Source organism: Aquipuribacter hungaricus, from assembly GCF_037860755.1.
Lineage (GTDB): Bacteria > Actinomycetota > Actinomycetes > Actinomycetales > JBBAYJ01 > Aquipuribacter > Aquipuribacter hungaricus.
Genome location: NZ_JBBEOI010000001.1, coordinates 110,726 through 159,560 on the forward strand (window position 1 = coordinate 110,726; position 48,835 = coordinate 159,560).

Annotated in this window: 49 protein-coding genes, 1 tRNA gene and 1 pseudogene (1 of these 51 only partly in view); 25 read left to right on the plus strand and 26 right to left on the minus strand. The window is 71.7% G+C overall.

What is annotated here, in order from left to right:
- A protein-coding gene (locus WCS02_RS00565; RefSeq protein WP_340288171.1) for a polynucleotide kinase-phosphatase crosses the window boundary here: on the minus strand, positions 1–1,476 show its 5' portion. Its footprint begins 1,122 nt before the window's first position; 1,476 of the gene's 2,598 nt are visible here — the first part of the coding sequence; its start codon is at positions 1,474–1,476; the stop codon falls past the left edge of the window.
- Positions 1,473–2,885: a 3' terminal RNA ribose 2'-O-methyltransferase Hen1 gene (locus WCS02_RS00570; protein ID WP_340288174.1), complete on the minus strand. Its 1,413-nt coding sequence runs from the start codon at positions 2,883–2,885 to the stop codon at positions 1,473–1,475. The genes WCS02_RS00565 and WCS02_RS00570 overlap by 4 nt, the downstream gene beginning before the upstream one ends.
- Positions 2,886–3,801: 916 nt before the next feature.
- Between WCS02_RS00570 and WCS02_RS00575 the strand changes: the two genes are divergently transcribed.
- Both WCS02_RS00575 and WCS02_RS00580 read left to right on the plus strand, forming a co-directional pair.
- Positions 3,802–6,204 carry a hypothetical protein gene (locus WCS02_RS00575; RefSeq protein WP_340288177.1) on the plus strand — a complete coding sequence of 801 codons (2,403 nt, stop codon included), beginning with the start codon at positions 3,802–3,804 and terminating at the stop codon, positions 6,202–6,204.
- A gap of 270 nt (positions 6,205–6,474) precedes the next feature.
- The gene (locus WCS02_RS00580) at positions 6,475–7,005 is read left to right on the plus strand and encodes a hypothetical protein (protein ID WP_340288180.1); all 531 of its coding nucleotides are present in this window, start codon (positions 6,475–6,477) and stop codon (positions 7,003–7,005) included.
- Positions 7,006–7,192: 187 nt separating this feature from the next.
- On the opposite strand, the gene WCS02_RS00585 is transcribed toward WCS02_RS00580, so the two are convergent.
- From WCS02_RS00585 to WCS02_RS00600, 4 genes are all read right to left on the minus strand, one after another.
- Entirely contained in the window at positions 7,193–7,714 is a 522-nt protein-coding gene (locus tag WCS02_RS00585; protein WP_340288183.1) for a helix-turn-helix domain-containing protein, read from the minus strand.
- Positions 7,715–7,816: 102 nt separating this feature from the next.
- Positions 7,817–8,821 carry a M23 family metallopeptidase gene (locus WCS02_RS00590; RefSeq protein ID WP_340288186.1) on the minus strand — a complete coding sequence of 335 codons (1,005 nt, stop codon included), beginning with the start codon at positions 8,819–8,821 and terminating at the stop codon, positions 7,817–7,819.
- On the minus strand, positions 8,818–9,372 hold the full coding sequence (locus WCS02_RS00595; RefSeq protein ID WP_340288189.1) for a hypothetical protein: 555 nt from the start codon (positions 9,370–9,372) through the stop codon (positions 8,818–8,820). The genes WCS02_RS00590 and WCS02_RS00595 overlap by 4 nt, the downstream gene beginning before the upstream one ends.
- Positions 9,369–9,584, minus strand: coding sequence for a helix-turn-helix domain-containing protein (locus WCS02_RS00600; RefSeq protein WP_340288192.1), 216 nt, complete (start codon positions 9,582–9,584; stop codon positions 9,369–9,371). Before WCS02_RS00600 ends, WCS02_RS00595 begins: the two co-directional genes overlap by 4 nt.
- Positions 9,585–9,716: 132 nt before the next feature.
- On the opposite strand from WCS02_RS00600, the gene WCS02_RS00605 reads away from it, so the two are divergent.
- The 7 genes from WCS02_RS00605 to WCS02_RS00635 all read left to right on the plus strand — a co-directional run bounded on the left by WCS02_RS00605 (position 9,717) and on the right by WCS02_RS00635 (position 17,661).
- Complete coding sequence (locus tag WCS02_RS00605; RefSeq protein ID WP_340288195.1) at positions 9,717–9,986, plus strand: hypothetical protein; 270 nt, start codon at positions 9,717–9,719, stop codon at positions 9,984–9,986.
- An 18-nt stretch (positions 9,987–10,004) separates the two neighbouring features.
- Positions 10,005–10,805, plus strand: a complete 801-nt coding sequence (locus WCS02_RS00610) for a DUF8175 domain-containg protein (protein ID WP_340288198.1) — start codon at positions 10,005–10,007, stop codon at positions 10,803–10,805.
- Positions 10,802–12,070 carry a TrbL/VirB6 family protein gene (locus tag WCS02_RS00615; protein WP_340288200.1) on the plus strand — a complete coding sequence of 423 codons (1,269 nt, stop codon included), beginning with the start codon at positions 10,802–10,804 and terminating at the stop codon, positions 12,068–12,070. Before WCS02_RS00610 ends, WCS02_RS00615 begins: the two co-directional genes overlap by 4 nt.
- Positions 12,070–13,602, plus strand: a complete 1,533-nt coding sequence (locus WCS02_RS00620) for an SCO6880 family protein (protein WP_340288203.1) — start codon at positions 12,070–12,072, stop codon at positions 13,600–13,602. Before WCS02_RS00615 ends, WCS02_RS00620 begins: the two co-directional genes overlap by 1 nt.
- 149 nt (positions 13,603–13,751) lie before the next feature.
- Complete coding sequence (locus WCS02_RS00625) at positions 13,752–15,317, plus strand: ATP/GTP-binding protein (RefSeq protein WP_376985533.1); 1,566 nt, start codon at positions 13,752–13,754, stop codon at positions 15,315–15,317.
- Positions 15,314–17,188 (plus strand): type IV secretory system conjugative DNA transfer family protein, encoded by a 1,875-nt coding sequence (locus WCS02_RS00630; protein ID WP_340288209.1) that lies wholly within the window; start codon positions 15,314–15,316, stop codon positions 17,186–17,188. The genes WCS02_RS00625 and WCS02_RS00630 overlap by 4 nt, the downstream gene beginning before the upstream one ends.
- Positions 17,185–17,661, plus strand: coding sequence for a DUF4913 domain-containing protein (locus WCS02_RS00635; RefSeq protein ID WP_340288212.1), 477 nt, complete (start codon positions 17,185–17,187; stop codon positions 17,659–17,661). Before WCS02_RS00630 ends, WCS02_RS00635 begins: the two co-directional genes overlap by 4 nt.
- Positions 17,662–17,717: 56 nt before the next feature.
- Here the strand turns inward: WCS02_RS00635 and WCS02_RS00640 are convergent, their stop codons facing one another.
- The 5 genes and pseudogenes from WCS02_RS00640 to WCS02_RS00660 all read right to left on the minus strand — a co-directional run bounded on the left by WCS02_RS00640 (position 17,718) and on the right by WCS02_RS00660 (position 21,916).
- The gene (locus WCS02_RS00640) at positions 17,718–17,906 is read right to left on the minus strand and encodes a hypothetical protein (protein ID WP_340288215.1); all 189 of its coding nucleotides are present in this window, start codon (positions 17,904–17,906) and stop codon (positions 17,718–17,720) included.
- A 466-nt stretch (positions 17,907–18,372) separates the two neighbouring features.
- Positions 18,373–18,700, minus strand: a pseudogene (gene dcd / locus WCS02_RS00645) (dCTP deaminase); the annotation flags it as partial.
- A 323-nt stretch (positions 18,701–19,023) separates the two neighbouring features.
- Positions 19,024–19,761: a hypothetical protein gene (locus WCS02_RS00650; protein WP_340288217.1), complete on the minus strand. Its 738-nt coding sequence runs from the start codon at positions 19,759–19,761 to the stop codon at positions 19,024–19,026.
- Positions 19,762–19,856: 95 nt separating this feature from the next.
- Positions 19,857–21,518 (minus strand): relaxase/mobilization nuclease domain-containing protein, encoded by a 1,662-nt coding sequence (locus tag WCS02_RS00655; RefSeq protein ID WP_340288308.1) that lies wholly within the window; start codon positions 21,516–21,518, stop codon positions 19,857–19,859.
- Positions 21,518–21,916 carry a MobC family plasmid mobilization relaxosome protein gene (locus WCS02_RS00660; protein WP_376984270.1) on the minus strand — a complete coding sequence of 133 codons (399 nt, stop codon included), beginning with the start codon at positions 21,914–21,916 and terminating at the stop codon, positions 21,518–21,520. The genes WCS02_RS00655 and WCS02_RS00660 overlap by 1 nt, the downstream gene beginning before the upstream one ends.
- A 236-nt stretch (positions 21,917–22,152) precedes the next feature.
- On the opposite strand from WCS02_RS00660, the gene WCS02_RS00665 reads away from it, so the two are divergent.
- The 3 genes from WCS02_RS00665 (at position 22,153) to WCS02_RS00675 (ending at position 24,750) form a co-directional block, all read left to right on the plus strand.
- On the plus strand, positions 22,153–22,509 hold the full coding sequence (locus WCS02_RS00665; protein ID WP_340288221.1) for a hypothetical protein: 357 nt from the start codon (positions 22,153–22,155) through the stop codon (positions 22,507–22,509).
- Between the two features lie 409 nt (positions 22,510–22,918).
- The gene (locus WCS02_RS00670; RefSeq protein WP_340288223.1) at positions 22,919–23,359 is read left to right on the plus strand and encodes a hypothetical protein; all 441 of its coding nucleotides are present in this window, start codon (positions 22,919–22,921) and stop codon (positions 23,357–23,359) included.
- Positions 23,356–24,750 (plus strand): hypothetical protein, encoded by a 1,395-nt coding sequence (locus WCS02_RS00675; protein ID WP_340288226.1) that lies wholly within the window; start codon positions 23,356–23,358, stop codon positions 24,748–24,750. The genes WCS02_RS00670 and WCS02_RS00675 overlap by 4 nt, the downstream gene beginning before the upstream one ends.
- Positions 24,751–24,902: 152 nt before the next feature.
- Here WCS02_RS00675 and WCS02_RS00680 read toward each other — a convergent pair whose 3' ends face one another.
- Positions 24,903–25,145 (minus strand): DUF6221 family protein, encoded by a 243-nt coding sequence (locus WCS02_RS00680; RefSeq protein WP_340288229.1) that lies wholly within the window; start codon positions 25,143–25,145, stop codon positions 24,903–24,905.
- 60 nt (positions 25,146–25,205) lie between these two features.
- Here WCS02_RS00680 and WCS02_RS00685 point away from each other — a divergent pair, with 60 nt between their 5' ends.
- Entirely contained in the window at positions 25,206–25,331 is a 126-nt protein-coding gene (locus tag WCS02_RS00685) for a hypothetical protein (protein ID WP_340288231.1), read from the plus strand.
- Between the two features lie 9 nt (positions 25,332–25,340).
- Here WCS02_RS00685 and WCS02_RS00690 read toward each other — a convergent pair whose 3' ends face one another.
- On the minus strand, positions 25,341–25,589 hold the full coding sequence (locus WCS02_RS00690; RefSeq protein ID WP_340288234.1) for a sigma factor-like helix-turn-helix DNA-binding protein: 249 nt from the start codon (positions 25,587–25,589) through the stop codon (positions 25,341–25,343).
- A 91-nt stretch (positions 25,590–25,680) separates the two neighbouring features.
- Positions 25,681–26,544 (minus strand): MmyB family transcriptional regulator, encoded by an 864-nt coding sequence (locus WCS02_RS00695; RefSeq protein ID WP_340288237.1) that lies wholly within the window; start codon positions 26,542–26,544, stop codon positions 25,681–25,683.
- Positions 26,545–26,694: 150 nt separating this feature from the next.
- Between WCS02_RS00695 and WCS02_RS00700 the strand changes: the two genes are divergently transcribed.
- On the plus strand, positions 26,695–27,537 hold the full coding sequence (locus tag WCS02_RS00700; RefSeq protein WP_340288240.1) for an SDR family oxidoreductase: 843 nt from the start codon (positions 26,695–26,697) through the stop codon (positions 27,535–27,537).
- Positions 27,538–27,919: 382 nt separating this feature from the next.
- Positions 27,920–28,489, plus strand: a complete 570-nt coding sequence (locus tag WCS02_RS00705; protein WP_340288243.1) for a recombinase family protein — start codon at positions 27,920–27,922, stop codon at positions 28,487–28,489.
- A gap of 465 nt (positions 28,490–28,954) precedes the next feature.
- Here WCS02_RS00705 and WCS02_RS00710 read toward each other — a convergent pair whose 3' ends face one another.
- The 4 genes from WCS02_RS00710 to WCS02_RS00720 all read right to left on the minus strand — a co-directional run bounded on the left by WCS02_RS00710 (position 28,955) and on the right by WCS02_RS00720 (position 32,017).
- Complete coding sequence (locus WCS02_RS00710; protein WP_340288246.1) at positions 28,955–30,337, minus strand: tyrosine-type recombinase/integrase; 1,383 nt, start codon at positions 30,335–30,337, stop codon at positions 28,955–28,957.
- Positions 30,334–30,519: a helix-turn-helix transcriptional regulator gene (locus WCS02_RS00715; RefSeq protein WP_340288249.1), complete on the minus strand. Its 186-nt coding sequence runs from the start codon at positions 30,517–30,519 to the stop codon at positions 30,334–30,336. The genes WCS02_RS00710 and WCS02_RS00715 overlap by 4 nt, the downstream gene beginning before the upstream one ends.
- 31 nt (positions 30,520–30,550) lie before the next feature.
- Positions 30,551–31,366: a helix-turn-helix domain-containing protein gene (locus WCS02_RS21110; RefSeq protein WP_376984271.1), complete on the minus strand. Its 816-nt coding sequence runs from the start codon at positions 31,364–31,366 to the stop codon at positions 30,551–30,553.
- A 273-nt stretch (positions 31,367–31,639) separates the two neighbouring features.
- Positions 31,640–32,017 carry a hypothetical protein gene (locus tag WCS02_RS00720; protein WP_340288252.1) on the minus strand — a complete coding sequence of 126 codons (378 nt, stop codon included), beginning with the start codon at positions 32,015–32,017 and terminating at the stop codon, positions 31,640–31,642.
- A gap of 297 nt (positions 32,018–32,314) precedes the next feature.
- On the opposite strand from WCS02_RS00720, the gene WCS02_RS00725 reads away from it, so the two are divergent.
- Complete coding sequence (locus WCS02_RS00725) at positions 32,315–33,076, plus strand: phospholipase D-like domain-containing protein (RefSeq protein ID WP_340288255.1); 762 nt, start codon at positions 32,315–32,317, stop codon at positions 33,074–33,076.
- Positions 33,077–33,098: 22 nt separating this feature from the next.
- Positions 33,099–33,569, plus strand: a complete 471-nt coding sequence (locus WCS02_RS00730; protein WP_340288258.1) for an NUDIX hydrolase — start codon at positions 33,099–33,101, stop codon at positions 33,567–33,569.
- Here the strand turns inward: WCS02_RS00730 and WCS02_RS00735 are convergent.
- Together WCS02_RS00735 and WCS02_RS00740 are read right to left on the minus strand one after the other, a co-directional pair.
- Positions 33,537–34,103 (minus strand): HD domain-containing protein, encoded by a 567-nt coding sequence (locus WCS02_RS00735; RefSeq protein ID WP_340288261.1) that lies wholly within the window; start codon positions 34,101–34,103, stop codon positions 33,537–33,539. The genes WCS02_RS00730 and WCS02_RS00735 overlap by 33 nt on opposite strands.
- A 217-nt stretch (positions 34,104–34,320) precedes the next feature.
- Positions 34,321–34,411: transfer RNA gene (locus WCS02_RS00740), tRNA-Ser, on the minus strand.
- A gap of 33 nt (positions 34,412–34,444) precedes the next feature.
- On the opposite strand from WCS02_RS00740, the gene WCS02_RS21115 reads away from it, so the two are divergent.
- The gene (locus WCS02_RS21115) at positions 34,445–35,236 is read left to right on the plus strand and encodes a chorismate mutase (RefSeq protein WP_376984272.1); all 792 of its coding nucleotides are present in this window, start codon (positions 34,445–34,447) and stop codon (positions 35,234–35,236) included.
- A gap of 114 nt (positions 35,237–35,350) precedes the next feature.
- On the opposite strand, the gene WCS02_RS00755 is transcribed toward WCS02_RS21115, so the two are convergent.
- The 3 genes from WCS02_RS00755 to WCS02_RS00765 are packed head-to-tail and all read right to left on the minus strand — an operon-like array spanning position 35,351 to position 37,500.
- Positions 35,351–35,803, minus strand: coding sequence for a hypothetical protein (locus WCS02_RS00755; protein WP_340288264.1), 453 nt, complete (start codon positions 35,801–35,803; stop codon positions 35,351–35,353).
- Between the two features lie 3 nt (positions 35,804–35,806).
- The gene (locus tag WCS02_RS00760) at positions 35,807–37,168 is read right to left on the minus strand and encodes a DUF4331 domain-containing protein (RefSeq protein ID WP_340288267.1); all 1,362 of its coding nucleotides are present in this window, start codon (positions 37,166–37,168) and stop codon (positions 35,807–35,809) included.
- Positions 37,168–37,500: a hypothetical protein gene (locus WCS02_RS00765; protein ID WP_340288270.1), complete on the minus strand. Its 333-nt coding sequence runs from the start codon at positions 37,498–37,500 to the stop codon at positions 37,168–37,170. Before WCS02_RS00765 ends, WCS02_RS00760 begins: the two co-directional genes overlap by 1 nt.
- A 223-nt stretch (positions 37,501–37,723) precedes the next feature.
- On the opposite strand from WCS02_RS00765, the gene WCS02_RS00770 reads away from it, so the two are divergent.
- Positions 37,724–38,836: a ferredoxin reductase gene (locus WCS02_RS00770; RefSeq protein WP_340288273.1), complete on the plus strand. Its 1,113-nt coding sequence runs from the start codon at positions 37,724–37,726 to the stop codon at positions 38,834–38,836.
- An 87-nt stretch (positions 38,837–38,923) separates the two neighbouring features.
- A complete protein-coding gene (locus WCS02_RS00775) occupies positions 38,924–40,204 on the plus strand; it encodes a fatty acid desaturase family protein (protein ID WP_340288276.1) in 1,281 nt (426 codons plus the stop codon).
- A gap of 36 nt (positions 40,205–40,240) precedes the next feature.
- On the opposite strand, the gene WCS02_RS00780 is transcribed toward WCS02_RS00775, so the two are convergent.
- Positions 40,241–40,612 carry a DUF3140 domain-containing protein gene (locus WCS02_RS00780; protein WP_340288279.1) on the minus strand — a complete coding sequence of 124 codons (372 nt, stop codon included), beginning with the start codon at positions 40,610–40,612 and terminating at the stop codon, positions 40,241–40,243.
- A gap of 58 nt (positions 40,613–40,670) precedes the next feature.
- On the opposite strand from WCS02_RS00780, the gene WCS02_RS00785 reads away from it, so the two are divergent.
- Positions 40,671–41,678, plus strand: coding sequence for an LLM class F420-dependent oxidoreductase (locus WCS02_RS00785; protein ID WP_340288282.1), 1,008 nt, complete (start codon positions 40,671–40,673; stop codon positions 41,676–41,678).
- Here WCS02_RS00785 and WCS02_RS00790 read toward each other — a convergent pair.
- Together WCS02_RS00790 and fdhD are read right to left on the minus strand one after the other, a co-directional pair.
- Positions 41,618–42,364 carry a TetR/AcrR family transcriptional regulator gene (locus tag WCS02_RS00790; protein WP_340288285.1) on the minus strand — a complete coding sequence of 249 codons (747 nt, stop codon included), beginning with the start codon at positions 42,362–42,364 and terminating at the stop codon, positions 41,618–41,620. The two genes, WCS02_RS00785 and WCS02_RS00790, sit on opposite strands and share 61 nt — an antisense overlap.
- Before the next feature lie 405 nt (positions 42,365–42,769).
- Complete coding sequence (gene fdhD / locus WCS02_RS00795) at positions 42,770–43,567, minus strand: formate dehydrogenase accessory sulfurtransferase FdhD (RefSeq protein ID WP_340288314.1); 798 nt, start codon at positions 43,565–43,567, stop codon at positions 42,770–42,772.
- 178 nt (positions 43,568–43,745) lie between these two features.
- On the opposite strand from fdhD, the gene WCS02_RS00800 reads away from it, so the two are divergent.
- The 4 genes from WCS02_RS00800 to WCS02_RS00815 form a co-directional block, all read left to right on the plus strand.
- Positions 43,746–45,098: an L-lactate MFS transporter gene (locus WCS02_RS00800; RefSeq protein ID WP_340288288.1), complete on the plus strand. Its 1,353-nt coding sequence runs from the start codon at positions 43,746–43,748 to the stop codon at positions 45,096–45,098.
- A 48-nt stretch (positions 45,099–45,146) separates the two neighbouring features.
- Complete coding sequence (locus WCS02_RS00805; RefSeq protein WP_340288291.1) at positions 45,147–45,305, plus strand: MFS transporter small subunit; 159 nt, start codon at positions 45,147–45,149, stop codon at positions 45,303–45,305.
- An 80-nt stretch (positions 45,306–45,385) separates the two neighbouring features.
- Positions 45,386–47,728, plus strand: coding sequence for an FdhF/YdeP family oxidoreductase (locus tag WCS02_RS00810; RefSeq protein ID WP_340288294.1), 2,343 nt, complete (start codon positions 45,386–45,388; stop codon positions 47,726–47,728).
- Positions 47,729–47,733: 5 nt separating this feature from the next.
- On the plus strand, positions 47,734–48,835 hold a 1,102-nt coding region (locus WCS02_RS00815), incomplete at its 3' end, for a molybdopterin molybdotransferase MoeA (protein ID WP_340288298.1).

The following is a 48,835-nucleotide window of genomic DNA, read 5'->3' on the forward strand; positions in this document are numbered from 1 at the left end:
GAGCAGCCACCGCGGTTCCATGGCGAAGCGGCTTATCACCTCCAGCGCGCCGGCGGCGTTGTCCTCACGAACCGTGACGCGCCCGGCGAGACGCGTCTCGACCCCTCGGGCGCCGAGGACGTCGGTGAGGGCGAGGTCGTCGTGGCCCCGGCTTTCGGTCGGTGCCGAGGAGGCGCCCGGGTCCTCTATGCCGGCGGGCGGGAACGGCTTGACCGGCTCGTACCAGATCTGCTGGGCGGGGACCTGGACGATCTCCTTCTCGGGGTAGCGCAGCGCGGTGAGGTGCCCACCGAAGACGGCGCCGGTGTCCAGGCACATGGTGCCGTTGACCCACTCCGGCTCTGGGGTGGGCGTGTGGCCGTAGAGGACGGTCGCGGCTCCGCGGTACTCCTGCGCCCACGGGTAGCGGACGGGCAGGCCGAACTCGTCGGTCTCGCCGGTGGTGTCGCCGTAGAGGGCGAAGCTGCGCACCCGGGCCGAGGCCCGACCGTGGTACTTCTCGACCAGGCCGGCGTGGGCGACGACCAGGCGCCCGGCGTCTAGAACCAGGTGGGACACGAGGCCGTGGCAGAACCGTTCGACCTCGGTGCGGAACTCCGGTGTCTCCGCAGCGAGCTGGACGAGGGTCTCCTCCAGGCCGTGGCTGACCTGCACGTCGCGGCCCTGCAGCGCCCGCACGAGCTTGGACTCGTGGTTGCCCGGGACGGCGAGCGCGTGTCCCGCGGCGACCATCCCCATCACCAGGCGCAGCACGCCCGGGGAGTCCGGACCCCGGTCGACCAGGTCGCCGACGAACACCGCCGTCCGCCCGTCCGGCGGCACCGCGTCTACCGGCCGATCCTGCTCGTCGCGCACAAGGGCGTAGCCAAGGTCTTCCAGGAGCTGCTCGAGCTCGGCCCGGCAGCCGTGGACGTCCCCGACCACGTCGAAGGGACCCGGCCGGTCCCGGAAGTCGTTGAGCAGCTTCTCCCGCACGACGACAGCGGCGGCGACCTCCTCCTCGCTCCGGAGCACGTGCACCGCGCGGAAGCCCTCCTTGCGCAGGGACCGCAGCGAGCGGCGCAGCTGGTCGCGCTGGCGCTTGACGACCCGGTCGCCGAAGTCGCGGTCAGGGCGGGCGGCGTTCCGGTCTAGGCACACCCGCTCCGGCAGGTCGAGCACGACGGCGACCGGGAGCACGTCGTGCTCGCGGGCCAGCGCGACGAGGCTGCGCCGGGCGTCGGGCTGGACGTTGGTGGCGTCGACCACGGTCAGCCGGCCGGCGTCCAGCCGCTTGCCGGCGATGTGGTGCAGCACCTCGAAAGCGGCCGTGGTGGCGGACTGGTCGTTCGGGTCGTCGGAGACGAGACCACGGCAGTAGTCGCTGGACAGCACCTCGAACGGGCCGAAGTGGGCGGCGGCGAACGTCGACTTGCCGGAGCCGCTGGCCCCGACGAGGCAGACCAGCGACAGCTCGGGGACGGTGAGGTCGCTCATGCCGCGACCTTCCGGAAGACCGCCATCTGGGTGGGCGGTCCCACCTCGGGGTCGTCGTCGCCCACGGGCCGGTAGTCGACCCGGTACCCGTGCCGCTCCGCCACCGCGTCGGCCCAGGCGCGGAACTCCGCGCGGGTCCACTCGAACCGGTGGTCCGGGTGTCGCACCGTCCCCGCCGCGAGAGTCTCGAAGCGCATGTTGTGCTCCACGTTGGGGGTCGTCACCACGACGGACGTCGGGCGCGCGTGGCCGAAGACGCTGCGCTCCAGGGCGGGCAGACGGTCCAGGTCGACGTGCTCGATGACCTCCATCAGCACGACCGCGTCGTGGCCCACCAGCCGGTCGTCGCGGTAGGTCACCGACGATTGCAGCAGCCGCAGCCTGGCCCGCTGCGAGTCGGGCATCCGGTCCAGGTGCAGCCGCCGCTCCGCGGTCTCGAGGGCTCTGTGCGACACGTCCACGCCGAGGACCGACGTGAAACTCGGGTCGGGCACCAGCTCGCGAAGCAGGAACCCCTCCCCGCACCCGAGGTCGACCACGCTCTTCGCGCCCTCGTCGCGCAGCGCCTGCAGGACCGCGGCCCGCCGCCGCACGGCCAAGGGCGCAGGACGGGCCTCCGCCTCGCCGTCGGCCTCGACGGTGTCCGCCCCTACGAGCTCGACGGGCGCGGCGTCGTCGAGCTCCGCAAGGCGGGCCACCGCGTCGGTTACGAGGCCGGGCTGATGCTTGAGGTACCGCCGGGTCACCAGCTCGCGTTCCGGGTGGCCCTCGAGCCAGCCGGCTCCCGCGCGCAGGAGCTTGTCGACCTCGTCGCCGGTCACCCAGTAGTGCTTGCCGTCGTCCAGCACTGGGATGAGGACGTACAGCTGGGTCAGGGCCGCCTCCACCGTCATGGTGCCGCTCAGGCGGAGGTCGACGTACGGGGAGGCACCCCAGGCCGGGACGGTCTCGTCCAGCGGCAGCGGGGCCGCCTCGACCTGCCACCCCAGCGGCTCGAACAGCCGCCTGACGAGCTCCGGCCCCCCGCGGCTCGGGAGCGCGGGCACGGACACCTCGAGCGGGACGGGCGTGCCGACCAGGTCCGGGCGCGCGTCGCACCGGCCTGCCATCGCTGTGCGAAACACCTTGCCCAGCGCCACCGCCAGCATCGAAGACGCCGCGTGTGGGCGGTCGTTCACGTACTGCTGCAGCGAGAACCCTTCACCTTGCCGGCCCCGACCACGCACCAAGGCGACCGGGTCGACCTCCAGCAGCAGCGCGACGGTGCTCCGCTCGGCCGACACCTCCGGCCACACCACGTGGGCCGTGCCCACGGCGACGTCGAAGGACTGCGCGCGGTCCGGGTGCTTGTGCAGCAAGAACCCGAGGTCGCTGGCCTTCGGCATCGTCGTGGTCAGGGTCAGCAGCACCGGGCCAGTCTGCCCGGCGCGCTTGCGAGCAAGGTGGCGGGAAGGTCTCCGTCCCCTCGCTGGCGCAGTGATGCAGTGCCTCCCTCCAGCTGGCGGCACCCCTGCAGAGGGCCTTGTGGCGGCAATCTCCGAGAGCACGCATAGGGCACTGGCTCGGAATCGCGTCGCCGCGGACCGGCACGACCACGCACGGTCGGTGACAGCCGGACACCAGGAGGCAGCAACTGCACGGTTGCTGAGACCGTGTCCATCTCGACCCCTGGAGCACCGACGTGCATCGCTGAAGGTCAGAGAATAAGCGCAGGTCAGGCCCGCATTTCCGTTTCAGGACCGTCCGCGGTACCGCCTCTGACCTCTGGCCCTCCACCTCTACCACCGGATCATCGACGCCTACGCATGAGCCGAATCAGTCCCGGCGAGGGACCCGCAATCGGAAGCAAGACGCCGAGCACGGGCGGCGATGATCCGGCACCGCCAGCGTCGTTCGGCGGAACGCCCAGCACCCCCGGCCTTTCGCTCGACTCAGCGTCGTCGTGATAGCGGGGCCCTCCCTTCCATGCCCCATCCGTGCCCCCGCAGCGAGACACCACAGCGTGCCGCAGGCCCTGGTCCGGGTACAGCCCGGGTGTGGCCGCTCCGAGCTCGGCGCGTGATGCCCGTAGTCCCGCTTAACGTGGACCTTATGGCGGGTACCGCGAGTTTCGCGGTACCGACCGTGCCCAGGTCGTCTAAGAACTGACAGGTCCCTCCAACCGGTCCGAACGTCGTCAATCATAGCTATTGTGACTGGCGTATTGAGGGGGCGCTGTTGCTGCCGGCCTGCAGAGATGAGCTTCACAGCAGGGACCGTGACGAGGCGGGCTAGAGGGGCATGATGGTGGCTCAAGAGACTCGGGGCTCGGCAAGATTTGGTCGGGTGCTCGGTGATATCGATGTTAATGACTTCGGGGACCCGGCGCAGGAGCTTGCTCTCTTCGCTGGCTGTGCGTCCTTCGCGGACGTGCGAGCTGTCTTGCGCGAGCAGGTGGAGATTGAGTCTTCCAAGATGCTCGCTCTTGTCTCGGAGGCGGACGCGTTCGATGTGATAGAGCTAATGCGTATGCGTGAGTTCCCACCGGTTCCTGACCCGCGAATGATCATGCCGGGCGGGTCTGCCTTAGCGGTGGAGCTGGTGGCTGCTGCGCTACTTTCCCGATCCAGCCGAAAGCCGAGCGATGTCCCGCGTGAGGAGACTCGTCCGCACGAGCAGATCGCGGAACTGCACACACGTGCTAAGCGACTCGCGCGATTGGCAACGTACAGGCAACAATATGAGGCTCGCCTCAGCGAGCACCCGCTGGCGCGTCTCGCATCGGAATACCAGGGTGCCGTTCTGAACATCCGGAACCTGCAATATGACCACATCCGAGATGAGCAGGAGCGTCGTCTCTTCAAGCATCCCGTGGTCGACGAGCTAATGAGTCAGCACCTGGGCTACGGCTATGACGACGTGGTCGGTGTTCGGGATGCCCTGAAGACCCTATCCGCACACCGAATGACGAGCCTCCGTGACGAGACCGGAGATATCGTGCTCGAGTATCAGGGGGTTTCGCCCGAGGAGATACCTGCAGGGGTGATCGCTCGGTTCCGAGATGCCATGATCAACCTCATGTTCCTGCCCGGAGAGCGGGCGACGATCGCCGCCAGAGAACTCGCCGAAATTGGACGCCTAAGTGAGAAGCAAGTACTCACCGTCTTGAGCTCCTACTCCCAGACCTTTGACAGCTCCATCTCTGCAGGCAGGAGGGTCTTCGACTTGCTGACGGCGACCAACCCGTTCCTCATCACCCCGCTGGTCGCAGACGGTGCAGGCGGCTTTGCGTCCACGGCCAACGATCCTGGGCTCGACTCACTGCGGCGCATCCTCGAGCGAGCGCTCACGCCACACCAGTCCGCTATGCGTCGATACGACAAGCGAGTCCGGCAGTCGGTTAGCGAGAGCCTGGCCATTGCGAGTCTCGAACGTGTCCTCGGGTGCCCTGCGCTGCATACCGGATTCTACTACTACGCACCCAAAAAGGGCCGGACCGAGACTGAGGTCAACGCTGAATGCATTGACGTGAACCTCGTGGCAGACCGTGTTGAAGGAGACGGTCTCTTCCTGGTGGACGATGTCGCGATTATCACCGAGGTCAAGGCAAAGTCCGTTGCCAGTCAGTCTCGCCGCGGTGACGTTCGCAGGCTTGAATCTGACCTCAGAGCGACGATAGGCGAGGCCAACGATCAAGCCATACGGCTGCAACGTCTAATCGAAGTAAACGGCGGTGTCTGGCTCACGTCAGACTCATGGCTAGACCTCTCTCAGATACGTGAGGTGCGCTCCACCATCATCTTGTTGGACGACGTGGGTCCGCTCGGTGTTGCCATTGGTGATCTTCAGGCCGCCGGACTGCTGGCGGAGCAGAGGCCCCCGTGGGTGGCGTCATTGCACGACCTGATGGTGATTGCCGAGATCTGCGATCGACCCAGTGAATTCCTCCTGTATCTACGGCGTCGAACCGACACCGAGGTCGCCACGTTTTACCGCAGTTCCGACGAGCTGGATCTTTTTATGCTCTTTCTCGGTGGGGGACTCTTCGTCGAAGATGATCCGGATGCCGTGCGTCGTCAACATCCATCCGTGCCGCCAACGAGGGCGCGCGACAGAAGGACTCGCGACGAGAGCGCAGTCGGCACACTGGTTGCCGATCACTGTCAACCGCTGAGCGAATGGTACTTGCGAGATCAGCTCCCCGAAACGGTATCGCAACCGTCGAAGCCAACATTCAACCTCGCACAGGAAATCGTCCCACTTGTGGATATGATTGCCGGCCTCGGTGAAACTGGCTGGTTACGGTGCACGACTGATCTACTCAGTCTCTCCGGTGAGACTCAGAAGCGACTCATGAAAAGCATTCGTGAGTGTCGCCGCAGGACCTCCGCGGACGGCAAATACCACGACATGCTCATGTCCTTCGCGGGGACTTTTGGGCATCCGGCGGTCTTCATAGGAGTAGCGCCGGAGACTGACGACAGCATCGCTCACCGCACCCAGCTGTCCCAGTACATTCGGGCGAAGAGTTACCAATTGCAGTCGGACCGCGCATACGGTCTGCTTCTCGACACCGGAGGCAGCCTCCTCGAGTTCATCTACTCGACTGACCCGCCGCTTTCCGATTCGAGACTTGACAGGTTGGTGATGGAGATGGGCCTCCAGCCTGTTGGGCAAACTGGCAGACCCACTCCGCCGTCCGCGCGGCGATCGACCAAAAGGTTGCGCGGGAAAGGCAAGCGCCTCTGAAGTCGGCAGGCTGGCGAAGCCGCGCTGTGCTGCTCCGGCCGCCTGGTGTGAAAGTAGCCCGCGTCGCCCCGGGGGGGGGTGAGGCATCGGACTTTTCTGCATCCCGCCACCTGAGAACCCGCATTGCGCTATGTGCGGGCGCCTGCACAGGCCCAGCACCAGTCGAACGTCTCCGCTGGGCCTCGTCGCAACGGGTCGACGCACCGTCCAGCCTGATGCAGATCCGCGCGTGCACTTTCGAGGTATGCCCGTCGCGATTAGGGTCTTGATATGTACTTGGCTGACTTCACCGGCATCGCCATAGCGTCTCGTGAGGCTGGAGGGGGGTTTGAAGCGTTCCGTAAGACTTCCCGAGTCGTCGGTCTCGGGTGGCCGGCTGACGTCGCTGAGCAATGGCTATACGATCACTCGGGCAATGAACTGTTTCTCCGAGATTACGGTGATGTCGAATTGTCGCGGGTGCGCTGGCAACTTGAAGCGCTACACGCCGCGGACATCGCCACCATGCCGACGGGGCCTTCGGAGCACGACGTGATCGACGAAATTGCGGCGGACTGGGATCACTGGATCCGTGTGCGCAACTTGGGCGTCCACCTTGGTGTCGCCCAGATGTGGGAGGTTCACGGCACTTGGAAGCGGTGGCCGGTGTTGCTCGACCGCAGGTTGCTCAGGTCCTCCGGCGCTGGACTCCAGGTCGTCGAGGGTCGGACTCGTGTTGCAATCCTCAGGGGCCGCCTCAAGCAGGGCGCCTTCGTTGCGGAACAGCACCTGGCATGGGTCGGACGCCCGACCTCGACATGAGGTTGAACAGCTTCGTTGCTCCAAAGACACACGGTGGCGGGGCCTGCTGCCTCGTGGGCCGACGCCCTTGATGCGCTCCTTACCTCAAACCGATCCTCCGTGCGACGGGCATCGCGTCATGCCGCTACTCCCCCAGTCGGGTCAGCCCCGTCGGGTTGCGGCTGGGGGCGCCTCCTCAGGCACCCCCTCATCCCGCTGCATCAGCCCCGGAGTTCTGAATGTCCGCCGCCGGCGGCACCGCTGCATCCATGGCAGTTGGAAGACGGGCCAGTTGACTGCGTGGTCGGCCCCGCCGCCGGTTGCCTTCCATCTTGATGGTCAGGTCGATCATGTCGCTGACGAGATCCAGCGCCTCGGGGGAGAGGTTCGCGGCGCGGAGCGCGATGGATCGCACGCCGGCGTCCCGCATGGCCGCGAGCATGGCGAGCTGTGCGTCGGTCTGCTCGGCGATCTCGTCGTCGGTGAAGTAGGCAACCTCGACGCCAAAGTACTTGGCCAAGGCCTGCACGTGGCGGAGCGTCGGGTTGGCCCGGATCCCCGAGCGAAGTTGATAGATGTAGCTGGGGCTGATCGTCGGCCCGCCCTGTCTGGCGATGGCCGTCGCTACCTCGCGGTAGGACGCCTCTTCACCGTGGGCGGGACGCACGGTCGCGAAGAGGTGGTTGAGCTTCGCGGCGAACGAGCGGTCGTCGCCGCTGTCGCTGCTCACGCTGGCGTCTCCCTCGCAGTCCGGTCGATGAAGGCTCGATGATGCCGCAAGCGGCAAGATCAAGACCTCGATCCGGCAACGTAGCGTGACGTCCGCTCGCGTTCACAAGGTGACGCCGAGCGACCTCAGGAACGGCTCTGGGTCGATGCGCTCTCCCGCCCTGACCACCTCGAGGTGGAGGTGGCAGCCGGTGCTGTCGCCGTTGCTGCCTACTCGACCGATGACCTGGCCACCGGTCAGGGTCGCACCGACGGTGGTCAAGACGTCCTCGTTCCACATGTGGGCGTAGCGGGTCAGGACCCCGCTCCCGTGGTCGATGACGACGAGGGTGCCGTAGCTGGCGGCTGGGCCGGCCTGGACGACGACGCCCGGCCCGGCGGCGTAGATCGGGGTGCCACAGGGCGAGCCGATGTCGGTGCCCCCGTGGAGCTTCCGTCGGCCCGTGATCGGGTGGATGCGGTACCCATAGCTGCTGGTCACCGGGCCGACGGCCGGCCTGATCCAGCCGTCGGTTGACAGGTCAGCCGGTGGTGCCGTGGTGCAGTCGCCGGCGGCACCAGGGACGGTCGTCGTGCCGGACAGTGCGGCGACCACCTCGAGCGCGGCGGGCCAGTACCGCTCGTAGTGATACGGGTCGGCGTTGCGCTGGGTCTTGTGCGCCGCGAGGGTCGGCGCCAGCGTCTCCCAGCCGTTGACGGCCAGAAGTGCCCGGTAGAAGTTCGTCGCCGACGTCGCGGGGTCCATCCGGTCGGCGTAGGACCCCCAGGCCCCGTTGTCGCGCTGCTGGAACACGCCCCGGCTGTCCGGGCCGACGCCGTCCCCGTAGTCGAGGACACGCAGCCCGGACTCACCCATGGCCGTCATTACCGCGATGACCTGAGCCCGGGCCGGGACACCCAGAGCACCCCCGGCGGTGACGATGGCGGCCGCGTTGGCCAGCTGCTCGGGGCCGTAGCCGGCGACCGGCTCGACCGGGAAGCCGCCTCCGTCCAGCACGAGCGGCGCGCCGCACGCCGCCCCGGCAGGCGGTGGTTGCAGCGCGACCCCTGTGACGCAGCCACCGAACAGCAGGGTCGCTGCGGCGATGCCCCCGATGAGCGCTCTCACGGGGTGACCGTCGGCTCAGGCAGCCAGAACCGTTCCACCAGCCAACGGTCGCCCCCGGCAGAACGAGAGAGCAGGACTCCGTAGTCGCCGGCGTCGGTAGGGATGACGACGTCGGCGAGGTACGCGCTGCCCGCACCGTCGGTGACCGTCGGAGGCCCGGTCAACGTGCGTCCGGGGACGTTCGCCGGGTCGGTGCCGGCGTAGGCCTGCTGCGCGGTGGGGGAGAGCAGGCGAGCGAGCTCGCTCCACCACGCTTCCTGGTCGCGACCGCTGATGTAGGCCGCCACGGCCACCCGCGCCGCGTCGCTGGCCGCCGCCTGATCGGTGGGGCCCCAGGACGGCGCGGCGCCAATGGTCGGCTCGGGCAGCTCGTCCTGCGGCACCAGCGCGGGCGCGGTGCCAGGGCTCCTGGGGCTGCTGAGCAGCGCGATCGCCGACTGCTTGTCCGTGCTGGGTAAAGGGACTGTTGCCGGTGCTGTGCTGCACCCCGCAGCAAGCAGCAGACACGCGCTGACCCCGACACCGATGGTCAGGAGCGGCCTCCGCCTCATGGCGCGGACCTCACCTGGTTGTGACGTGCCTCGAGGTGGTCGCAGACCTCGTCGCGCAGGATCACCCAGGACGCACCGACCTTGTACGCCGGTATCTGCCCGTCCCGTAGCCAGCGATAGATCGTCTGCGGCGGCACCGCGAGCACCTGGCTGACCTGCTCGACCGTGAGCCGTGTCGGGAGCCCCGAGAGCAGACGTCGGATCTCAGTCACAGGACGGCCTCTCTGCCGGTTCGAGGGGATGAGCCGTGCACCCAGGTCATGCTATCTAACACAGCAGTGCACATCTGTGTACTCTGGACATAGCCCGTTCGGGCACTTCATCCGGATCGAAAGGCGCGTCTCATGACCGGTCTCGCGAACGTCCTGCTGCCGATGGTCCCCGTCCCGACGCCCGGCGCCCCGCCCGGTTCAGCCCAGTTCCTCACGATCCTCAACTGGGTGTCGTGGGTCGCCCTGGCGGTCTGCGTCGCGGGCGTGATCTTCGCCGGGCTGGCGATGATCATCTCCAGCCGGCGCGGTGAGGGCGGCGAGCACATGGGGAAGCTCGGAACGGTGTTGGCAGGCTGCGTCATCGTCGGCGCTGCATCGGGCTTCGTCGGCGCCCTGGTCTGAGGACCGGGGGACAGGCTGATGAAGGGGACCATCACCATGAGCGCACCCGAGCAGTCCACCGGCCACAGCGAGCGGGACCAGGCGGCTGCGGCGACGAGGCAGGGGCGCCGCGGCCTCGTCCTGGCAGGCGTGTTCCTGATGGTGGTCCTCGCGGTCGGGCTCTTCCTGGCCGTCGCGCCGTCCCGCGACCCAGAGCCGATCGCCGGCGACAATCCCTCGGCCGCGCCGGTCACCTCGGCTGCTCCCAGTCAGGCGACGGCGCCTTCGGGGTGCGAGCTGCCCGCGGGCGACCGGACAGTCCCGGTGACCCCGCCGTCGGACACGGAGTGGGAGCTCGTCGGTCGCGTCGTCGCGCCGACCGCACCCGAGGTCTACGGCCCGGGTGTCACCGACCCCGTGCGCTCCTGCTTCGCGCGCACGCCGACCGGCGCCCTGTACGCCGCTGTGAACGCCTTGGCAACGACCACGCTGCCCGACGCTCCCCGCCTGCTCGCCGAGGACTTGGGCGCCGAGGGCCCGGGCCGCGACGCTGCCCTGGAGCAGCTACCGGCCGACGGCTCCGTTGTGCCCGCAGACGACACTGCAGCCCAGGTCCAGCTCGCCGGGTTCCAGTTCCTCTCCTACACGGAAGACGAGACCGTGATCGATCTAGCTGTCCTGGGAGTGAGTGATGGGCAGACCGTCACGGCACACACCGCCTTCACGCTGCGCTGGGAGCGTGGTGACTGGCGCGTGGTCCACAACTCCAACGGTGCGCCCTTCTCGCCGATCCAGGCGATCCCGGGCCTGGCCGGGTACGTGCCATGGAGCGGAACATGACGGCCCCCGCGGCAACAGCGGCCGAGTGCGCCGTCTGGCAGCTCACCTGCAACCTGGCTGAGGTCGCCAACGGTGTCGTCGGTGACGCGCTCGGCGCGCTGGCCAAGGCAGTGGGGGACGCGGTCGGGTCCGTCCTGACGAACCTGGCCACCGTGTGGGTGGACGTCGGCACGCCGAACCTGACGACGTCGGGCAACAACCCCTCGGACGCGGTGGCTTTCCTGCAGGACTCGCTGTGGTGGTACATGGCCGCCGCCGCGGTGCTGTCGGTGATGGTCGGCGGCGCACGGATGGCGTGGACGATGCGCGCCGAGCCCGGCAAGGACGTCCTGCGGTCGCTGATGACCCTGACTGCCGTGTCCGGCGCAGGGCTGGCGGTCGTGGCACTGGCCGTGGAGGCCGCCGACCGCTTCGCCGAGTGGATCATCGACCGCTCCACGGTCGGGACGAACTTCGGGGAAAACCTCGGTGCGCTCATCCTCGCGCCGCTGCTGACGCAGCCACCCGGGCAAGGGACGACGCAACCGGTGCTGATCGTCATCCTTTTGGGGCTCGTCGCCCTGATCTCCTCGTTCGTGCAGATCGTGCTGATGATCGTGCGCTCGGGGATGCTGGTGATCCTGGCCGGGATCTTCCCGCTGGCGGCGTCGTTCACCACGACCGAGACCGGGCGGACCTGGTTCCGCCGCTGCTGCGCCTGGCTGATCGCGTTCATCCTCTACAAGCCGGCCGCGGCCATCGTCTACGCGACAGCGTTCCGGCTGGCCGGGGCGGACCTGTTTTCCGGAAGCGACGGCAGCGGTGTCCTCGACGTCCTGGTCGGCGTGACGATGATGGTGCTGGCGATCCTTGCTCTGCCCGCGCTGATGCGCTTCGTCACCCCCGCCGTGGCGGTCATGTCCGGCTCCGGGGGTGGCGGCGCGGGCATGGCTGCCGCCGCGGCGATCCCGACGGGTGCGGCGTTCGCGCGGTCCGGGCGAGACGGCCCCTCAGGCACCAGGGGCGGCCAGGGTCCCTCTGGCGCTCCGACTTCCGGTGGCGGGCCGAGCAGCACGACAGGTGGGACCGGGGCGGCGCAGGTGCCCGCTCAGAGCGGCAGCACCGGTGCCTCGGCTGCAGCGGGTGCCGGGACCGCAGGTGCCGGGCGCGCCGCGACTGCCGCGACCGGCGTCGGTGCCGCTGTGGCCGCAGGCGCGGTGGCGACGCAGGTCGCACAGAAGGCCGCCACGGGCGCGGCCACTCGAAGCACGGGGGAGGGGTCCTGATGAGCATGGTCGAGCAGAGCTTCCAGACGTACGAGCAGCAGGCTCGACGTCAGCGGACCTACGGCAACTGGCGCAAGCCGACCACGCCCGGCCTGCTGGGCATGGGCTCCCTCGGCACCACGATCCTGTTCGTCGGCCTGGTCTCGCTCATCGTCGCCTGGTTCGTCGGCGGCTACCGGGCCGCGATCCCCACGGTGCTCGGCTTCGGTGTCGTGCTGGGGCTGTTGGCCTTCAAGGATCGGCACCAGAGCACCACGGCGGAGCGGGCGGGCAAGTGGCTCACCTGGGCTCTCGCGCGCCGGCGGGGGCTGCACCTGTACCGCTCGGGCCCGGTGTCGCACGTGCCATGGGGGACCCACCAGCTGCCGGGCCTGCTCGCGGCGTCGGAGCTGAGCGAGTGGACCGACTCGTGGGGCCGCCCCTTCGCCCTGCTGCGGGTGCCCTCGACCGGGCACTACTCCGTCATCTTCGCCACCGAGCCGGACGGGGCGTCGCTGGTTGACCCCGAGCAGGTCGACCAGTGGGTCGCTCAGTGGGGCGCCTGGCTGGCGTCGCTGTCGTCCGAGCCCGGCCTCGTGGGGGCCTCGGTCACGGTGGAGACCGCGCCTGACTCCGGGGCCCGGCTCAAGCAGGAGGTCGAGCTGCAGGTACACCCCGATGCGCCGGCCGTCGCCCTGGCCATGCTGGCGGAGGTGGTGGCCCGCTACCCGGAGGGCTCGGCCACGATCCGGGCGTGGGTGTCGCTGACGTTCAGCGCCGCGACCCGCCCCGGCGCCCGACGTCGGTCGGCGGCCGAGGTCGGCCGTGACCTCGCGTCCCGGCTGACGACCCTGTCGCAGGGGCTGATGGCTACCGGCGCCGGTGGCGCGCGTCCGGTCGCGGCGCAGGAGCTGTGCGAGTTCGTCCGCGTCGCCTACGACCCGGCCGTGGCGCTCACCCTGGACGAGGCCCGCCAGCAGGGCCAGGTGCCCGAGCTGCGCTGGAGCGACGTCGGGCCGGTCGCAGCGGAGTCCGGCTGGTCCACCTACCGCCACGACAGCGCGGTCTCCACGACGTGGGGCATGACGGCACCCCCGCGGGGCGAGGTGTTCAGCTCCGTCCTGCACGGCCTGCTCAACCCCCACGCCGACATCGACCGCAAGCGCGTCACCATGCTGTTCCGACCGCTCGACCCGGCACGGGCGGCGCGGGTCGTCGACCTGGACAAGCGGGCCGCGGACTTCCGCGCCACCGTCAGCGACCGCCCCACCGCTCGAGCCATGAACGAGCAGCGCGCCGCCGCCGCCACCGCGGCCGAGGAGGCCCTGGGTGCGGGGCTGCTGGACTTCGCCGTGATGGTCACGGCCACCGTGGCCAGCGAGGACCGGCTGCCCGACGCCGTCTCCGCGATCGACATGCTCGCCGCCTCCTCCCGGCTGCAGCTGCGTCCCATGTACGGCTCCCAGGACGTCGCCTTCACCGGCACCCTCCCGCTCGGCCTCATGCTCCCCTCGCACTCCGCCCTCCCGTCGTCGATCCGCGGCGCGCTGTGAACCGCCGCGCTGCCACCTCCAGCCAGACCCCCGCCCACGACTCCAGCCAGAACCTCGGCGGAGACCACGGGACGAAGCCCCGGAGGCGGCCCATGGGTCGCCGGCCCGGTCCTCGTGGTTGGAACGGACGCGGCGTCGGCCGGGCAGGGATGGTCGACCCGGCGCCAGAGTTCCGCGGCACCACCGTGCAGGTGTGCGGGCTCTACCCGTTCGCGGCCGGCACGGGCTCACCCATCGTGGGGGTGCCGCTGGGGCAGAACCTCATCAGCGGCGCCACCGTGGGATGCGACCCGATCTCTTGGTTCCGCCGCGCCAACCTCATCGCGAACCCCTCGGCGTTCGTGCTGGGCCTGCCCGGGCTCGGCAAGTCCACCGTCGTCCGGCGGATGGCCCTCGGCCTCGCCGGATACGGCGTGCACCCCTTCATCCTCGGAGACCTCAAGCCGGACTACCTGGACCTGGTCACCGCCATGGGCGGCGACGTCCTGCCGCTGGGCCGAGGTCGCGGGCACCTCAACGTCCTCGACCCCGGCGAGTCCACCGCGGCCGCCCGACGGCTCACCGGCAAGGCCCGCGACGAGGTCCTCGCCGACGCCCACGGCCGCCGCCTCACCATCGTCAGCGCCCTGCTCACCATCGCCCGCGCCGCGCCGCCCACCGACCGGGAGGAAGCCATCCTCGACCGGGCCCTGCGCGTGCTGGACGAACGGCACGACCGTGGTGTCACGAGCAGCGGCCAGGTCAAGGTGCCGGTGCTGGGCGACCTCGTCGCCGTCATCCGGTCCGCACCGGAGGACGTCCGCCAGGTCGCCCTCGACCGCGGCGACATCGACCGCTACCGCACCATCACCGAGGGCCTCGAGGCGTCCCTGGTCGCCCTCGTGGAGGGCGGCCGTTTCGGGCGGGTGTTCTCCGAGCAGACCACCACCCCGATGCGACGCGACCGTCCCGTCGTGTTCGACGTGTCCGCGGTCGGGGACGGGGAGACCGACCTGCAGGCCGCGATCCTCCTCGCGTGCTGGTCGACCGGCTTCGGGACCATCAACGTGGCCAACGCCCTGGCCGAGGCAGGGCTGGAGCCTCGGCGGCACTACTTCGTCGTCCTCGACGAGCTGTGGCGGGCCCTCCGCGCGGGCCGCGGCATCGTCGACCGGGTCGACGCCCTCACACGCCTCAATCGCCAGCGAGGCGTGGGCATGGCCATGGTCTCCCACACCATGAGCGACCTGCTCGCCCTGCCGACCGAGGAAGACCGGATGAAGGCGCGCGGGTTCGTCGAGCGCGCCGGCATGGTCATCTGCGGCGGCCTGCCCGCCGCAGAGATCCCCATGCTGACCTCGGCGGTCGGCATGTCCCGCGCCGAGCGGAACCTGGTCACCAGCTGGACCACCCCCCCGGCATGGGACTCCACCCTCGGCGACGCCGGCGCCCCTCCCGGACAGGGCAAGTTCCTCATCAAGGTGGGCGGTCGCCCCGGCATCCCCGTCCAGGTCGCCCTGACCTCCGTGGAGGGAGGCCTCAACGACACCAACAAGAAGTGGCGCGACGTCCCCGCCACCGACGTCGTCGACGTCGACAGCACCGGCAACGTCAGCCTGCAGACCGGGACACCCCCCGACCTGACCGTCGACCTCACCGAGACCGGCGGGCCGGACGAGGACGACGCCGCGTCGACCGCGTCGACCGCGGCCGAGCCGGTCCGCTCGGGCCCGTGAGCGCGTCGACGAAGCGGTCCTCGACCGCTAGCTCCGGCGACGTGGTGCTGGTGTGGGCGGGGGTGGGCACCGCAGCCCTGGTGACCGGGGTGGTGGCCGGGTCTGCGCACCTGGGGCACCGGCTCGACGGGACCGGCACGGTCCTGCCGCGCAACCCGTTCGCGCTGCTGTTCGGCGTCGTCGGCGGCACCGTCCCGTGGCCGCAGTCGGCCACCCACGTCGCAGCAGCCCTAACGGCACTAATAGTGGTGCTGGGAGTCCTAGGGAGCGTGCTGTGGTGGAAGCACCGCCACCACACGGTCGGAGTCGACCGGGCTGCCCCGCACCTGGCCCGCGGCTCCTCGCTGCGCCCGATGTCCCGCCAGGGCGCCACCGCCACCGCGACGCGGCTCGGGGTGCCGACGCCGAAGGGCGCCAGCCCGGGACTGCCGATCGGCACCTCCTTGGCAGGGCAGCCGCTGTTCTCCTCCTGGGAGGACAACGCCGTCGACATCTGGGGACCCCGCACCGGCAAGACCACCGCCCGCGCCATCCCCGCCGTCCTCGCCGCGCCCGGCGCGGTCCTGGCCACCTCCAACAAGCGGGACCTGGTCGACGCCACCCGCGGCCCCCGCGCCGACGCCGGACCGGTGTGGGTGTTCGACCCCCAGGGCATCGTCGACGAGCCCACGACCGGCCCCGGCGCCTGGTGGTGGAACCCCCTCACCTACGTCACAGACGAGGTCAAGGCCTCGATCCTGGCCGACCTCATCGCCTCCGCCTCACGAGAGCCCGGTGCGCGCACCGACGCGTTCTTCGACTCCGCCGCCCGCGAGCTCCTGGCCGGGCTGCTGCTCGCCGCCGCCGTGGACTCCCGCCCGCTGACGCAGGTGTACCTGTGGCTCACCGACCCCTCCGAGGACGAACCGGTCGACCTGCTCAAGGCCGCGGGCTACCCGCTGCCCGCGGCCGCCGTCGCCGGCGTCGTCAACGCCCCCGAGAAGCAGCGCGGCGGGGTCTACGGCACCGCGCAGCAGCTCGTCTCCTTCATGACCAACCGCGAGGCCATGCGCTGGGTCACCCGCGGCAGCACCACCCCCGGCAACGCCTTCGGTGGGGCAGCGGTGGGCGCCCGGACCGAGTTCTCGCCGGCGGCGTTCGTCCGTGACGGCGGCACCCTGTACTCCCTGTCCAAGGAGGGCCGCGGGTCCGCCGGCCCGCTGGTGACCGCGCTGACGGTCGCGGTCACCGAGGCAGCGGAGCAGCTGGCCAAGCAGTCGCCCGGCGGGCGGTTGCCGGTGCCGATGGTGGCGGTGCTCGACGAGGCAGCGAACGTGTGCCGGTGGCGGGAGCTGCCCAACCTCTACAGCCACTACGGCTCACGCGGCATCGTGATGATGACGATCCTGCAGTCCTGGTCCCAGGGCGTCGAGGTATGGGGCCGCGACGGCATGCGCAAGCTCTGGTCCGCGGCCAACGTCAGGGTCTACGGGGGCGGCGTCTCCGAGGTCGACTTCCTCTCCGAGCTCTCCCAGCTCGTCGGGGACTACGACCTGCGCCAGCTGTCCACCTCCTACGGTGGCAAGGGCGGCCGCTCCACCAGCCGCTCCACCCGCCGCGAACGGGTCCTCGAGGTCTCCGAGCTGGGCTCCCTGCCCCGCGGCCGCGCGCTCCTCATCGCCTCCGGCGTCCCGCCCACCCTCGTCAAGACCGCCCCCTGGATGACCGGACCCCGCGCGGGGGAGGTACGCGCCTCGATCGCCGCCCATGACCCGACTGCTGCTCAACCCGCGGTCCACCGGATCGCCGAGACGGTCAGGGAACCGATCCCGCCCACGGTCAGCGGAGCCGACCCGGTGCTGCCGGCCCCAGTCACGACGGTCGACTCGTGACGGTCCACCCGGGCGTGGACCAGGTGGTCGACGACGTCGTCGACGCACTGATCGACGAGCTCCCCAAGGACGAGTGGGCGGAGAATGCCCCCCCGAGCGACGAGGACCACGCCGGCGTCGGCGAGGCCGACGGGGCGCCTCCGCTGTACTTCCCGAACGTGGAGGTCTTCGTCCGCGAGCTCCTGGCCCCCACCTACCGGCGCAGCATCGACGGTCGGCACCGCACCTGGTGCCCGCAGTGGTGGCGTCACGCCGAGGGGATCACGCGCCTGGAGGCGCTGTGGCGGGCCTGGGAACACCTCCGCCTCGACCCCGCCCTCGGCATCAGCATCTGGCTACGCGACCACGCCGACCCCCACATGGCCGCCCTGCTCAACCCCGACGGGCCATTCAAGGGCTGCAGCCCCGACAGAGGGCACGGCGCACGGCTGGACCCGCTCCCGTGCGACGACGTTCCTGCGGGACTCTTCTGAGCCGGGCGCCGTGCCCGCCCCCGGGCTCTGTCCCCGGGGGCGGGAGGCGTCCGAGCTCAGCCGCTGAGCTCCGCGACCTTGCCCACCAGAGTGGCCGTCCGGTGGTCGACGAAGAGCAGGTACAGCGCCGCGTAGAGCCCGACGGTGACGACGTCGGGGATCTGGCAGCGGTGGCGGTCCTTGGGGCGGTGGTGCTTGGGCATGGCGTGCTCCAGGTGCATCAGGGTGGATGTGGCTCGTTCCACGCCGTCACCCGGGTTGCCTTCGGGCAACTTGCCCTTGGGCTTCCCCACCGCACTAGGTACAGTCGTCAACCGCAGCCAGCTGCTGCTAACGGATGACGGGTTCCGACGTTGTCCTGCACACCCTCGGGTGCGCGATGCGGTCCGGCCCTTCGCGGGGGCCGGGCCGCCTCCCCCCGGTGGACTCTTTCCAGGGTTCGGTGGCTTGCTCAGTGTCCGAGCGGAACATCTTGTTCTCGGACTACCCAGACTGTATCGACCGTGGCGGACGCACGGACTGGGCCAGGACGCTGTAGAGGCCCCCGGAGGGCCTTCCGGCGGTCTCCACCCGGGACGCTGTGCCCCTCCAGACGCCAGATCGTCGGCTCGGATGAGCAGCGGTCAGCGCTCCCACCGGCGCTGCCGACTCCACGGTCTCGAAGGTGATGTCCTAGTCGACGGGGCCGCCGAGTACGTCGTCGACCTGCTCCTGGCCGATCTTCATCCCGGGCCAGAGCGCGATCGGCAGCGTCGCCTTGTCGGACAGCGGGAACGTGACGTGGCCGGAGAAGCCGGGGTCGATGAACCCCGCCGTCGAGTGCGGGAGCAGGCCGAGCCGGCCGAGGCTCGACTTGCCCTCCAGCCGCGCGGCCGGGCCGGGGCCGAACGTGACCTGCTCGTACGTGCTGCCGAGGACGAACTCGCCCGGGTGCAGCACGAAGGACTCCCCGCTCGGCACCCCTAACGAGCCGGGTGACGTCGGGCTGCTTGACCGCCGCGTCCATGAGGCCGTACCGGTGGTTGTCGAAGAGCCGGAACTAGTGGAGTTGACAAATCTGACGTCGGCGAGCCCTCCGAGGTTGACCAGTCGACCGCACAGCGTCCGCCCGTGGCGAGTGCAGCCGACCCTTGCCGCGGACGTCATGGGCGCACACCCAGGAATGCTCAGCCCGGGCCAGTCCGAGCGGCAGAGCGTCGCCGCGCGGTCTGTCGCGGCAAGATGCCGGTCGCGTCGGCGCTTCGCGGTGGGTTGACCGGCTTCTGAGTCCGCCGAGCACGTCGTTGACGACGAGCAGGTAGGAGGTGCCCGGCCGAGGGGCGCCGGGAATCCCGCGAGACCGCCTCCGGACACTGGTTCGCCTCAGCGTTCCAGGCGCACCTCAGCGGCGGGAGCCGGGCGCTGGACCACGTGGCCACCCCGGGTGGCCGTCAGCGCGGTGGCGGCTGCGGGTGGGGTTGCCTGGTGGGTGTCTGCGACGACGCGGGCCTCGGCGACCTCCGGGTCGGCCTGCTGCGCCACCCGGTGGCCGAGGTCGACCCGTCGCTGCAGGCTGTCCCAGCCGTCGACGGCCGCCGCCGGCTGTGCTGCGGTCGACGCCGCCCTGCTCCGGTCGTCGGTGGCGAGGAGGATCGCTGCTTCTGCTTGCTGGGCCGCCTCCTGCCCGCGGCGGGGTGCGGCTGGGCCGTGCTCGTCGAGCAGGGTCTGCACCGACCGAGGGTCCGCCGCCGTGATGGTGTCGATGTCGACGTCGAACCGCTTCTGGACCTGCTGCCGGATGACGGTCACCGCGGCGGCGGCCTCGGGGTCGACCTGCTGCCAGGTGGCTGCGGTCTGCCAGGCCCGTGCGATGTCAGAGGTGCGGGCCTTGTCCCACCAGTCGTCCTGCCGCACGGGGGCCAGCTGCGCGCGCGCTGCTGAGCGCTCCGCGTCGAGCCGGGCCTGCAGCTGCCGCGCCTCGTTCTCACTGACACCCCGCGCCGCACGCGCCGACTGCTCCTGCTCACGCGCGGCAATCTCAGCCAGCCTTCCCGCGGCGGTCAACGCAACCCGCAGCGTCCCGTCCAGCACGTCGTCCATACCGTCGCTCTGCTCAACCATGACCGTTCCCCCTCCTCGTCACCTCGGGGGCTCCGGTCGGGGCACCCGTCCTGCTAGTCGTGTTCCGACGGTTGGTGCTCCGGCGGTTGCGGGCTCTACCGCTCGACGTCATCGCCTGTGGTCCTCGCCGCAGTGCCGTGCTCCACACGGCCGGGGCGCAGCGACCGCGGTACCGGTGAACCGGCCGCCCGCACTGGCGCCGTCTCCACGGGGACCTGCCCGGTGCGCGCCAACCGGACAGCCTCGTGCTCGGCCCGCTCCCCCGCACCCGCCTGCATGTGACCTGCGGCCACCAGGGCCGGCAGGGAGCCCTCGACCAGGCGCAGCTGCGTGCGGACCGCGGCCGCGATCTCACCCGCGCGCCGGGCCTCCCCGGCCGCCTGGTGGACGTCATGGATGGCCTTGGCCACGTTCGCCAGCTGCCGCAGCAGCACCGCCTGAGCCACCGTGCCCTGACCGCCGTGAGCGATCGACGCCAACAGCAGCGCCGCACCCTTCACCGACGACGACGCAGCGGCCACCGGCGCCCCGCCCGTGTCGCTGGTCCGCGTCTCGAACGCGCGCAGCTGTGCCGAGCGGGCCAGCGCATCCGCGGTCGCCGCGAGCGGGCCCGGGACCGGCTCCACCCGCACCGACCACGCCGCGAACGCGCCCGCGGTCTCGTGCGCCACGTGCGCCCAGGTCGCCCGGTCCGTCACCGGGACCAGGCGCAGCCGCTCCCGCAGCGCCGCGACCTCACGGCCGTACTGCTGCCACAGCTCCGGCGCCGGTTCCACCGTCTCCCGGCCCGGCCGCACCGGCCGCGCGCCCCGCCTGCCGGCGTTCCACTCCGCCACCGCGTCGCCCGCACCCGTCGGGGTGTCAGGCCAACCCTGCCGCAGCCGCGGCAGCGTCAGGTCCCGGTCGAGGTGCCCGCCGCCGTACCAGACGGGCCGCTGCCCGACCGTGTTTGCCGGCAGGCGCAGCGCGACCGAGTAACCCGCCACGACGTCGTCCCGGCCGGCCACGTACCGCGGCCGGACCAGCAGCCCACCACGGCGCAGCCGGCGCACGAACTCCGCCTCGTCCGCGGCCGCCGTCGCGCACCCCCGGACCATCCGCGCCAGCGCCGGCCGTGCCGCCTCGACGTCACCGCGCCTCGCAGCGGTCGCGACCTCCGCCGGCTTCACCCCCCTGCTGCCGCGCCCCGCAGCACGCGACTCCAGGACCTCCAGCCCGTGCTTCCGCTCGAGCTCGCCGGCGACGCGCTGCGCGCGGGGCCGGTCGTTCCACACCGACGCCTTCGTGCCGTCCTCCCGGACCAACGACACCGCGATGTGGACGTGGTCGTTGCCGTTGGTCGACACCCCGTGCCGCACCGCCACCCACCGGCACCCCGCCCGACCCACCAACTCGCCGTGCCCGTCGGGACCGGCGACGTAGCGGGTGTCGTCGGAGAACCCCATGCCGTCGACGAGGTCGTGCGCGATGGCCGCCCACTTCTCATCGCTCAGCTGGCCTTCCTCCGCGCGCAGGCTGAGCGAGCAGTGCCACACCGACCCACCCGCGACCTCCACCCCGAACAGCCGGCGCGGGTGGTCGAGCTCCGCCGCGATCGCCAGCGCCGTCGACCGGCCCAGAACCGCGTCGTCGTGCCACGCCATCACCGCCGGGTCACCGGCGACCAGGTGCGGCTCGGTGTGCTCGTTCGCCCGACCCGGGCCCTGCAGATAGGCCAGCAGACCACCCATCCGCTCCCCACGGGTGATGTTCGGCATCACGGGCGGGCCAGCGCATCCGCAGCTGCGTCGATGCGCGGCACCAGCCGCCGCACCGCCCGCAACGTCATCGCCGCCTCCTCCGGGAACTCCTCCCCCGAGTTGGCGTGCCGCGCCAGCTGGTTGACGTTGTTCGACACCGCCGCCAGCAGCCGGCGCACCGCCAGCAACTCCGCGATCACCGCACGCCGCTCCGTCGACGACTTCCCCGACCTGCTCGTGGCCGCCTCGACGAGCAGCCGCGGCACCGACACGCCCTGGGCAAGGGCCAGCTGCAGCAGGACCGCCTCCTCCTCCGGGGTCACCTTCACCCGGTGCGAGTGCTGCCGACCCCCCGGCTGGTTCGCGCGTCGACGACGGAACCTTGACGTCGACGCGCCCCTCGGCGTCTCGCTCATCGCTCGTCCTCCTCGGCCCAGCGCAGCGCCCCCCGTTTACGGGGGTGCACACCAAGTGTGCGGACGCCACGCCCCGACGTCCACCCTCGGGGCCCGGTTAGGGCACCTAACCGTATAGCTTGCTCCGCTCCGAAGTGGATGGACGTACCCACCCCCACCTGCGAATCTCCCTACACAGTCCACACGTTGGCCGTGCGCCACTGGCGTCTGGAGACCCGCCTATCTACTGTGCACTGATGACAACGATTCCGGCCGACGCCAATCGCATCGAGGCCGCCGCGCGTGCCCTTCTCGACGAGAAGGTCGCCGCCGTCCGCGTCCTCGCCGCCGCACGGCAGGCACGCGAGGACCAGCGCGCTGCCCTGGCCGAGGCCGAGCGCAACGACACCGCCGCGTACACCGCCGCGCTGCGCGCCGGCTGGACCGCCGACGAGCTCAAGCGCGTCGCCCTCGACGCAGCCAGCAAGCGCGCCCCGGGCCGCCCCCGCAGCAGCGCACCCAGGACCGGCGGACGCAGCACAGCAGCGACGCACACCACGGCGCTGGCAGACACGGCGCCGAAGACCCCGTTGGAAGACTCCCACTCCGGCTGACGGCCCCGGGCGCGCGGCCGCGTCTGTCGCGTGCACTGGGGGTCTCACCGTCGCCCGGTCGACCGGAGGTCACCACGGCGGGGGGTCGGCCGCTGCGCTCTGCGGAGGCACCCCAAGATCCTTCGAGACCGCTCCGCTCGAAGCATCTTGAGGCCCCACCTCCTCCGCCGGCCCCCCGCCGTGGTGGTGCTGCGCATCGCCCGAACGACGGTGAGACCCCCAGCACAACCCACCACGTCACCAGCCCTGCCAGGCACCCTGCAACGGGACACCGGCGCCCTGGCGGCGCCGGAGGAACCAGGACCGCAGGGGCTCTGCCCCCGCACCCCCGGCCCTCGCTCCGGTGAGGCGGGGGACGAGCGCACACCCACCCCGCGAGCACAGCAGCCGACGAGCAGGAGACGACGACATGAGCACACCTACCTCTTCAGCCGGCGCGACGGACGGCCCGGCCGTGACGACACAGGCACCCCCTCCCCTGCTGTCACGTGCCCTGGACCTACTCGACGGGCTGCTGCTGCGCGACGACGTCCCGACCCCGGCGGTCCTCGACCTCGGCGACGTCTTCGGGGACCTGCTCGACGTCCGCCCGCCGTACCCGCCGACCTCGCCGGTCAGCTCCACCGACCCATGGCCGGTCGTCCTCGACCAGGTCCTCGACGCGCTGCACGAGCTCATCACCACCCCCGACGACGCCACACCGCCGGCCCGCGCCGTCGGCTACGCCTTCGCGGTCCGCACCCTCCGCCAGCACCAGGCACCCCGACACGACCCGGGCCCGGCCGTGGCGGCCCAGGACACCGCGGCGGAGAACTCGAGCGACGGCGCGACGAACACGGTGCGACGGTGAGCAGCCCCACCGGGGTCGAGGGCCGACCTGACACCTGGACCCGCTCCTGGTACGACGTCGGCCGCCAGGTCGCCGCCCTCCTTGAGCACCGCGAACCCGTCGCCCCCGACCTGCTCCCCCTCGCCGTGGCCAGCCACGCCGCCACCGTCCGAACCCTCGTCACCGTCCACCGCGACCTCACCCGCCGCGACGGCCCCCGCGGCGCAGGAGGACCCACCGTCCAGCTGCTGGAGACCAACCCGGTCAAGGCGCTCGGCATCGCGCTGGAGCAGCACCCGGCCACCCCCGGCGTCGCGCTGTCCGACGTCCTCACCACCAACCCGCCTCCCGGCCCCGCACGGCTGTGGCACGACCTCGCCCGCGCCTCGATCACGGCCGCCGACGCCTGGCGGACGGCGGACCCCGCCTCACGACCCCGCAGCCACCAGGCGTGGTCGCTGATGGCCGACGTCGGCTCCATCGCCCAGGGCCTCGCGCACCTGGACGAGAGCGTCGCCCGCGCCGCGACCCGGATGAGCGTCGACGTCCAGGCCCAGCTCGGCATCACGCCCGGCGTGCTGTCCGACCGCTACGCCGCTGCCGCCACCGCCGGTCTCCGGGCAGCAGGGGAACGCACCCGCGCGCTCGCCGCCCGCGGTCCCCTGCCCGACGTCGCCCCGCTGCACCAGCCGTTCACCCGACCCGCCGCGGTCAAGGCCCCCGTGCACGTCCCGCTCGCCCAGGACGCCACCGTGGAACTGCTCGACCGGGCCCACACCATCAGCCCTCGCGACCTCACCCACCTGGCCCGCACCCAGGCCCGCCTCGTCGAGCACGTCGCCCGCCTCACCGGCGACGTCGACGTCGCCGGCGCCGCCCGCGGGCAGCTCGCCCAGCTGCAGGCCGTCGTGCCCCGTCAGCTGCAGACCATCGAACCCACCAGCGACCACCGACCGCTGCAGCAGGCACAACTTCTGCTCACCTACGTCGCCGCCATGAGCCCCGAGCACCCCGACGCGCCCCGGGTCGCCGCCGCGATCGCCCGCAGCCAGCCCGCCGTCGTCGACGCCCTGCACCGCGCCGCCCGCCACCAGCTGGCCACCGCCGGCTGGCTCGTGACCAACCCCAACGAACGCGCCACCAGCACCCTCTGGGTCCGGCAGGCCCCCCGCTCGCAGTGGCAGCCCGACCTGATGCACCGCCTCGTCCAGGCACGCACCACCGCTCACCAGCTCGCCTCGGCTGCCGGGCCCAACCCGTTTCCCAACAGCGAGGCAGCCATCGCCCTGGCGACCGCCCGCCAAGGCCTCGCACCCCGCGACGCCATCCGTGCGCCGGCGTTCTCACGAACCACGGAACGACCGGCCTCGACCTCACGGGCCGTGCGCGCCAGCACGGACCTGGAGCGGTAGAAGGCGGGTGCTTCTCCCTGCACCGTGCGGCGTGGATCAGCGACTCCGAACGCTGCCGCTCGAGTCCGGTAGCCGATCCCCCGTGGGCCGCGGACGGCGACATCAGGCGACAGGCGTCGCGGGGTGCTCAGTGGTGGTGGGTGGCCGGTCGGCTAGCGATGCCAGGTGGAGTCGTAGTCCGGATGGTCGGCGTAGATGCTGGCGACCGCCTTGAGCCCGAGCCCGACACCGGCCTTGTGCAGCGACCAGTCCCGGGAGGCGCGGTAAGCGTCGACGATGCGCCGGTGCGCCGCGACGACCGCGGGGTCACGGCCAGCCGTCTGGTCTTCGTCGAGCCGCTGTTCGACAAATCGGTCGAGGCGGACCATGCCGGGGCCGTGCTGCTCGTCGGTCATGGCGCAGCGTGCCGGAGGGGCCGGACGCATCTCCTGCCCCTCGACGGGCAGGGCGTCGGCATGGACAAGGTGCTGTGGCTCAAGGTCTGGGACCTCGCGAACACCGGCGTCAGCGAACCGGAGTACGCCGAGGAGGTGTGCCGGGCCATCGTTTCGGTGATGAGCCAGGCGGCCCGCCCCGTCTGAGGCCTCCCGTCAGCGGGGCGGCGCGGCGGCCTTGGCCCGGGCGAGCATCTGCTGGGCGGTGGTCTCGGTGATGCCTAGCGCGGCCGCGACGCGGGCGATGGACATGCCGTGATCGGTGTGGAGGCGAAGGGCGACCTGGGCGCGTTGGGCGGCGGTGTCGAGGGTCTGCCGGCGCAGCTGCTCGGTCCGGTCGCCGAGGGCCCGGGCGGTGGCCACGAGGTCGGCCGCCTCGGAGCTCAGCGGGATCTCCTGGGCCACCCCGCGACGGTAGACGCCCACCGCCCGCCGGCTACCCCTCCGCTGCTTGGTCCGCGTTGCCCATCCTCAACTGGCGACCGGCAGGAGCGCATCAGCTCTTGGTCGGGACCTCGCTCGCGGTGTAGCTGGCGAGCATTCGGAGGGCGTCAGAGTCGGGCGAGTCCGGTCGGGCGGTGTAGGCGATTAACTGCAGCCCGCGGCTCGCGGACAGGTCGAGGGCCTCGTAGGTCAGGTCGAGGTCGCCGACCACGGGGTGGGTGATGGACTTGACGCCGGTGCGGTGCTCCCGGACATCGTGGGAGGCCCACAGGCGGCGAAAGGTGTCGCTGCGGGTGGCGAGCTGGCCGACCAGGTCGCTGAGAGCACGGTCATGCGGGGAGCGGCCCGCCTCGACCCGCAGGATTGCGACAGTTTGCTGGGCGGCGCTGTTCCAGTCGCGGTAAAAGCCGTCCGCTCGGGGGTCGAGGAAGACGAAGCGACCGAAGTTGGCCGGCCGTTGAGGATCGACGAACATCTCGGAGAACACGGCCATTCCGAGCTGGTTGATCGCGAGTATGTCGAGGCGGCCGTTCTGTACGAACGCAGGGACGTCGCGCATGGCGTCGAGGAGCTGCTGCACGCCGGGACGGACCTGCTGGGCCTTCGCTCGTGGCCGACGTGGCCGGGTGCTGTCGTTCGCTGCGCGGACGAGGTCGTGCAGGTGGGAGCGTTCCGCGTCGTCCAGCTGCAGGGCGCGGCTGACGCCGTCGAGCACGCTTTCGGACATGCCGGTGGCGTTGCCGCGCTCCAGGCGGACGTAGTACTCGACGCTGATGCCGGCCACGAGGGCGACCTCCTCGCGACGGAGGCCGACAACTCGGCGGCGGCCGCCGAAGTCCGGCAGGCCGACGTCGGCGGGAGTCAGCTTGGCCCGACGGGAGGTGAGGAACTCACGCAGGTCGTCCCGGACAGCCATGACGTCGAGCGTAAGTCGCGGGCGGCGGTCCAGGGGGGTACCAGCTGTGACCCCATAGAGAGGGCCTCCCTGGGCTGACATCGCCGGCGTTGACTCGCTGTTGTCGAAGGTGCGCCACCCGGGCGCGGCAGAGCACAGGAGGACACGGACATGGCACAGCAGCACACCTGGTTGGTCACCGGCACGAGCCGCGGCCTGGGGACCGACATCGCCAAGGCCGCCCTGGCCGCCGGCCATCACGTCGTCGCCACCGGACGCGACGCCTCCCGCGTCGCCGCCGCAGTCGGCGAGCACGACAACCTGCTCGCCGTCGCCCTCGACGTCACCGACCCGGCCAGCATCGACGCCGCCGTCGAGTCCGCGGTGGAGCGGTTCGGTCGCATCGACGTGCTGGTCAACAACGCCGGGAACTTCTACGCCGGCTACTTCGAGAACACCAGCCCCGCCCAGGTCCGCGCGCAGATGGAGACCAACTTCTTCGGCCCGCTCAACGTGACCCGGACGGTCCTGCCGCTGATGCGTGAGCAGCGCTCCGGGCAGGTCATCACGGTGACGTCGGCCGCAGGTCTGATGGGGCAGGAGTTCGTCGCGGCCTACGCGGCGTCGAAGTTCGCCCTCGAGGGGTGGATGGAGTCGCTGCGCTTCGACGTCGCCCCGTTCGGCATCGTGACGATGGCGGTGGAGCCCGGGTTCTTCCGCACCGAGCTCCTCGTCGAGGGCTCCTCGACGATCTGGCCGGAGCTCGACGTGGCGGACTACGCCGAGCGCACCGCGGAGACCATCACCGCGTGGTCGGCCATGAACGGCCAGCAGGGCGGCGACCCCGCCAAGCTCGCCCGCGCCCTGGTCACCCTGTCCGACTCCGGCGACCTTCCGCTGCGCTTCCTGGCCGGCGCCGATGTCATGGCCGGCGTCGAGCAGAACCTCGCCACCATCCAGGGCCAGGTCGACGCCCACCGAGAGCTGTCCGCTTCGCTGGCCTTCGACGCCTGAGCCGTGGGCGGCGCCTAGACGTCGGGTCGGTCACGCATAGACCAAGCACCCATCGGGCCGGCGTCCCAGTTGGCGACCCACCCCCTACACGGGCGCTGGTCAGTAGCCGCCGACGTCGACGCGGGCGGGTCGCCGTTTCAGGAGCCCCGCCCGGATGTCTTTACCGGGACCGGGGCGGTGAGCGGGACACCCGCTCGCGTGAGCCGAACCTCGATCGCCGGCGGGACGTCGTCTCAGTACCAATGTTCCGAGACGCCCGCCATGAGACGGCCACACAGCCCTCAGAACCCAGGCGCAGCCTCGACGCTGCGCGTCTCACAAGTTGGTCCGAAACTCGCGTGTCCGCTGCTGTCGTTCGGCCGACTTCTGCGACAGTCCTGACGTGACCACCGTCGGGTACGCCCGTGTCAGCACCGACCACCAGCTCCTGGACCAGCAGCGTGACGCGCTGGCGGCGGCCGGGTGCGAGCGGGTCTTCACCGACCAGATGTCCGGAGTTCGTGAGGACCGCCCCGGCCTGGGGGCGCTGCTGGACTACGTCCGCGCCGGCGACGTCGTCGTGGTCGTCGCCCTCGACCGGCTCGGCCGTTCCTTGTCCGGGGTGATCCGGACGATCGAGACCCTCACCGAAGCCGGCGTGATGCTGCGGTCGCTACGCGAGGGCATCGACTACTCCACCGCCACGGGCCGGATGCTGGCCGGCATCTTCGCCGCCCTGGCCGCCTACGAGCGAGAGCTGATGCACGAACGGGCCGCCGCGGCGCGAGCCGCCGCGCGCGCCCGCGGCAAGCACACCGGCCGAACCTCCAAGCTCACCCCGGCCCAGGTTCGTCAGATCAGGGCCCTGCGGGAGGGCGGTGAGTCAATCTCCGAGCTCGTCGACGGCTTCGGCGTCTCCCGGGCCACGGTGTACCGCGCCCTGCGCGAGGAGGACCCAGTCGCGACACCGTGATTGCGATCCCGGTACTCGACCTGTCAGAAGCGAGGAGAACGCGGCCGCCCGTCACAGGCGACCCGGTCCGCGCGGCGGCCGATGGCCCGTGCTGTCGAATCTTGTCCGCCTCATCGGAGTGAGGGCCGGGGGTGGGGGGCAGAGCCCCGGCTGTTCCGGCGCCGCCTGGGGCGTCGGCGTCCTGCACATGGGGCCGGGTCGTAGCTGTGTGCTGGTGGGGGTCTCACCGTCGTTCGGGCGATGCGCAGCACCACCACGGCGGGGGGCCGGCGAAGGAGGCGGGCCCCGATGATGCTTCCGGCCCGCTCCTGGCCGGAAGGATCACCTCGGTTGCCTCCGCAGAGCGAAGCGGCCGGCCCCCGGCCCTGGTGACCTCCGGTCGACCGAGCGACGGTGAGACTTTGTGCCCACAGGCGCCGGACCCCATGGGTGGCTGGATCCAGTCATAGAGCCCGCCTCCCCCTGCTACTCGTCGAGCATGGCCTCGATGCGGCTCCGTGCCACGTCCGACCTCCCCGAGACGACGTGCGCATAGACGCGGTGAAGGACGGCGACGCTGTGCCCAGCCCACGCGGCGACCTGAGCCGAGTCGACCCCGGCCGCGAGCCACGTCGAGACCGCGGTGTGCCGGAGGTCGTAGGGCCGCCGCGCGAGCGGGCTCGCCTGCTCGGCCGGAGAGAGGGCGGCCTCTCTGGCTCTGCGCCATACGTTGGTGTAGGTCGCGGCATTCACGGTGCCGCCGTACACGCCGCGGAACAGGCGCTCGCCTGGCCGGATGTGGAACTCCGCCACGTGAGCTCGGAGATGCGCGACCAGAGGCGGCGGGAGCGGGACAACGCGCACGTGTCCGCGAGCGCGGTGCTTGAGGTGCCGGCTCGACCGCTGGCCCGAGTCCGACCAGCGTCCGGACACCTCGGCATCGCTTCGGGCCAGGTGCAGCTCTCCCCATCCCCTTACCGGCAGGTCCAGATCGTCGAGGGTGACGGCGGTGGCCTCGCTGGGGCGAAGCGCGGCGTAGTACATGAGTGCGAAGAAGGCGGTGAGTCGTTGGCCCCTCGGCCCCTGGTCGGCGACTGCCGCGAGGAGGGCTCGAGCCTGGTCCGGGTTCACGACGGATCGAGCGTCCAGCATGTCGTCCACACGGGGTCCCTTCCAGCTCACCCGCGACAGCGGGTTGCTCGGAAGCCGGCGGTGCTCCACCGCGAGCTCGAGGGCGTTGTGCAGGACTGCGCGCTTCCGCGCCACCGTCGTGGCCGCTGCGGGCGCGCCGTCCTGCCGTCGCGCCAGGGCAGCCAGGATCGCTCGCATATTCGACGCGTCGTCGAAGGAAGCCAGCGCAGGTGAAGCCCGTTCCAGCCAGCGGACGGCCGCACCTATCTCAGCTGTGGGCGGCCCCGACGCCCGACGCTGGGCGTGATACGCCCACTGGTACATCGCACGTCGTAGTTCCGCGGTGTCGGGACGACCCGGGAAGGACCCGCTCGACTGCAAGGTGACGTCGATCAGGGCCTCGGCGAGCGATCGGCGCGAGATGGGTGCAAGGGCGGACCACTTCAGGTCGACGTAGGTCAGCGACCATGCCCACCAGGTAATGGAGCGCTCTCTCGCGACCCTGGATTGTGGAAGCCCACTCTCCCGGTCGAACGCCTCTCCACGCCTGCTGGCGCCCACGAGCTCGGAGCGGGTGCTGTCGGCGAGCGCCCTGGTGGAGAACGACCGGGAGTGCCGACGCAGCCCGACCTCCCAGCGCAGCCGGTAGGTCGTTGCCCTCTTGCCCACCACGCGGGTGACGGCCCAGACGCGGACGTCGTAGGTGGAGGACGCGTTCCTCTCGCCGGGTGCCGTCATCTGAGTTCGTCGCAACTGGCGAGCCACTGCTCCAGGTCGTGGCGGCGGACGCGCACCTCGCCGTTGGGCAGCTTCAGCGAGCGGGGTCCCCGTCCCTTGGCCCGCCAGTCGTAGTACGTCGAGCGCGAGACGCCGATCTCGGCACAGACCTCGGCGATGGACAGATGGGTGGTTCTACTCATGAGACGTCCCTTCTTCGGATTGGCGGAGCTGCTAGTGAGCGACTAGCTGGTCCGCACGGCAGCCGGGGCAGATGCCGTGGTGGGTGACCAGGTGGTCGGGGCATCGGTGGGAGGGGCGGGCGGGCCGTGGCGCCGCTTCGCGTTCCCAGCGCCGCAGCCAGGCGACGGCAAGGTCCGGGCGGGTGGGTCGGCCGGCTACGCGGAGCAGGAGGTCGTCGCCGAGTCGAGCCAGGTGGCGCTCCGCGGCTACGTCGTGCGTAGGGGTCCACCCACGCCACGCCACCGACGGGAACCGAGCGGTGAGCTCGTCCCGGGCGGACAACCACGCGGCGGACGGCGACACGACGCCGAGTCCCTCGGCATCCCCGCGCTGAGAGTCGCCCGCTTCGGCCTGCCTGTCGGGGGATGTGGGGCGGGAAGCCAGCAGACGCGGGTACCGGTCGGTTCCCCTGCGGGTTGATGACGGTTCGGGTGCCACGGCTGTGACAGCCCCACCTGGCACAGCCGTGGAAGGGGTCCCCCCGTCACGAGGTGGGAGGGGTGTCAGAACGGAGGGGGTGTCAGGTTGGGCGGGGGCGTACTGCCAGCCGTCGCCGCGCAGGACGATCCGGTAGAGGTTCGACGTACCTTCGCGCGCGTCGATCGTCAGTCGTCCCGCTTCGCGTAGAGACCGGAGGTGTCGACGCACCGTGCTCGCCGACGAGCGGGTGCGGCGGGCTAGGCGATTGATGGATGGGAAGCACGCGCCGTCGTCGTTCGCGTGATCGGCGAGAGCGAGCATGAGCAGCACGTCACCTCTGGGGAGCGACTCGTCGTCCCAGACCGCAGTCATCAGTCGGATGGCCATAGCCGCCGCCTCACGACGTGGGGGCGAACTGACCCGGCGCCAGGACGCTCTGCTCCAGTTCCACCCAGGTCCGGTGCGCCGTGGCGCGGCGGTGCTTGCGGGCGACGCTCGTGGCCACCTCGGCTGCGAAAGTGCAGCCCCGCCGGCAGTCGAAGCAGCCGACGACCGCGACACCGATACGAGGTACGCAGACCGGGCAACGGGAAGGGGTGGTCACCGGACTACCGCAGGTGCCGCACCGGTACAGCCCGATTGGGGGTGGAGCCGGTGTCTTCATGACCGCCGCACCCCCTGCGGTGCGGGTGCGACGGACCCGGTATCGAGGTGACCGTGCAGCTCATCGAGAGCGAGCAGAAGGAGCTCGATCGGTCGTGTCGGGAGTGCCGCCTGACCGACGGCAATGACCTCTGCGTCCAGCGCTCGTGCCAGCGAGGGTGCTACTTCGTACCGACCGGACAGGGCCCTCACCCAGTCCTCGAGCACGTGAATCTGATGTAGCACCGCCTCGGCTACCGCCAAGGCGTCGAGCACCTCGAAGCGGAGGAGGGCGAGACTGTCCAGTTCACCGCTGCCGATGGGCGGCACACATCGATGGGGACCGGCGCCGCTGTCGGCCGGGGACAGCTCCGGCGCGGCCGACAGCGCCTTCATTCGGTGACCTCACCGAACGCCGGGCACCCGGGGCAGGGCGGCCCGGTCGACAATGCGGGACGAAGACCCTTGGTACAGGAGTGCCGGTGCCGGGCCTTGCCGGGCCGGCTGCGGATGGGCTGCTGCATCTTCGTCTCCTCGTACGTCAGCTCGTGGTGCTGGGACTCGGCCGCCGACGGTCGCTGTCGGGGCGGCACCGCCGGTGTTGGCCGGACAGCCATGGCACCGCTGACGAATGGGACGTCCACACCCCCCGGCGGGACGCTTTAGGACGTCCTGATCCGCTACAAACGTCCTATGACATCCCACGGGGCGAGCAACGAGCGTCTTCGAGCAGCCATCACAGGCAGCGGGAGCTCCTTCACGGACGTCGGCGAAGCAGTCGGCGTCGACCGCAAGACGGTCGAGCGATGGGTCGGCGCCGGCCGGGTGCCCCACCACCGGCACCGGGTCGCCCTGGCGCAGCTGCTGGGCGAGGACGACGTGTTCCTGTGGCCGCAGACAGCCACGAGCCAGCGATCCGAGTCCGCCAGCCAGGCGGAATTCGTCGCCCTCTACCCGAACCGTGGCTCGGTCAGCATCGACACGTGGGCGTCACTGATCGACGGCGCCACGGAAGCGATCGACGTCCTTGCCTTCGCCGGCAGCTTCCTCCACGACGCGATCCCGGAGTTCGACGAGCGGCTCATCGCCGCGGCGAGACGAGGGGTGCAGGTCCGGCTGCTGTTCGGTGACCACGAGGGCGACGCCGTTGCCCGCAGGGGCGAGGAGGAGGGGATCGGGGACCTGTTGTCGGCCCGTTGCCGCCTGACGTGGAACTACCTACAAGGCATCCTGCCGGCGCCCGGCGTGACGGCCCGGAAGCACAACGCCACGCTGTACGCGTCCGTCTTTCGTTTCGACGAGACCCTCCTGGCGAACCCTCACACCTATGGCGCGGCTGCGAGCCACTCCCCGGTCCTCCACCTACGCCGGCTGCCAGGGGGACGCCTGTTCACCACGTACATGAAGTCCTTCGACCGCACCTGGGACGGCGCCACAGACGTATCCGCCGGTTAGTCCTCGGTCGTACCCTCGCCGCATGGCCCGAGTCGACTACATCGACGACCCGAACGCCCCCGCCGCGAATAGCGTCGTCCCCTCAGTGGTCGCGGCCGTTCTCGACGACAACGGTCGACTGCTGCTGATCCACAAGACCGACAACGACCTGTGGGCGCTACCCGGCGGCGGTCACGAGGTCGGCGAATCCATCAGTGACACCGTCGTCCGCGAGGTGAAGGAGGAGACCGGGTACGACGTCGAGGTGACGGACCTCGTGGGCACCTACACCAACCCCAGGCACGTCATGGCCTACGACGACGGCGAAGTTCGCCAGCAGTTCTCGATCTGCTTCCGAGCCCGGCTCGTCGGCGGACAATTGCGGACGAGCAGCGAGAGCAAGGCCGTCGAGTGGGTCGAGCCAGAGCAGCTGGACAAGCTGTCCATGCATCCGTCCATGCGCCAACGAGTGGCCGACGCGCTACGCGTCGACGGTCGACCCCACATCGGCTGACCCGAGAGACACCCTGCCTCGTCGCGCCGACGCGATCAGCTCGGGACGAGAGCGGGTGACGGCCCGGTGCACCGGGTCCTCCTCCGGGTACCGCGACAGGATCTCCGACAGCCTTTGCTCCACCGTCACCACGTCCCCCTGCGGACTCGTGGTGAGGTCGAGGAACGTGATCAGGTCCAGGTCAGTGGCCGACGGCAATGGGAGCCCTGCCAGTGCCTTCGCCAGGCCTCGTTCTTCCGCTTCGTAAGCGGCACCCGAGTGGTGGGCTACCAGCGCGACGACCTCGTCGCTCTCGCCGTTGTCAGCCAGGAAAGTCGCACCGTCCAGAGGATGGAACCCCGTCCGCGCGAGAGCCGGCGCGTACCCGACGTCATGTAGCCACGCAGCCCGGGTGACGATCGGCGACACGGTCTCCGTAGCCCCGGCGAAGGCCTCCGCTCGCAGACCCATGGCGCGGACATGGTCCCAGCGATCCCCGCTGCCCTGCAGCCAGCGGGCCGCCAGCGCACGTGCGTCGGCGAGGGGCTTCTCCATGCCGCCACGCTACTGACCGGCCACCGCCGGCGGGGGGCCGATGGCCTTGGCCGGGCGGCTGCAAGGGCTGGCTCAATGGGAATTCCGAGGGCACGCATAGGGCACTGGCAGCCGGATACGACCGTTGACGGCCGCTCACAGCCGGACACGGGGGCGCGCTATCGAGGTGGGTCGGCGCCAGCATCGTCGCAGGTCAGGGGGCGTTTCTGCTGGTCAGCGGAGGGCGTGGGATTCGAACCCACGAGACGGGTGGTGACCCGCCCAACGGTTTTCAAGACCGTCTCCATCGGCCGCTCGGACAGCCCTCCTGGGGTGACAGTGTGCCTGGGTAGCGTCCGCGCATGCAGAGCCACTCCTACGAGGTGACGACCGTCTGGACGGGCAACACCGGCAGCGGGACGTCCGGCTACCGGGACTACGCGCGCTCGCTCGAGGTGCGCACGCCCGGGCGCGAGACGCTGCCCGGTTCCTCGGACCCGGCCTTCCGGGGCGACCCCACCCGGTGGAACCCGGAGCTGCTGCTGCTCGCGGCACTCGGGCAGTGCCACCTGCTGTCGTACCTGCACGCCTGCGTGGAGGCGGGGGTCGTCGTCACGGCGTACGAGGACCGGGCGGGCGGGACCATGGCCGAGGACGGCGCCGGCGGCGGGCGGTTCACCGAGGTGGTGCTGCGCCCGCACGTGACGGTGGCGGGCCCGTCGATGGTCGAGGCCGCGACGGCCGCGCACGTCCTGGCCGGCGAGCGCTGCTTCATCGCGGCGTCGGTCGCCTTCCCCGTCCGGCACGAGCCGACGGTGGTGGCGGAGGACGGTCCACGTGCGACTGACGCAGCGGCACCCGCACCGGCCGGCCTGGCGCAGGTGCGCGCCGAGATCGACCGGATCGACGCCCGGCTCGTCGGGCTGCTCGCCCGCCGGCAGGAGCAGGTGCGCCTGGCCGGGACGCTCAAGACCGACGAGGCCGCGGTGCGCGCTCCCGACCGGCAGGCAGCCGTCCTCGCCGCCGTGAGGGAGCGGGCCCTCGCAGCCGGCCTGGACACCGGGGTCGCCGAGCAGGTGTGGCGGGCGATGGTCGCCGGGTTCGTCGACCTGGAGCTGCGCGAGCACGCCGCCCGGACCTCCCCCGGCAGCTGACGACCCGGCGCCCGCGCCTGTCCGTGAGCGGGGGGCGCCCGGGGGGCCGGGACGCCGCAGCCGGCGGCCCCCGGAGGGACCACCGGCCACGGACGCCTGCCCGGACCTTGCCGGCTAGACCGCCGGCTCCGGCCAGCGGGCCTCGACGACCTCGCCGCCGGTCACCGTGACGCGGAGCGCCGCGGAGCCGTCGGCCTGCCACAGCGTCCAGCCGCCCTGCTGGAGGGCGCCGAACACCGCGGTGGGCCGGACGGCCCCGGACGGCGTGGTGCGCGGGAGGACCTCGACGTGCTGGCGCTCGTCGTCCCGCCCGGCCGGGCTGATCTCGATCTCCCGGCCGACCATCTCCGCCGGGGTGTGCAGGACCAGGGCCCCGACGTCCCCGCCGATGTCGAGGACGACGGGACCCTGCCCCGCGCCCGGGTTGTGGGCCGACACGAAGCCGGGGCGGTGACCGTCGGCGGACCCGTGGTCGTGCCCGTGGGTGTGCCCGTGGTCGTGATCATGGGCGTGCCCGTGGTCCTGGTGCCCGCCGTGGTCGTGCCCGTGCTGCTCCGTGCCGGCCACCGGTCAGGCCGCCGGGACGTCGAAGCCGGAGTACGGCACGTTGACGTAGGGGAACCCGTCGAGCACCGGCGTGGGCGTGCTGCCGTCGGTGACGAGCGCGGCCGCGCCGTCCGGGGTGAACGACGGGTCGACCAGCGGGATGGTGGCCCCGGCGATCGCCCGCAGCTCGATGGTGACCACGTCGTCGGTGAGCCGCCGGCCGTTGGGGAAGCCGGCGAGGTCGCCGCCGACGATGCCCAGCGGGTTCGGGTCCGTCGCCGGCGGGATGGCGACGTTGAGCCGGAGCATGTCCGCCTGGGTCGGGCCGGTGTAGTTCTGGAACCCCGGGACGACGCCCCCGGGGATGCCCGTGAGCAGGATCGCGAGAAGGTCCGCGCGCTCCTTGGTGTAGCCCTGCAGGTTCGGGAAGACGCCCGGGTAGAGCACCGGCAGCAGGCCCGCCAGCTCCGGACGCGCGACCCCGCCGGCGAACTGCGAGTCACCCCACGGCGTGGAGTTGTTGAAGGAGTCCTTGCGCGACATCGGCACGAGGACCTCGTTGAACAGCGGGTTCGCCATCCGCGAGACCTGCGCCATCGGGCCCGTGCTGACGTAGCGGTCGAGCTTCTCGTCGAACGTCCGGTTCTTGGCCCGGCTGGCCGACGTCCACACCCCGATGGTCGAGTCGTGGTCCATCGGGTCCGACGGGTTGTCGCGGTTGCGCGTGACGGAGCTGATGGGCAGCTGCAGCACGATGCTGTGGACATTGACCTGCGACAGCGTGTTGATGCCGCTCATGGCGCCCATCGGCAGCAGGTGCAGGTTCTGGAACGGCCGCAGCGCGCCCAGGTCGAACACCGAGCCGAGGTCGACCCAGAACGGGTCGGCCCGCTGCCCGGCGAACACGCGACCGCCGTCGGGCAGGTCGTAGTAGGCGTCCTCGGCGAGGCCGACGTAGTCCGGCGTCGAGCGGGGACCGACGTTGCACGGCGGCACCTTGAGGCCGGTGGCCTGGGTGCGGTTGCGCTGCCGCGAGCGCCGGGTGACGGAGTAGGTCTGGGGCCGGTTGTAGCTCGGCGAGTCCAGGCTGGTGACCGGCCCGGTGATGTAGAGGAACGTGTTCGGGTTGGGCACCCGGGTGCTGAACCGGAACGAGTAGGTGATCTCGTCACGGCTGTCGCCCAGGGTCGGGGCGATGTGGATCTTGTACTCGACGTCGTCGCCGAACTCGAAGAAGTTCGGCCCGCTCGCCGGGTCCTGCAGCGGGACGTAGTTGGCGATGATCGTCACGGTGTCCGGGCGGTCCGGGCTGACGAAGGCGTAGACGTCGGTGGAGTCGGCGACCGGGTCCTTGGAGATCTCCGGTGCCTCGCGGTGGGACGACATCAGCGGGCCCCCAGCGTCCGGACGATGGCCCGCACGAGCGCGGGGTCCTCGACGACGACCTCGCGGTCGCCGGACATGACGGTGACCTCGGACTCGCCGGGGCGGATGTAGGCGACGACGGTGCCCGCCTGCAGGTCGACGTCCACGGCGTCGGTGCCGGCGCTCGCGGCGGGGTCGCCGTGGGCCCAGGCGGTGGTGCCGCCGGCCGTCGCCGCGAGGGCGAGGGCACTGGTACCGGCGAGGAAGAACCGCCGGCTGGAGCCCGGGGCCGCGGGCGCAGGCGCGTCCACGACCGGGGGGTGGTGCAGGGACGGGGAGGGCTGGTGCTGCATGACTGGCTCCTCAGGAGGACCGCCGTTGCGCGCCGCGACGTGCGGCGCGCCCCCGGTCGTCGACGACCGGGGCACCGCGGGTACGTCACCGTCGGGCTGCCGGATGGGGAGCCGGACGGTGGGTCTTCCTCGCCGGGCCCGGTCGTCAAACCTCTGGGCCGTATGAGGTCTGCCACAGCCTACGGTGTCGTAACTTACGGGACCGTAGGTTACCGTCGACGACGTGCCCCTCCTCGTGCTGCCCCGCCCCGACGCCGGGGACCCCCCGCGCCCCGCGCGGCGGAGCCTGGCGGCGGTGCTGTCACGGCTGGCCACCACGGCCGTCACCCCGCTCGTGCCCGGGGACTACCTGGACCTCGTCGCCCCGCTGCGCTCCGGCGCCCCGCTGCGCGGTCGCGTCGTCGACGTCGTCCGGGAGACGGCCGACGCCACCACCGTCGTCATCCGCCCCGGGCGCGACTGGGCCGGCCACACCGCCGGGCAGTACGTCCGCCTGGGCGTCGACGTCGACGGCGTCCGCCGCTGGCGCGCCTACTCCATCACCTCCCCCGCCGGCCGTGCCGACGGCCTGGTGCAGGTCACCGTCAAGGCGATCCCCGACGGGGTCGTCAGCGGCCACGTCGCGCACCGGCTCCGCCCCGGCACGCTCCTGCACCTGGACCAGGCGACGGGCGGGTTCACGCTCGGCGACCATCGCGGGCCCACCCTCTTCGTCACGGCCGGCTCCGGTGTCACCCCCGTCGTCGGGATGCTCCGCAGCCACCTGCACGAGCTCGCCGACGTGGTCGTCGTCCACTCCGCCCCCCGCGCCGAGGACGTCATCTTCGGCGCCGAGCTGCGCGCCTGGGCCGCCCAGGGCCGGATCCGCCTCGTCGAGCGCCACACCGGCACCGACGGGATCCTCACCCCCGACGACCTCACCGCGCTCGTCCCGGACTGGCGCTCCCGCCAGACCTGGGCGTGCGGGCCGACGGCCATGCTCGACGCGGTCGAGGAGCACTGGGCGGGCGCGGGCGTCGCCGACCGGATGCACACCGAGCGGTTCCGCCCCACCGTCGCCGCGGTGGGCGAGGGCGGCTCGGTCTCCTTCTCGCGCAGCGGCACCGCCGTCGACGTCGACGGCTCCACCACCCTGCTCGACGCGGGCGAGGACGCCGGCGTCCTCATGCCGTCCGGGTGCCGGATGGGCATCTGCTTCGGCTGCGTCGTCGGCCTGCGCGAGGGCACCGTGCGCGACCTGCGCTCCGGCGAGACCACGACCGCCGTCCCCGAGGACGGCATCCGCATCCAGACCTGCGTCTCGGCCGCCGCCGGGGCCTGCGACCTCGACGTCTAGGCCCCCGCCCGACCCCCAGTCCCCCAGACCCGACCGCCCGGCACCCCTCCCCGGTGGCGCGGCGACCTCCGACCCCCAGGAGCCCTCATGCCCACCAGCACCCGCCTGTCGACCGTGACCACCGAGCGGACCCTCGTCCCCAAGCGCTCGGGCAGGCCGGACCCGACCGCCCACCTGGACGCCGCCCAGGTCGAGGCGCTCGGGCGCGAGCTGGACGCGCTGCGCAAGGAGGTCTTCGACTCCCGCGGCGCGGCCGACGCCGCCTACATCCGTCGCGTCATGACCGTCCAGCGCTCGCTGGAGATGGGCAGCCGTGCGGTTCTGCTGTTCTCGCTGTTCCCGCCGGCCTGGTTCCTCGGGACCGCCGGGCTGAGCGTGGCCAAGATCCTCGAGAACATGGAGATCGGCCACAACGTCATGCACGGCCAGTGGGACTGGATGCGCGACCCGAAGATTCACTCGACGTCCTACGAGTGGGACCACGCCTCGCCGTCGGACCTGTGGAAGCACAGCCACAACGAGCTGCACCACACCTTCACCAACGTGCTGGGCCGCGACAACGACCTCGGCTACGGGATCATGCGGGTCGACGAGGACCAGCGCTGGTACCCCGCCTACGTGCTCCAGCCGTTCTGGAACTTCCTCAACGCGTGCTTCTTCGAGTATGGGATCGCCTCCTACGACCTCGAGCTGGGCGCGCACATCCGCAACGGCACGCTGGACGACCCGACGCTGCGCGCCAACGCCCGCAAGGTGCTGACCAAGGTCCGCCGCCAGATGACCAAGGACTACGTCGTCCACCCGCTGCTGAGCGGCCCGTCGGTGCTGCACACGCTGGGCGCCAACGTGGTCGCGAACCTGGTCCGCAACGTGTGGACCCACTCGGTGATCATGTGCGGCCACTTCCCCGAGGGCGTCGACACCTTCGCCAAGGACTCCATCGAGGGCGAGACCCGCGGCGAGTGGTACCTGCGCCAGATGATGGGCTCGGCCAACATCCGCGGCTCCAAGGCCATGCACGTGATGACCGGCAACCTGTCGCACCAGATCGAGCACCACCTGTTCCCGGACATGCCGAGCAACCGGTACGCCCAGATCGCCCCCCGGATCCAGGACGTCTGCGCCCGTTACGGCATCAAGTACACAACCGGGACGCTCACGCAGCAGGTCGCCTCCGCCTGGCGCCAGGTCGTGAAGCTGTCGCTGCCCAACGACACGACGGCCGCCCAGACGGCTGCCATGCTCGCCCGCGGTGCGGCGACCGGTGCCCGCCGGAAGGTGGCGGCGGTCCTGTCGCGCCGCGGCCGTGCGGCCGTGGTCGCCCCCGTGGCACCTGCGGCCGGCGCCCCGGTCGCCGTCGCCGCCTGAGGGAGGGCCGCCCCTCGGCGGCCCCTCCCTCGCAGGTCAGTCGGCGCGGCGGTCCGTGGTCTCGCCGACCGGCTTGAGCGGGTCGTGGCCCACCGTCATGAGACGGTGGCGCCAGTGGGCCTCGCCGGCCGTCGGCTCCAGGTCCTCGCGGCGCTCCGAGCGGACCCGGTCGACGACCCGCTGCATCAGGGCGACGTCGTCGGCGTCCACGTCGGTCTTCCGCTTCCCCAGCAGCCGCAGGACGTGCTGCCCGGTCTCGGTGCCCGCCCGGTCGGGGAGCGCCTCGCCGACCTCGTCGGCCGCGCGCACCCGCAACCAGTCGCCCAGCTCGCGGCTGGTCATGTTCACCACGGTGTGGAACTCGTCCCAGAGCTCGTCGAGCTCGGTGTCCGTCAGGTCATGCTGCATGCGCAGGGCGCTACCCGCTGGCTGCGGGGGGCATGCGGGTCGGTCTACCGTCGCCGCCATGAGCGACGACGCCCTCCGGTTCGGTCTCTTCGTCCCCCAGGGCTGGCGCCTGGACCTGGTGGGCATCGACCCCGCCGAGCACTGGTCCACCCTGCGGGCGCTCGCGCAGCGCGCCGACGCCGGCCCGTGGGAGTCGCTGTGGGTGTACGACCACTTCCACACGGTGCCGGAGCCGACCGAGGAGGCCACGCACGAGGCGTGGACGCTGATGGCGGCCCTCGCCGCGGTCACCGACCGGGTCCGCCTGGGGCAGATGTGCACGTGCACCGGCTACCGGAACCCCGCCTACCTTGCCAAGGTCGCGGCGACCGTCGACGTCGTGTCCGGCGGCCGCGTCGAGATGGGCATCGGTGCGGGCTGGTACGAGCACGAGTGGCGCGCCTACGGCTACGGCTTCCCCGGCGCGGGCGAGCGGCTGGCGATGCTGCGCGAGGGCGTGGAGATCATGCGGCAGATGTGGGAGCAGGGCTCCTCCACCTTCGCCGGCGAGCACTACCGGACCGACGGGGCGCTGTGCCGGCCGCTCCCGCTGCAGGAGGGCGGGATCCCGCTGTGGGTGGCCGGCGGCGGGGAGCGGAAGACGCTGCGGATCGCCGCGGAGCACGCGCGGTACACGAACTTCGAGGGCACGCTCGAGGGGTTCGTCCACAAGTCCGAGGTGCTGGCCGGCCACTGCCGCGACATCGGGCGCGACCCGGCGACCATCACCCGCAGCGCCAACTACAACGTCGTCCTCGGTCGTGACGAGGCCGAGGTGGCCGACCGCCTCGCGCAGCGCCGGTCCCGCCTGGAGGGCCTGGTCAGCCCGGCCGCCGTCGAGCGCGAGGTGGTCTCGTACGCGCCGGAGCTGCCGGCCGTGGGCACGCCCGAGCAGGTCGTGGAGAAGCTGCGCCCGCTCGTCGACGCCGGGATGACCTACCCGATCCTCTACTTCCCCGAGGCCGCCTACGACACGAGCGGCATCGAGCTGTTCGAGCAGGAGGTCCTGCCGGCGCTGCGCGGCTGAGCGCGGCGGTCGGCGAGGAGCACGGCCGAGGCGTCCTCCAGCGGGAGGGACGGGTCGAGCGCGTGGTGCAGCAGCAGCCCGTCGAGGAGCGCGACGAGGAGCACCGCGGCACCCTCGCGCTGCTCGGCCGGGACGCCCGTGCGCGCCAGCCACCAGAGCAGCCCCGACCGGGCGTCGTCCAGGGACCGCCGCACGGTCGACCGGACGATCGCGTCGTCCATGGCGGCCACCACGACCTCGGCCAGCACGTGCCGCTGCTCGGGCCCGGGCGGGCCGTATCCGAGCAGGTCGTCGTACGCGCCGACCCCGGTGTCGTCGGCCCGGTCCGCCTCGTCGCCTCGGAGCACGTCGTCAGCACGGAGCACGTCGTCGGCCCGGAGCGCGTCGTCGAGCAGACCGTCGAGCACCGCCGCCACGCCCTCCTGCCAGGTGCCGCGGGACGTGAGGTCGTGCAGGGCCGGGCGGAGCATGTCGGCGACGAGGTCTGCCGCCACCTCCCGCCGCAGCCGCCCCGCCGTGCCGAAGTGGTACCCCACCAGGCTGCGCGAGACCCCTGCGCGCTCCGCCACACCTCGCACCGTCAGCTGACGCCAGCCGCGCTCCATCACGATGTCCATGCCGGCCCGCACGATCTCGCCCCTGCACTGTTCCGCCCTGTCCGGCGCGTCCCACCCGTCGTTCCCCACGCCGGCAGCGTGCGCGCTCGGCGCGTGGGACGGTCCCGGTGACGGCGCGGCTGTGGACGGTGGCATCCCTGCACAGGCTGTGAGCGCAACGCTGCGGACGCCCGGCGGGACGGACACCAGGGGTCAGTCCTGCGTCGTTCGGCCCGCGGGTCAGGGCACGGCACCGAGCGACGGGGCAGTAGCCGGCTCGGGCGACGAGCACAGTGGTACTGGACAAGCGACCAGGCTGGACGCTTGTCCAGCGGCGGTAGGTAATTCCCCACGACAGCTCCTGAGAACTGGTGAGCACCGAGGGGCCAGGACCCGGTGGCTGGTCGCCCACGGCGGACCGAAGCAGGAGAGGGGGCCGTGTCAGGCTCATAGTCCGGTCAGGCGTGACCGCACGTCCGTGACCGCGAGCCCCGCTCAGGCGGGCAGGTCGACCCGGTGCTCGCCCGTGTAGACGGTGAAGCGGCCGCCGCGGCTGAAGCCGACCAGCGTCATGCCTGCGTCCTCGGCGAGCTCGACGGCCAGCGACGAGGGCGCGGAGACGGCCGCGAGCACCGGGATGCCGGCCAGGCGGGCCTTCTGGACGAGCTCGAAGGACGCCCGGCCGCTCACCTGCAGGACGTGCCCGGCCAGGGGCACCCGTCCCTCGCGCAGCGCCCAGCCGACGACCTTGTCCACGGCGTTGTGCCGACCCACGTCCTCGCGCACCACGAGGCACTCGCCGTCGGCGGTGAACAGCCCGGCCGCGTGCAGCCCGCCCGTGGTGGAGAACACGGCCTGCTCCTCGCGCAGCAGGTCCGGCAGCGACACCAGCAGCGACGGGGCGACGCGCACCGGGTCCGACGCGGTGTCGAAGCGGGCGACCTTCTCCACGGCCTCGAGCGAGGCGCTGCCGCAGACGCCGCACGCGGACGACGTGTAGACGTGGCGCTCCAGCGACGGGTCCGGCGGCGGCACGTGAGGGGCGAGCACCACGTCGACGGCGGCGTCGAGGGAGCGCACCGTCACCACGTCGGCCGCGGCGCCCACCACGCCCTCGCCGACGAGGAAGCCCAGTGCCAGGTCGATGTCGTGACCGGGCGTGCGCATCGTCACCGTGAAGGCCTTGCCCGACAGCCGGACCTCCAGGGGCTCCTCGACCGCGAGGGAGTCCGGGCGGGTCGTCGTCACCGACGTCGTGGTGTCGTGGCGGACCACGCGTCGTCGAGCCGTCATCGCCACCGCGCAAGTATCCGCCCCCGGGCCTAGGTTCGCCCCACCGACCGTTCGTCGCACGGGGGGTACCGCCTGGCGCAGGAGCCGCGCAGACGGGGAACCGGATTTGCTTCAAGGTTTGATCAGACGTATCACAGACCGGCCTCCCCCGCCCCGCCCCCTGACCCGAGGAGCAACGATGCTCGCACTGCTCGACCGTGAGCGGACCGTCGCCGGTCCCGGCTTCAACCGGTGGCTCGTGCCCCCGGCCGCGCTGGCGGTGCACCTGTCGATCGGTCAGGTGTACGCCTTCAGCGTCTTCAACGCCCCGCTGGCCGAGCGCTTCGGCGCCAGCGCCACCGACATCGCCATCATCTTCTCGATCGCCATCGTCATGCTCGGCCTGTCAGCCGCATTCGGCGGGACCTGGGTCGAGCGCAACGGCCCCCGCAAGGCGATGGCCCTGTCCGCGACCTGTTGGAGCCTCGGCTTCCTCATCGCCGCGCTCGGCATCTCCTCGGGCCAGCTCTGGCTGGTCTACCTCGGCTACGGCGTGCTCGGCGGCGTCGGCCTGGGCATCGGCTACATCTCGCCGGTCTCGACGCTCATCAAGTGGTTCCCCGACCGTCCCGGCCTGGCCACCGGCCTGGCGATCATGGGCTTCGGCGGCGGCGCGCTCGTCGCCTCCCCGCTGAGCAACCGGCTCCTCGGCCTCTACGCCGAGAACCCCGCCGACGCGCTCGTGCCGGTGTTCCTCACCCTCGGCATCACCTACGCCGTGCTCATGTCGCTCGGTGCCTACGTCGTGCGGGTCCCCTCCCCCGACTGGCGCCCGGAGGGCTGGACCCCGCCCCCCGCCACGGACACCGCGTCGATGAAGACCACGGCCAACGTCAGCGCGGCCAACGCCATCAAGACCCCGCAGTTCTGGCTGCTGTGGACGGTGCTGTTCTGCAACGTCACCGCCGGCATCGGAATCCTCGCCCAGGCCTCGCCGATGGTGCAGGCGTTCTTCTCCTCCGTCGACGCGGCCGAGGCCGCCGGCTACGTGGGCCTGCTCAGCCTCGCCAACATGGCCGGTCGCCTGGTCTGGTCGTCGACCTCCGACGTCATCGGCCGCAAGAACACCTACGTCATGTACCTGGGCGTCGGGGCTGCGGCCTACCTGCTCGTCGTGCTCTTCGGCCAGCTGTCGCTGACGGTCTTCGTCCTGCTCACCGTCGTCATCCTCAGCTTCTACGGCGGCGGCTTCGCCACCGTCCCGGCCTACCTCAAGGACCTGTTCGGCGGGTACCAGGTCGGCGCCATCCACGGCAGGCTGCTCACCGCCTGGTCCGCCGCCGGCGTCGCCGGCCCGATCATCGTCAGCCGCATCCTCGACGTGCAGACCAGCCGCGGCGCCGAGGGCCCGGACCTGTACACGCTCTCGCTGAGCATCATGGTCGGCGTCCTGCTGGTCGGCTTCGTCGCCAACCTGCTCGTGCGCCCGGTCAACCGGAAGTTCCACGAGCCCGCCGCCGACCGCCAGTCCGCCCTCGCGGGCGAGCGCTGACCCGGCCGGGCACCCCCGACCACGCCACCCCCGGCTGAGGAGACGACAATGTCGCACGGCACCCAGGGGCACCCCGCCCCCCGCACGCACGGCGCGGCCGAGGCCGCCGAACGCACCGCCGCGATCGCCCTCTGGGTCGTGGTCGGGCTCGCGCTCGCCTACGGCGTGAGCGAGACCGCGGTGAGGGTCGCGGCCCTGTTCACCTGAGCAGGGCACCGCCAGCACCGAGGACGACCAGCACGCCCACCGGACCTGCACCACCTGCGACGACGCACCGAGGAGCACCCATGGCGACCAAGGCCCCCCGCGACGACTTCGACGACCGCGACATCGTCGTCGAGGAGCGCAAGCACTACGCCGCCGGCGTGCCCGCGGTGCTCAAGGCGCTGGACTACTCCAACGAGCAGATGGGTGCGGTCCGCACCGGCCGCACCCTGCTGCGCCTCAACCAGAAGCACGGCTTCGACTGCCCCGGCTGCGCGTGGCCGGACCCGAAGGACCGCTCCCCCGCCGAGTTCTGCGAGAACGGCGCCAAGGCCGTCGCCGAGGAGGCCACGCTGCGGCGCGTGACGCCGGAGTTCTTCGCCGAGCACTCCCTCACCGACCTGGCCGGCAAGACCGACTGGTGGCTGGGGCAGCAGGGCCGGCTCACGTCGCCCATGATCCGCCGCGCCGGGTCCGACCACTACGTCCCGATCGGCTGGGACGAGGCGTTCCGCACCATCTCCGAGCAGCTGAAGAGCCTGCCCAGCCCGGACGACGCGGTGTTCTACACCTCGGGCCGCACGTCCAACGAGGCGGCGTTCCTGTGGCAGCTGCTCGTGCGCGGCTACGGCACGAACAACCTGCCCGACTGCTCGAACATGTGCCACGAGTCCTCGGGCTCCGCGCTCGGCGAGACCATCGGCGTCGGCAAGGGGTCGGTGTCGCTGGAGGACATCCACGAGGCCGAGCTCGTCGTCGTCGCCGGCCAGAACCCGGGCACCAACCACCCGCGCATGCTCAGCGCGCTGCAGAAGGCCAAGAAGAACGGCGCGGTCGTCGTCTCGGTCAACCCGCTGCCCGAGGCCGGGCTGATGAAGTTCAAGAACCCGCAGTCCCCGGTCAACGTGCTCACCGGCACCGAGCTCAGCGACGACTTCCTCCAGGTCCGCGTCGGCGGGGACATGGCCCTGTTCCAGGCCGTCGGGAAGCTGCTGCTCGACATGGAGGCCGCCGAGCCGGGCTCCGTCGTGGACCGCAGCTTCGTCGAGGAGCACACCAGCGGCTTCGAGGAGTACCGCGACGGGCTCGCCGACCTGGACTGGGACGAGGTCCTCACCGCCACCGGCCTGACCCGCGCCGAGATCGAGGGCCTCGCCGGCCGGTTCGCCCGGTCCGGCCGCACCATCGTCTGCTGGGCGATGGGGCTGACCCAGCACAAGCACTCGGTCAAGACGCTGCGCGAGGTCGTCAACCTGCTGCTGATCCAGGGCAACATCGGCCGCCCGGGCGCCGGCGTGTGCCCCGTGCGCGGGCACTCCAACGTCCAGGGCGACCGGACGATGGGGATCTTCGAGCGGATGCCGTCGACGTTCCACGACGCCCTCGACACGGAGTTCTCGTTCACGTCCCCGCGCGAGCACGGCTACGACACCGTCAAGGCCATCGAGGCCATGCGCGACGGGCAGGCCCGCTTCTTCATGGGCATGGGCGGCAACTTCGTCCGGGCCACCCCGGACACCGACGTCACCGAGGCCGCGCTGCGCTCCTGCGCCATGACGGTGCAGGTGTCGACCAAGCTCAACCGGTCCCACGTCGTGGCGGGCGAGACCGCCCTCATCCTCCCGACCCTCGGCCGCACCGAGCGCGACGTCCAGCGCAGCGGCGAGCAGGTCGTCACGGTCGAGGACTCCATGTCCGCGGTCCACGCGTCCAAGGGCCGCCTCAAGCCCGCCTCGGAGCACCTGCTGTCCGAGGTGGCCATCGTCTGCCGGCTGGCGCGCGAGCTGCTGGGCACCACGGTGGCGGCCGACTGGCAGGCCTTCGAGGACGACTACGCGACCATCCGCGAGCGGATCGGCCGCGTGATCCCGGGCTTCGAGGACTACGAGGCGAAGATCACCGGGCCGGACGGCAAGGACGGGTTCGTCCTGCCGCACGCCGCGGCCCAGCGCCGCTGGAACACCAAGACCGGCAAGGCGTCGTTCACGTCGAACGAGCTGGAGTACCCGCACGTGCCGGAGGGCCGCCTGCTCATGCAGACCCTGCGCAGCCACGACCAGTTCAACACCACGATCTACGGGCTCGACGACCGCTACCGCGGCATCACCGACGGCCGCCGCGTGGTGTTCGTCCACCCCGACGACATCGCCGCGCACGGCCTGGTCGACGGCCAGCACGTGGACCTGGTGAGCGAGTGGACGGACGGGGAGCGCCGCGCGGAGAACTTCCGCGTCGTCTCGTACTCGACCGCCCGCGGCTGCGTGGCGTCGTACTACCCGGAGACGAACGTCCTGGTCCCGCTCGGGCACAAGGCCGACATCTCGGGGACGCCGGCCAGCAAGTCCGTCGTGGTCCGGCTCGAGGCGCGCGCGGACGCCCCGGTGCCCGCCGGCGTCGTGGCGGCGCAGCCCGTCGCCGTGCGCTGAGCGCGGTGGTCGTCCCGGCTGCGGGCGAGCACGGGGCGGGCTTCGACGAAGCCCGCTCCGCCGCCCGCGGTCTGGGGTCCGCCCTGGCCCCTGCCCCGGTGACCGTCCCGGTCGGCGAGGCCCTCGGCACGGTGCTCGCCGCACCGCTGCACGCCCTGGGCGACGTGCCCGCCGCCGACGCCTCGGCGATGGACGGGTTCGCGGTCCGCGGTCCCGGGCCGTGGCGGGTGGTCGGGCAGGCGCTCGCCGGCGCCGGACCGTCGGCCCCGCTCGACGACGGGCACGCGGTCGAGGTCGCCACCGGCGCGCTCGTCCCCGCCGGCACCGACCGGGTGCTGCCCGTCGAGGTCGTCCGACTGGTCGGTGCTGCCGCCGGCGCGGATGCCGTCGTCCACCTCGACGGTACCCCGCCGGACCGCCGGCACGTCCGTCCGCGCGGCGAGGAGTGCTCGGCCGGGGAGCCGCTGCTGCCCGCGGGCCGTCGTGTGGTCCCCGGGGTGCTGGGGCTCGCGGCGAGCACCGGCTCGGACTGCCTGCAGGTCAGGCGCCGGCCGCGGGTCGCGGCGCTGCTCACCGGCGACGAGGTGGTGGCGGCCGGGCTGCCCGTGCCCGGGCAGGTGCGGGACGCGGTCGGCCCGCTGCTGCCGGGGGCGGTGGCCTCGCTCGGCGGCGACCTCGTGGCGCTCGAGCGGTGCGGCGACGCCCCGGGCGAGCTGGACGCGGCGCTGGAGCGTCTGGGCTCGGGCGGGGCCGACGTGCTCCTCACGTGCGGGATGGCCGGCAGCGGGCCGGCCGACCGGCTGCGACCGTGGCTGGCCCGGACCGGCGCGCGCCTGGTGGTCGACGGCGTCGAGGTCCGCCCCGGGCACCCGATGCTCCTGGCGTCCCTGCCCGGCGGCACCCCGCTCGTGGGGCTGCCCGGCAACCCGCTGGCCGCGGTGGCGGCGCTGCTCGGGCTGCTCGGCCCGCTGCTCGACGGCCTCTCGGGCCTGACGCCGCCGGTGCGTGCCGAGGCGGTGCTCACCGACTGGGAGCCGCGCGGCCGCCCGGCGACCGTCCTCCTGCCCGTCCGCCGGCGCCCGGACGGGGCGGTCGAGCCGGCGGGAC

Coding starts and splice junctions, on each gene's coding strand:
- WCS02_RS00580 (WP_340288180.1), top strand. CDS start 6,475: ATGTACTTGGCTGACTTCACCGGCATCGCCATAGCGTCTCGTGAGGCT.
- WCS02_RS00595 (WP_340288189.1), bottom strand. CDS start 9,372: ATGAGGCGGAGGCCGCTCCTGACCATCGGTGTCGGGGTCAGCGCGTGT.
- WCS02_RS00605 (WP_340288195.1), top strand. CDS start 9,717: ATGACCGGTCTCGCGAACGTCCTGCTGCCGATGGTCCCCGTCCCGACG.
- WCS02_RS00610 (WP_340288198.1), top strand. CDS start 10,005: ATGAAGGGGACCATCACCATGAGCGCACCCGAGCAGTCCACCGGCCAC.
- WCS02_RS00615 (WP_340288200.1), top strand. CDS start 10,802: ATGACGGCCCCCGCGGCAACAGCGGCCGAGTGCGCCGTCTGGCAGCTC.
- WCS02_RS00620 (WP_340288203.1), top strand. CDS start 12,070: ATGAGCATGGTCGAGCAGAGCTTCCAGACGTACGAGCAGCAGGCTCGA.
- WCS02_RS00625 (WP_376985533.1), top strand. CDS start 13,752: ATGGTCGACCCGGCGCCAGAGTTCCGCGGCACCACCGTGCAGGTGTGC.
- WCS02_RS00650 (WP_340288217.1), bottom strand. CDS start 19,761: ATGGTTGAGCAGAGCGACGGTATGGACGACGTGCTGGACGGGACGCTG.
- WCS02_RS00655 (WP_340288308.1), bottom strand. CDS start 21,518: ATGCCGAACATCACCCGTGGGGAGCGGATGGGTGGTCTGCTGGCCTAT.
- WCS02_RS00660 (WP_376984270.1), bottom strand. CDS start 21,916: ATGAGCGAGACGCCGAGGGGCGCGTCGACGTCAAGGTTCCGTCGTCGA.
- WCS02_RS00665 (WP_340288221.1), top strand. CDS start 22,153: ATGACAACGATTCCGGCCGACGCCAATCGCATCGAGGCCGCCGCGCGT.
- WCS02_RS00670 (WP_340288223.1), top strand. CDS start 22,919: ATGAGCACACCTACCTCTTCAGCCGGCGCGACGGACGGCCCGGCCGTG.
- WCS02_RS00680 (WP_340288229.1), bottom strand. CDS start 25,145: ATGACCGACGAGCAGCACGGCCCCGGCATGGTCCGCCTCGACCGATTT.
- WCS02_RS00685 (WP_340288231.1), top strand. CDS start 25,206: ATGGACAAGGTGCTGTGGCTCAAGGTCTGGGACCTCGCGAACACCGGC.
- WCS02_RS00695 (WP_340288237.1), bottom strand. CDS start 26,544: ATGGCTGTCCGGGACGACCTGCGTGAGTTCCTCACCTCCCGTCGGGCC.
- WCS02_RS00700 (WP_340288240.1), top strand. CDS start 26,695: ATGGCACAGCAGCACACCTGGTTGGTCACCGGCACGAGCCGCGGCCTG.
- WCS02_RS00710 (WP_340288246.1), bottom strand. CDS start 30,337: ATGACGGCACCCGGCGAGAGGAACGCGTCCTCCACCTACGACGTCCGC.
- WCS02_RS00715 (WP_340288249.1), bottom strand. CDS start 30,519: ATGAGTAGAACCACCCATCTGTCCATCGCCGAGGTCTGTGCCGAGATC.
- WCS02_RS21110 (WP_376984271.1), bottom strand. CDS start 31,366: ATGGCCATCCGACTGATGACTGCGGTCTGGGACGACGAGTCGCTCCCC.
- WCS02_RS00720 (WP_340288252.1), bottom strand. CDS start 32,017: ATGAAGGCGCTGTCGGCCGCGCCGGAGCTGTCCCCGGCCGACAGCGGC.
- WCS02_RS00725 (WP_340288255.1), top strand. CDS start 32,315: ATGACATCCCACGGGGCGAGCAACGAGCGTCTTCGAGCAGCCATCACA.
- WCS02_RS00730 (WP_340288258.1), top strand. CDS start 33,099: ATGGCCCGAGTCGACTACATCGACGACCCGAACGCCCCCGCCGCGAAT.
- WCS02_RS00735 (WP_340288261.1), bottom strand. CDS start 34,103: ATGGAGAAGCCCCTCGCCGACGCACGTGCGCTGGCGGCCCGCTGGCTG.
- WCS02_RS21115 (WP_376984272.1), top strand. CDS start 34,445: ATGCAGAGCCACTCCTACGAGGTGACGACCGTCTGGACGGGCAACACC.
- WCS02_RS00760 (WP_340288267.1), bottom strand. CDS start 37,168: ATGTCGTCCCACCGCGAGGCACCGGAGATCTCCAAGGACCCGGTCGCC.
- WCS02_RS00765 (WP_340288270.1), bottom strand. CDS start 37,500: ATGCAGCACCAGCCCTCCCCGTCCCTGCACCACCCCCCGGTCGTGGAC.
- WCS02_RS00775 (WP_340288276.1), top strand. CDS start 38,924: ATGCCCACCAGCACCCGCCTGTCGACCGTGACCACCGAGCGGACCCTC.
- WCS02_RS00780 (WP_340288279.1), bottom strand. CDS start 40,612: ATGCAGCATGACCTGACGGACACCGAGCTCGACGAGCTCTGGGACGAG.
- WCS02_RS00785 (WP_340288282.1), top strand. CDS start 40,671: ATGAGCGACGACGCCCTCCGGTTCGGTCTCTTCGTCCCCCAGGGCTGG.
- fdhD (WP_340288314.1), bottom strand. CDS start 43,567: ATGACGGCTCGACGACGCGTGGTCCGCCACGACACCACGACGTCGGTG.
- WCS02_RS00800 (WP_340288288.1), top strand. CDS start 43,746: ATGCTCGCACTGCTCGACCGTGAGCGGACCGTCGCCGGTCCCGGCTTC.
- WCS02_RS00805 (WP_340288291.1), top strand. CDS start 45,147: ATGTCGCACGGCACCCAGGGGCACCCCGCCCCCCGCACGCACGGCGCG.
- WCS02_RS00810 (WP_340288294.1), top strand. CDS start 45,386: ATGGCGACCAAGGCCCCCCGCGACGACTTCGACGACCGCGACATCGTC.